Source organism: Pseudoalteromonas sp. MB47 (genome assembly GCF_011319765.1).
Classification (GTDB): Bacteria; Pseudomonadota; Gammaproteobacteria; order Enterobacterales; family Alteromonadaceae; genus Pseudoalteromonas; species Pseudoalteromonas simplex.
The window spans coordinates 1-57,671 of record NZ_VFBD01000008.1; the positions used below are offsets into that span (position 1 = coordinate 1).

Below are 57,671 nucleotides of genomic sequence, written 5' to 3' on the forward strand. Positions count from 1 at the left end.
CAGGCCGGTATTCTAACCAACTGAACTACCACTCCGCAAAGGAAAATGTTTTACAACCATAAGTTGTGTAAGTAATTGGCGGAGTGGACGGGACTCGAACCCGCGACCCCCGGCGTGACAGGCCGGTATTCTAACCAACTGAACTACCACTCCAGCGCATACTTACAAATTGTCGAAAATTGGCGGAGTGGACGGGACTCGAACCCGCGACCCCCGGCGTGACAGGCCGGTATTCTAACCAACTGAACTACCACTCCGCAAAGGAAAATGTTTTACAACCATAAGTTGTGTAAGTAATTGGCGGAGTGGACGGGACTCGAACCCGCGACCCCCGGCGTGACAGGCCGGTATTCTAACCAACTGAACTACCACTCCAGCGCATACTTACAAATTGTCGAAAATTGGCGGAGTGGACGGGACTCGAACCCGCGACCCCCGGCGTGACAGGCCGGTATTCTAACCAACTGAACTACCACTCCACATTTTCGTTGCTGACTGAGTCTCCCCTGACAGCGGCGTGAATAATACGAATCACCCTCTAGTTCGTCAAGGGGTTTTTTGTATTTTTACAGGTTTTTTAGTCATCTGACATCGAAAGGTTTAAAATTTCACCTGATTTATCATTTTTTGAGCCGTTTTTGCCAACTTCATTTTCATTCGTTGCTTGCTCATCATTTTCGGTTTGATTTTTTTTCTTTAAAAACGGTAAAGAAATTTTAAATTTCAGCGGTTTCTTCTGAACAAAAATTCTAATTGCCAGCCAACCTAATAAAAGTACGGTTAAATTTCCAACAACAATTAAGGTCACCATCAGCATGGTGGACGCTTTTTGTTCTTCTTCAATAATTCGTTGTTGCTCTGCTTGCGCTTCTAAATCAATTTCTGGGCGAACAATTTCTGGTACAGCTTCAATTGGTCGCTCAATTTCAAATTTATACGTCGGTAACGTCGCCATAAATTCACGGTCATTTATGTTGCTACCAAATACAGAGAGCTCAACACTGTATCGTCCCCAATCATAATTTTTAATGGCCAGTTCCCGTGTTTGCGATTTATCAGCATCTAAAGAGAACATTTGCTCTTCATTATTAGGGTAATAAATTTTCCCTTGAATGAGCACAGTTTCTGGTTTGACGATTTCAGGGTTTAAGGTGATTGTTAAAATGTGGTCATCTTCATCTTGCTCAGCAAGGGCTATTTCATAATCAAAAGGCGGCTCATGCACGACTATCGGTTTTTGCACCACGGTACGCTTTAGTATAGGTGTTTCTATATATAGCTCTGGCTGCCACTCACCTGCCGGAAAGACCAGTTTAAACTCACCGGTAAACACACCATCAAGCGGACGCTCATCAAAGCCACGGCCATCATCTTTAAAGTCAGTAACACTTTGCGTACCTGCACCAAAGTTTGCGTAATCACTATTATTAGTGCTGACAAAATCAACGTGCAAACTGATCACATCTCTAAACTGACCAACTTCTATTGGCTCACCGTCATTTAATACGCGGCCCGTTAGTTTTACTGTTTCGCCACGAAACAGCATGGGCGGGAGTGGATCAACATTAAGCTCTATTTCACCCAGCACCATAATACGGCTATCAGGCAAGATACTGCCGACCACTTGCCAGGGGCCTGGCATTGGGTTGCTTATCGTTACCAAGTCATAGCTCAATTCATCATACCAGTCGAGGTCATCATTTTTAACTGAGTCAGTTGCATAATACTTAGTGCCGTCAGGGCGAACTAACACAACGGCAGGGGCACCGCGCTTACGAAAGAAGAGTAAAGTTACTTTATCGATTTTGTGATCGATACGAAAACGGTTCTCTAGCAGGGGAATTTCATTTTGCACCCCATCACGTTCTAATGGGGTTATTTTATTTTGCTCGTTGGCAAATCCCGTGAAGGGAATTAAACACACTAATCCTGCTAGTAGCTGTTTTCTCATTTTATTACCTTATTCTGCACGCCATAAGCATTGGCCACCCTTTGCAACCAAGTCTAAACGTTCTTCGTGAGCGGCGTGCTCTTGTTCTGTTGCTCTTAATACCACAAGCGGTGCTCTATCAGCACTCAGTCGGCGAATACCACCCGTTTGTTGGGTTGAGCCTTCATCTTTATTTTGATTAAGGTTCAGCTTTACTTGTCCACCCGTCATCGACAGGTAAACATCGGCTAGGATCTCAGAATCCAGTAATGCGCCGTGTAAAGTACGCTTTGAGTTATCAATATCGTAACGACGACAAAGTGCATCAAGGTTATTCTTTTGACCTGGGTGCAAGTCACGCGCCATTTTTAACGTATCAAGTACACTACATACATCGGCAGTATTAGGAAAACCTTGATTTAACAATGCAAACTCATTGTCCATGTGGCCGATATCGAACGCTGCGTTATGAATAACAAGCTCAGCGCCACGAATATACTCTAAAAACTCATGGGCAATTTGATGGTACAGGGGTTTATCACGCAAAAATTCATTGGTGATACCGTGTACGTCTATTGCTTCTTCTTCTATCTCACGTTGTGGATTGATATACACATGAAAGTTGTTGCCAGTAAGACGGCGATTTACAAGTTCAACACAACCGATTTCAATAATGCGGTGGCCTTGCTTTGGGTCAATACCCGTGGTTTCTGTATCTAAAACTATTTGTCTATGTGCCATATCGTCTCAAGCCTGACTCTGGTATCTTTCTATATTCACTTTATTGTACACAATATCAAGGTAAAACAGTGCAGAAAACCGTAGAGATTTACACCGATGGATCATGTTTAGGAAATCCAGGGCCTGGAGGGTATGGCATCGTGATGCGATACAACGGTCACGAAAAGCAATTAAGCCAAGGCTATACCCTAACAACCAATAATCGGATGGAAATGCTCGCTGCTATCGTTGCACTTGAAACCCTCACCCGCTCTTGTAATGTCATTCTGACAACCGATAGCCAATATGTGAAACAAGGTATTGAGTCATGGGTTGATAATTGGAAAAAGCGCGGCTGGAAAACCGCGGCTAAAAAACCAGTTAAGAATGTCGATTTATGGAAACGACTAGATGCTGCCTGCCAACAACACAGCATAGAATGGCGTTGGGTAAAAGGTCATAGCGGCAATAAATACAATGAGATTGTTGACGATCTTGCCCGCGAAGCAGCTGGCAGCGATCAATTACTTGAAGACACAGGTTACGACGGTAATTAAAAGCCCCTTGAAATAAACTTGGCGCAGGTCGTTTTATATTTTTGTTATATGTTATAAGATTTGGCTATAACGAAATATAAAGGATTCATTATGGCTCTGCGCATTCACTCTTTTTTTCATCAACAAAGCGCCACTCTCTGCTACTTAGTCAGTTGCGAAAGCACTAAGCAGTGCTTGCTAATTGATGCGCCAGCTGATTTTGATATGCCAAGTGGTGAGTTAAGTTTTATCACAGCCAATGAGATCATCAGCTACATAAAGACTGAGCAGCTGACATTGCAATGGCTACTTGAAACTCATGCCCATGCTGACCATATCACCGCAGCAAGTTACATAAAGCAGCAATTACAAGACACACACCCTTGTAAACTCGGCACGGGTAAAGGGATCACACAAGTGCAACAGCACTTTAGCCAACTTTATAATCTTAATATACCATGTAATGGTGAACCTTTTGATGCGTTATTTGCTGATAAAGCACTATTTCAGTTAGGTGATTACACAGTAGATGTGATTGCCACACCGGGCCATACCCCTGACAGCGTGTGTTTTCACATTGATGGCAATGTATTTGTTGGTGACACCTTCTTTATGCCAGACAGTGGCACAGCCCGCTGTGATTTCCCAGGAGGCAGTGCCGGTGAGTTATATGACTCACTACAGCGAATTTTAGCGTTTCCTGACGATACGGTACTTTGGATGTGTCATGACTATCAACCAGATGGCCGTCCGCTGGCGAACAAAACCACAGTGAAAGAGCAGCGTGAGCAAAACATTCATTTAAAAGGCGATAAACAAAGCTTTATTGCGACTCGGGAAGGCCGCGATGCAACCTTAGCGGTACCAAAGCTGTTGCACCCTTCTATTCAATTAAATATTCGTGCAGGTCAGTACCCAAGCAAAACAGGTACGCAACAACACTATTTAGCTATCCCGCTCACAGTGCTGCTTTGATGTTTGCCTGAGCCCTGCTCCTTTCACTGGCGAAAATTGCGGCCTTGCATGCCATTTAGGTTTAATTGGTGTCAGCGGGGCCACACGTTTTCGAGCCACCAGCATATACACACTGCCCATTGGCTTTAAATATTGCTGGCCAAAACTGCGCCACGCCGCAAAACGTGACAAACGGTTGCCTCTTGCAAGCGATGAATGGATAAATCGCTCGTCCGAAATAATCTCAAAGCCTAATAGATTCAACCAGTCTTTTACTCGTGATGGCGTAAAAAAGCGTCCTGTCCAAGGTAACTTTTGGCGACTAAAAGGTAAAAGCTGCGCCAAGCCACACAAGCTAAACGGATTAAAGCCCGTGATCACCAGATAACCACCGGGAATTAAAGTACGATGTGCTTCGCGTAAGATGTGGTGTGGATCAGAATGATATTCTAAGCAATGCGACAATATGCAAGCATCAACACTGTGCTCATAAAAAGGTAGCTCGTCTACATCAGCAATAACACCGGTAAATAACCCCTGCTCTGCGACACAAACTTGATGCTTTATAGGACTTTCACTGGTTGCCAGCTCACCACTTAAATTACCAAGTTTGAGCATGTGATAGCCAAACATGCGTGGCAGCCATGGCGTTAGCTTACGTTCAATTTCAGCACGTAAATAGTCACCATGAGGGAACTGCTGCCAAGTGTATGGCTTAGGACCTTCTTGAAAACTAAGGGCTGGTTTCATTTTCTGAGCTCGTTATACTGTGTGTTAACTGTCACTTTATAGAGCAATTAAACATGGTGCAAGTTAAAGCAATTAAAGCCTTTTCTGATAATTACATCTGGTGCATCAGCAATGAAGCTGAGCAAACAGCCTGGGTCGTCGACCCCGGTCAAGCAGAGCCTGTTTTAAACTATCTGAGCGAGCATAACTTAACACTTAGCGGTATTTTGATTACTCATCACCATTATGATCATACCGATGGTGTGGCTGCACTGGTTAAGGAATTTCGTGATATTCCGGTTTATGGGCCAAGACATAGCCCTTTTAAAGGTATTACTCATGGCGTATCAGAAGCGGATAAAGTCACTGTGTATGATTACACCTTTACCGTGCTTGCAACACCTGGTCATACCCTAGACCATATTTGTTACATTAACGACGAATTAAGTTTTACTGGCGACACCTTATTCAGTGCTGGCTGCGGACGATTATTCGAAGGCAGCGCAGAACAAATGTGGCACTCGTTATGTAAACTAAGAGCCCTGCCAGATGAGTGTAAAATCTACTGCACCCATGAATACACGCAAGCCAACTTAGCCTTCGCAAAAGCTGTAGAGCCAAATAACGAATACCTTCTCAACTACAGTGATGAAGTTGATACTCTGCGCGCCAAAGACGAAATAAGCTTGCCAACCCAGTTAGGCGTGGAAAAACAAATAAATCCATTTTTACGTAGCAATATAGCAACAATCACTGATGAGCTGCCTGATGAGCTAAAAATTAATTTGGATCTGAATGAACCTTGGCAACGCTTTGCAGGTCTCAGAGCCTGGAAAGATAACTTTTAAAAAACGTAAACGCCGGTAGTTACAATTTTGTATATTTAGATCAGCATCTTGCAATAATAAGCTGACATAAACTGGTCATAAAGTGGCAATATGTTCTCAGAGCAGGTAATATTCGCCGAGTTTTTTTACCTGATGTATGGGTATATATGTATAAGTCTCCTTTAGTTTTATCACTTGCGCTGATTTTAAGTGGCTGTCAATTAACAGCTTCTGATTCAGCAAGTACAGATGTTGCGAGCAATAATGTTGAGCAACAATTAGACGGCGCAAGTCCGAGCGACATCAATGATGCATTGATGATCAACGCTCAATATCAACAATTAACCGATATTGATGAGCCGCCTCCTGTATTTGATGATGTGTGGGAACGTATTCGTTATCAGCTTTCGATTGATGTGCCACAAAACCGCCCAGTTGTTGCTGAGCGTAACTATTATGCGCGTCATCAGGCCTATTTAGATCGAATCTCTAAACGCGCTGAACCTTACTTATACTTTATTGTAGAAGAAGTCGAAAAGCGTCAAATGCCAATCGAAATCGCGCTTTTACCTATTGTAGAAAGTGCGTTTGACCCATTTGGTTATTCACATCGCAGTGCTTCTGGCATTTGGCAATTTATGCCACAAACCGGTGAGCGTTTCGATTTAAAACAAAACTGGTGGTATGACGGTCGCCGTGACATTGTGCAATCGACCCGTGCAGCGCTAGATTACTTATCATATCTACACAAAACCTTAGAAGGCGATTGGCTAAATGCCATTGCAGCCTATAACTCAGGTGAAGGTCGTTTACTGCGTGCCATTAAAAAGAACCGTAAAAAGCATTTACCAACGGATTTTTGGTCACTTGATTTACCAAGAGAGACCACTGCCTACGTACCTAAGCTGTTAGCGCTGTCTGATCTGGTAAAACGCAGTGACGAATTTGGTGTTAAGTGGCAGCCAATAATTAATGCTCAAGTCGTTGAAGCAGTTAATGTAGGGAGCCAAATTGATTTAGCACTTGCCGCTGACATGGCAGGTATTAGCTTAACAGAGCTTTATCGTTTGAACCCTGGCTTCAATCGCTGGGCGACGGATCCTAATGGCCCACACTTTTTATTATTACCGTCTGATAAAGTTGAAGCGTTTACTGACAAGCTAGCTAAAACAGAGCAAAAAGACCGCCTACGCTGGCAGCAATATATTGTTGCGCGCGGTGACAGTTTATCTGTGATTGCGAAGAAGTTTTCGACAAGCACAAACGCGATTAAAACACTGAATAAGCTTTCATCGAATACTATTCGTGTTGGTCAGCAATTACTTGTGCCACTAAGCGATGGTGAGATTAATAGCCAGCATTTACCAAAGTCAGTGCGTATGGCAGCTAATAAAGCAACACGTAAAAAACTTAGCCATAAAGTGGCCAGTGGCGATACACTGTGGGATATCAGCCGTGAGTACGATGTCACTATAGCTGAACTTGCAACATGGAATAAGCTGAAAAAAGACGCGGTACTGCGTGTTGGTCAAAAGCTAACTGTGTATAAGCAAGAAAAATCACAACTTGCTGCTACACAAATCAAAGAGCGCACCATTACCTATAAAGTTCGTCGTGGTGACTCGTTAGCGCGCATTGCTGCTAAGTTTAATGTGTCTGTAGAAGATATTATTAAATGGAATTCATTAGCTGGGCAAAAATACATTCAACCTGGGCAAAAGCTTAAATTAAAGGTTGATGTTCGAAGCGCTTAATTGCTTAATTTAATATCAAAAAAAGAGCGCCTAATGGCGCTCTTTGTCTCTCTCATTTAGTATTTATGCTTCAAAGTCCATAAGTGTAATAACTCATTGGCAATGGTCGCTGCAGCAATCGCTGTTAGTTCACTTTGGTCATAGGATGGAGATACTTCAACCACATCCATACCGACCATATTAATGCCTTTCAATGCACGAAGTACTTTGAGTACTTTATCGCTGGTTAAGCCACCACATACTGGAGTGCCTGTCCCTGGAGCGAATGCTGGGTCAAGGCAGTCAATATCAAAGGTTAAGTAAACAGGTAAGTCACCCACACGTGCTTTAATTTGCTCTGCGATATCTTGTGCAGGCAAATCATTAGCTGCCATTGCATCAATCACTGCAAACTCATGTTTGCTTTGATCAAAATCAGTACGAATACCGATTTGAATACTGTGATCAACATCAATAAGCCCTTCCATCGGCGCATGATAAAACATGGTACCGTGATCATAGCGAGAGCCATTGCTGTAAGTATCTGTATGGGCATCAAAATGCACTAATGCCATCTTACCATATTGCTTAGCATGGGCACGCAGTAGCGGCAAAGTCACAAAGTGGTCGCCACCTAAACCTAATAATGTTTTACCTTGACGAAGAATTTGCTCAGCGGCTAATTCTAACTGCGCGGTAAAATATTCTGGGTCGCCTACTGGGTAAGTAAAATCACCCGCATCAGCTAATTTTAAACGCTCAAACAACGGAAACGTCCATGGGTACTTGGTTTCTTCCCATGCCAGGTGCACTGAAGCTCGACGAATTGCGTCAGGCCCTAAACGTGCACCAGGGCGACCTGAGGTCGCCAAATCAAAGGGTAAACCTAGCACCACTACATCCGCATCGATTGCAGTGATGTTTTGCACCATCGGCTGACGTAAAAACGTCATGCCGTTTGAATATAATGAATGATCTGTGTGGTCAAACAATGTCGACATTGCTTATAACTCTTCTAAATAAGTGTAACCATTTAAGCCAGTTTGCAGCTCATCTAATACGCTTTGCTGCTCAGTTTCTGGCAATTTAGCTGCCACCAGCTGGGCGTAAGACTGCTGGAAGCTTTCTACATCTAAATGTACGTAACGCATCATGTCTGCAACGGTATCACCTTCGTTAACTTCAGTGATTTGCGCTTGACCTTGCTCATCCATTTTTATAATTGCACTGTGTGTGTCGCCAAATAAGTTATGCATATCACCTAAAATCTCCTGATAAGCACCCACTAAGAAAAAGCCCATTAAGTAAGGTTTTTCTTCGCTAAATGCTGGCACAGGTAATGTGCTTTCAATACCTTGACCGTCTACATAGTGCTCCATAGCACCGTCTGAATCGCAGGTAATATCAAGTAACACGGCGCGTTTTTGTGGTGCTTCTGTTAAACCACTTAGCGGTAGAACAGGAAACACTTGGTCAATACCCCATGCATCCGGTAATGACTGGAACAATGAAAAGTTCACAAAAAACTTATCTGCTAAACGCGCATTTAATTCATCAATAATCGGGCGATGAAAACGGTTTTTGTTATCCATATGTTTGTTAAGTTCATAACATACGCGTAAGTTAACTTGCTCCGCCCATGCTCGCTCTGTTAAATCTAACAAACCAAGTGCAAATTGATTATGTGCTTCGGCTAAATCACCTTGGCTATCGTGATAGATTTCGATTAATGCACGGTCGTCATTGTCATCACTTAACTGCTGCCATGATGTCCACATGTTTTTTAATAATAGTGGTGCATCAGCGGCTGGCGCTTGAATGTCTTCAGGTACATAGCTTTCGGTGCCGATAACATTCGAAATCAATACAGCATGGTGCGCTGTTAACGCACGACCTGACTCAGAAATAATGCGCGGCATTGGCTGCTCATATAACTTACAGGTATCACCAATGGTGTATACGATGTTATTAGCGTATTCACTTAGGCTGTAGTTCATTGAGTTATGTGACTGGCTACGAGTACCGTCATAATCTACCGCTAAACCGCCACCCACATCTAAGCAATCGATTTGTGCACCTAATTTACGTAACTCACAGTAAAAACGCGCAGCTTCACTCACACCTAAACGAACATCGCGGATGTTTGCCATTTGCGAGCCAAGGTGAAAGTGTACAAGTTGGATAAGATCAAGTTGATCAGACGCTTTTAAGCGATTGACCACACTGAGTACTTGCGATGCCGACAAACCAAATTTTGATTTTTCGCCACCACTTGCTTGCCACTTGCCCTTACCTTGCGACGCTAAACGTACACGAATACCAATGCGTGGCTTTACGTTTAACTCTTTTGCTTGGCTAAGCACCATGTCTAGCTCAGACAGTTTTTCAAGAACAATGTAAACCTTGTGGCCTAGCTTTTCGCCAATCAATGCTAAACGAATGTATTCTTGGTCTTTGTAGCCATTACACACAATGACAGCACTGGTTTTTTCAGCCATCGCTAATACAGTTAATAGCTCAGGTTTACTGCCTGCTTCTAGACCCAATTGTTTCTTTTCAATATCAGCTTGGCTTGCAACAATTTCTTCAACAACTTCACGCTGTTGGTTTACTTTAATTGGGTAAACAAGCAAATAGTCTTTCGGATAACCATAATTTTCAATAGCCGTGTTAAATGCCTGACATAAGCTATGTACACGATGATGTAAAATTTGTGGAAAACGAACTAGCGCAGGCAAGCTTAAGCCTTTGTCTTGTAATTGCTGTGCGATATCGATTAGTGCAATGGTTTGCTCTGGGGCATGGGCCTTTGGCGCAACATACACATCACCTTGATCATTAATACCAAAGAAACCTTGGCTCCAATGACGAACATTGTAACTCGTGCGAGCTTGTTCTAGTGATGTTGTTTCTTTCATCTATCTTTCTCTTTTATTTTAGTAATGCCGAAATCGGCAAGGGTTGTTGCCGCGCATTAAAAGAAAAATAGTGACTCAAGTCCAACAAGAATTTTTACTCGTAACGAGTGATTTTTGATGTGAAAAGCTAATCAACATCCCTGAATGTTTTTAAACCATATTTCTAGGGACAGTCACTGAAAATAGTATTTAATAGGATCACATTTAAAGGGACAGTCACTGTAGAATATATGTACTGGTAAATTACCTTTTCATATTGATTTTAATGGGCTGGTATTACTTTTGTGATTTCATCAGCGGCTGAAGAATTTGACCCTAACCATCTCCACGCTTCATATTGCTCGTTATCATGCCAAGTAATACCTATGTACTCTTGCCAGTTTTCGAAGTCTTTTGTGCGATATTTTTCAACCCCGCAACCTCCTGCGCCAAAAGAGGTGCGGCAAATTCTTACAGTGAGATAGGTGCCATCAAAATTCAGCTGCGATTGCTTATCAGCGCAAATACTTAAAGGACGAGTAGGAAATATAAGAATAACTTTTGTTTTTATAGTGCCATTATGGTTGAAGACACCAGAAAGACTGTAGCATGAGTTTAAATAGAGCTTAGTACTATTAATAATAAGGTCTGGTTGCCGACTCTGAGAAGTAATGGATACCTGTGAACTATCACCACAAGCAGCAATCAGAAAGAGCGTAACAAAGCCCAATAGTTGTAAGGTGAATTTATAAATAAAGATGACCTCACTAAAACATAGCTTACCACCTAAATTACTGATTTAGCCCAAGCTCCATAAACAAACTTTGTGGATTTTCGTTGTAATTACCAAACGGACCACAACGATTAAAACCTAAGTTTTCATATAAGCTAATTGACTCTGTTTGTTTAGGACCTGTTTCAAGACGAATAAGCGGTATTAGTTGCTCACCAGCTTGATGTAATAATATCTGCATAATTCGACGTGATAACCCTTTACCACGGTAGCTTGGTTTTACATATAAGCGGCGGATTTCACCATAAGGAGGGTTGCCTTCTTGCATAACGATTGCGCCGCATGCAACGATACCATCTTCATTTTTTAAGCCTATAGCATAAACATTAGGCTCAGCTAGCTCTTCAACACTTAAAGATTGAGCGGTAGCAACAGGGTATAGTGAGTTTATGAGTCGGTCTATATCAGAAAACACGCTTACTACTTCAGGATCATGTGGATTTAAATCGACTAACTGCATAAAACTCCCATTTTTATATGTCTTTTTTGTTAACTATGTGAACAATAGTATCGGATATTTCCATTATCCTCTACTGTAGTTTTCAATAATGATTTTATAGGTACTGTTCGGACCGACATACTATCTCTAAGTTCAACAGTATGTAACCAAAAAAACGCCAAGTTGATAAAAACTAAAGTCTAAACTACACCACACCATTCAAGGTTAATAATTTATACCTATAGATTTTTTACCAGAGATCACTTCAGAGTTCGTAAAGCCTTTTTAAAGGGGCAGTCATTTAAAACCAACAACTATTGTATTTTTAAAATCTGAAGGCAGTAATTTAAAAATACAAAGGTGAGTCAAAAAAATTACTAAACTTATTCTGTAATTATGTTTAGCGGGTGTGCTTCAGAGAGAATAGAGCTTTGACTTTAGCCTTTTAGGGCTAATTATTTCAAACAATTAAATTTAAAGCGTGAAGATACTAGCGATTTGAAATCACGTTAAAATAAACCTAGAAACTTAACTCGCTAATAAAGTTCGGCTATTTGTAATGTTACTTCGTCGCTTGCGAGCTGTTTTAATACAATAACTTTCAATAGCACCCACTCGACCTGCAGCTCCATGAAATAAGTTTTCAAACTGAGCTGTTAGCGTTAACCAGTTTTCAGCTTCGAAATTCAGCCTTTCAAGAATAGGAGGTAAATGATGCTCTATATATCCAGGCTTATCCGCGCTGATACAACGCCCAGTTTGCTCCACAAGTAGCAGGTATGACTTTAACTCAAAAGGTATTCCCTTTGATTTATACTTACTCATGCCACCAATAAAACGAGCTAGTAATTTAGGTTGCTTTGACTCCTTCGCGCTTTCGCATCGCTTTTTAAAACTGGTATAGTCCGATTGTTCCGGCGTGCTCGCAGCTTTAGCACGAACAGGGTTTAAATCAACATAGGCCATGCAGGCTAAAAGCGCTGATTCATCAAGGAGAGCTTGGCTTTTAAAGCGCCCTTCCCAAAAATGCCCAGTACATGCATCTTCTTTATTTGCCCGTCTGGCAATATATTCATTTAGCATTCGCATGAACCAACTAATGCTCGAAAGGCGCGCTCTGTATTCTGCAACCTCTTTATTTAAGAAGACTTGTTGACCATCACTTAACGGCTCACCATGAAGGGCTTTTTGACCTAAAGGCGTCATTTTATTGAGCTTAAACCAGCGTAAAAGGATGGCTTTATCCGATAACCTTTTTGCTTTTTTATCATCAACATAAAGCACAAGATGCGTATGATTACTCATCACCGCATAAGCACACACATCAATGCAAAATACCTTTGCAAGAGCAAGCAGACGCTGTTCAACCCACACTCGGCGGTGTTCATATGATTTACCTGTGAGTGTGTCTTCTCCACAAAGGTAGGCACGTCTAACACAGCGAGATACACAATGATAATATTTGGTATTCGACAAACAGATTTGCCGCTTCCTTGCTAAAGCCATCGTCCACTCCTTGAACTGATAATCTGAAATGCATTAGCTGTAATTAAAGTGTAGACAAAGTTTTCTGTGCCGCAAGAGCAATAAATCAGTGACTGTCCATGTAAAGAGTTATTAGAGTGCCTATCCGACTTAAAGTGACTGTCCATGTAAGTCCATGTAAAGAGTTAAACACTTTGTTACGGAAAAAAGCTGTTCAAATATCGTCAAAACCCTATACTGCAAACAACAAGAAATAAGATGAGGTTTTCTCGTGCAGTTCACTCAAGGTATGGAATACTTCTTTTCTGGCTTTAAGTTAATTAGCCAAAAAGGGTTGAAACGTTTTGTACTTATTCCTTTATTAATCAATATTCTGCTTTTTGGTAGTTCGCTGTTCTTTTTGTATGGCTGGCTCACCGATGGCTTTGCTTACATGAACTCGTTATTACCAGAATGGCTTAGCTGGCTCGAGTGGCTAATGTGGCCAATTGCTGTGCTGGTGATTTTATTTAGTTACAGTATGCTCTTCACAGTTATAACAAACTTTATAGCAGCCCCATTTAACGGCCTACTCAGTGAAAAAGTCGAGCTTTATCTCACTGGGCAAAAAATTAATGACGATAGTCTTTTCGATACAATGAAAGATGTGCCACGTATGTTAGGTCGAGAATGGACAAAACTTTGCTATTACCTGCCGCGCGCTATAGGCTTTTTTATCTTACTGTGGATTTTACCTGTAATCGGTCAAGTTTTATGGGTGTTATTCACTTGCTGGATGTATGCAGTGCAATATGAAGACTATGCGTTCGATAACCATAAAATTAGTTTTAACGAAATGAAAAATGACTTAAAGCAAAAGCAAACGTTATCTTATGGCTTTGGTTTAGCTGTCATGATTTTAACTGCTATCCCATTCGTAAACCTAATTGTTATGCCCGTTGCTGTTTGCGGTGGCACACGGTTATGGGTTGAAAACTATCGAAGCCAATATCGAAGTTAAAATGTTTGAAAAGCCAGTAGAAAACTATTGGCTTTTCAATACACTATAATTTAATTTAACTGGTAAAGGATCTGATAACTCGGTGCCAAAGCGAGGTTCATCAAATTGACTAATAACCACCGTAAATCTTTCTTCCCCCATATTGAGTATAAATGGGGTCCCTATCTTTGCTAGCTCTGAAATTTGTTTGTGTTTATTTTCTAATAAAACAGTGCCTGAACCTTTATTTTTAACTAAAAGTACATGTGCGTTATTCCCTAAAACAATCCTAGCTTGATGTGATTCGCGATATTCAGCCCGCCATTGCCCTCTTTGGTATAGAGTGTATATGATTGAGATCCCATCGGGTTCAACGATACGTCCCTCTTTAATTTTACAATGTTGGCAACCAATTACTGAGCCTGATTTCCAGTTTACTGGCTGCCCATCATAACTTAATCTAGATGACATATGCCATTGAGGTTCAACATCTGGTGTGCATGCAACACAACATATCAACATAAAAAATATAACCAGATACTTCACTACTTAATCCCTTGCTTTTCTCTAGCAGCTTTAATTTCATTAAGAAGTTTTAAAGGCGGCGCTTGTTCTTCAATCATTCGTTGTTGTATATGCTTCGACACGTCTTTTTGATCGCTATCTTGCTGATGAACACCGAAGCGATTGCCAGAGAACAAGGTATAAAAACGAAGTTCAATCAAACTCCACTCATCAACATCATTTAGCACTGTTACGGCGGTATCATCATTCGTATCTTGGCTTAGAGTTTCAGTCAAATCAGCATTACAATTAAAATCTACAGCAGCAGAGCCGGGATACCTTAAACCATTAGCCTCTATTATATTATTTTCGTCTATGGAACTTCCGAGTCCATGCGAATAAGACATTACAAAATTTTCAGGAGAGTCAAATGGGCTATTAGTCAAATCCGCAGTTTGTACGGCACAATTGGCATTCTCACGATAGCGACTCGAATAATAGCGATCTCCCTCATTATCCCCTATCGTCGGTAACCCTCTCAACTGATAAAGGTAATTCATAATACTCAAATGATTTGGTTTATAGTTTGTACTTTCATCACCACCATGCTCTAAACCTAAATTATGGCCAAGCTCATGCATTATCGTTGATGCTTGGTAGTTGAAGGTTAAATTTCGAGATATTTCGTTATCAAGTGATAACCCCCAATTCCCCATACTTATCATCAAATCATTACCACTTAATTCAGCAACCCCTGAAGAACCCGCACTGCCATCAATGTTTCGACTATTAGCCATTAACATATAATGAAATATCGGCTTACGTCTCATGTCAAAGTTTGCCATTTTATAATGAAATAAACTCTCAACACCTTGGTTAAAGTTATAAGGTGTATATTGTCTAAAGGTTACTTGATCACCCCCACCTAAATCATGATCTTGTACAGATATTCCCCCTGCTTGGTGGTACAAATCCCCCACATCAAAGTGAACAACAATGCCTTGCTCAGCGAACGAGCTTACCACTTTTTCCAATGCTGTTTGGTGCGGTATTATTCCCGCATCACTGCTATCCATATAATCCACTTCAATAAAGATATCTTTTTGATTAACTCTAGCTCCCCAAGCATGCAAAGGTAGTCCAGAAAAAGTTGACCCAGGGAGTTCTGAACAGTCAGGAATACCATCTTCATCACTGTCATCTTCGCAGCTAACATCATTAACACCCGCCGGTGTCGTAAATTGGCTATAGTGCCAATCAGATGATGAATTAGTATCTGTGTTATCTATATCTCTTTTAATACTTGAGCCAGTTACATTAGAAATGACAGGTGCTGATCCTGTTTGCCATTGTCCTGCCGTCAGAGGCTCAGTAGTGTCATTGCCAAATCGAACAAAATCCACAGTACTTCCCGAGTCACGCGTTAGTAATTCAACAAACCCATTCAAAAACCAATAAGGGCGAACCGTTGAGTCAATATCGCCAATAAAAGCGATAGATTTATTTTGCTCAGTTGTATCGTAAAATAATTGATCACCAAAACCACTATGAACTATGAGATATTCCTCAGGAGCAATCACTTGGTCAGGCAAATTAAAAATTGTTGCGGCCGAAATACTATTATCAGAACTGTCACGACTTTTTACTCGTACACTGTAATCAGCTAAATTAACACTACTATCGGTTCCGTTATAAAGTTCAAACCAAGGCGTGTCGTTGCTAAAACGAATAGCGACAACCTCAGTTATCTTTAAATCATTACTTCCAGTTGTAAAAGTAGAAACTACTTGGGCTAAAGCAGGTGTATCAGCAAAATTAACTAAGTCTTCGGTTAATCTTAACGCATATTCTGTTGCTTGATTAAAAGCAGCTGTAAACTCAATATTGTTAAAATATTCATTGTCATTTCCTTGTGGTCCCGTCATCTCTAATGAGTCGATTGCTAAGCAAGTTTCAAAATTATCAGCTGATAATTGCACACTTCCCTCACATACACCATTGGCGCTATTAACAACTAAACTCGATGACTTCATCACATCAGACATCGATAACATAACTCGAGCATTTACACTCACAGCAGAGGCTGCATCTTCAGGGCTTACATTTACAACAGTGGCTGCACTAGTATCTGTAATTGTCACGCTCACTGTCGCTTGGGCACTCTGAGTTCCATCCGATACAGTTACAGTAAAAGGCGCTTGCGATATGCTATTTGATGCAGGTTGATAAAGATAACGAAAAGTTGTTGCATCAACTAAAGTGATACTCGCCCCAGCTAACTGCTGAGAAAAACTAATAGTTAACTCATCCCCATCAATATCACTCGCGTCAATAGTAAATTCACTACTTTCATTAAACTCTGTAGTAATAGCAATATCAGACACTGTGGGTGGTTTATTAACATGAATGATCATAAATGTGAGGCTTGCTGAAGATATTGCTCCTTGATCATCTACCGCAGTGATCCGAAATATCACCTCGGCATTTTCAGACACTTCTGGCGCTGTGAAAGTAATAGTTTCGCCATTTTGCACAAAATCTACTGATGGCCCACTTAACTGCTGCCACTCAATATCTGCTATAACCCCGTCGCTGTCTGTAACAACCACAGAGACAGAAGCTTGCGTTAACTCAGTAATATCAGCAATCGCACCGAGGGTAATGACAGGCGCAAGATTTATGTAATTTTCAACCACAACACTAAATTCTGCAGAGCTTGTAGCTCCATCATCATCAGTTGCTGATACTTGGAAGGTAATTTCATCATTTGTTTCTACTTCAGGGGCCGTATAATTTATTAAATTATCAGTTGCAGTAAAATCGGTAATCGGGCCTGAAGTTTGCACCCAACTATAGCTAATAATACTACCATCACTGTCTGTTGCCGTAGCTGTTAATACTCCTTCAGCCCCTTCTTGAATATTTTGCGAACCAGTTATACTCACTGATGGAGCACTGTTTGCGCTTACATCTATAGTAAAAAGCGCCGTGCTTTGTTCACCAAAACTATCAATAACTGTCACCGAAAAAACAAGCTGAGTTAAGGTTGCAACATTTGGTGTGGTAAAACTAATTGTGCTCGATCCATTTTCAAACTCTACATCTGGACCAGCCGTTTGCTGCCAATCATAACTAATAACCTCTCCATCAGAATCTGAGGCATTTGCACTAAGAGAAATATTGTTACTAGAAGAGGATATCTGAGGGCCAGCAACCGATATTGTCGGGGCTTGATTAACATTAATAATGGTAATAGTGATACTGGTTGTAGCTGTTGCGCCTTGATTATCAGTAACGCGCAAAGAAAATGAGACATCTGTGTCAGTATCTACTGCAGGAATTGATACATTGATTTGTTGACCGTTTGCTGCAAAATCGATAGAAGGGCCACCAGTTTGCTGCCAAGAAAAGTCGGCTATAGAACCATCACTATCGTTGGCTGACGCACTTAATGAAAGTGTTGCCAGCTCATTGACCTCAGTATCACCAGAAATACTTACTTGTGGCGCTTGGTTCTCAGCATTATTAGACTCTTCACTCCCTCCGCCGCCTCCACAAGCTGTTAATAAAATGGAAAATAAAATACTAAGCCCAAGTAACTTTATTCTATTCTCCATTTTTAAGCCCTCGCGATTAACTGTATAAACTTTGTGGCACCTTAGTTACATTTAAATGAACCGTGACCTCTTCACGGTCATGGTATAAGTGCTTAGCTTGTAGTTCGTAACTTACGCCATATTTATCAAGCTCTTCTTTAATCATTTTTAAACACTCGTAAACGCTATCAAAACGTTTTTTCATCGGTAGTTTAAGATTAAAAATAAGCTCTTTTGCGTAGGCGTTTACCGCCCAATCAATCATAAGGTTAGTCACTTTTGCTGGCTTTTCCACCATGTCACAGACTAACCATTGAATATTGCGCTTTTCTGGACGGTATTTAAAACCATCGACCCTAAAATGCTTAACTTGCCCTGTTTCCATCAAGTCATCGTTCATAGGACCATTATCAATTGCGCTTACAAACATACCTCGGCGCACCAATTGATATGTCCAGCCCCCTGGGCAAGCACCTAAATCAACACCTCGCATGCCAGGTTGCATACGTTCTTCAGCTTCATGAGGTGGAATAAACACGTTAAAGGCTTCATCAAGTTTCAACGTTGAGCGGCTCGGCGCATCACTCGGCATACGTAAACGCGGGATACCCATAAAGAAAGGCGAATTATTGAATGTATATGAATAGCCAACATAAGCACTGTCGTTTGCTAAAAACAACACATGCATAACAGGTTTTTTCTCAGCAATTTCGCGTGTTACCTTCGAGCGCTTTTCAAGCGATTTTTTCAGAGGTGTAGAAATCTTTTTGCAGAACTTACTCAGCTCTTTACCTTCGTTGGTATCTGGCGTTTCTACGCGTAGGTCACCACATTCAGGAAACTCAGCGGCAGCATCAACAATAGCACTAACGCGGTCTTCAAGTGGCATGTTATCGACTAAGGCGCCAGTAAACCATTGGCGCGCAAATACCATATTTTTGAAATCGACTTTTTTGATGATTTCTTCACCGTGGCTTGCATCAAAACATTCGTAAACAACAATCCCCGTATTTGGTTTTGTTTTTACGTAACCTGCAAAGCCTTGTTCAGCAGCCTGAAAAGTAATTTCAGCAGCGGCATCATTTTCAAAACCACTGCGACAATAAATAACTACACTCGACATAGATAACCCTTAAAACTTATATCGTGCTGCTTGAACTAACAAAATAGCCCAACCAATAATAAAACAAACACCGCCAATTGGGGTGATAGGCCCAAGCCACTTCATGCCCGTTAGTGCGAGTAAATACAAACTACCGCTAAATAACACTGTACCTGCGATAAAAAATCCACCAGCCCAACTTAAGTTCATACCCCATTTAATTAAGATAGCAATTGCTATCAGTGCAAGGCCATGCACCATTTGGTATTCAGCAGCGGTTTTAAAAATTCCAATTGCGTACTCAGAAACGCGGCTTTTTAAACCATGAGCAGCAAATGCGCCAAGCATTACTGAAAGCATGCAAAATAAGCTACCAATCATTAAATAGAGTTTGATCATTGCGTATCTCCAGCCGCTAAATTCAAAATAAACTGCGCTGCATAATCTGCAGCTTGCTGTAAGTTTTCTTGCTCTGTAATGCCACTTTTTTTACGTGGTTTTAATGAGTGGTCACCGTCTTTTAGAAATTTAATCTCGGGTGGGTTAACCATTTCAAGTTCAGCGAGTTCTTGCTGATCACCAAACGTATCGCGCTCACCTTGCAGCACTAAAAATGGGCATGGCATATCAACAAAATGATCTATACGCAGTTTATCGGGTTTACCCGGTGGGTGAAACGGATAGCCAAAAGCCACAACACCTGCAATTTGAGCTTGGTCTTGCTCAGTACAAAGCATCGAAGCCATACGCCCACCCATAGATTTACCCCCAATAAATAGCGGCAATTCTGGCTGGCGCTCGGCTAAAACTTCACCAAAGTAGGCAAGTAACTTAGGAGCACGATCGGGTGGTCTACGCTTGCCTGTTTCTTTTGCAATTTGCATATACTGAAAATCAAACAAGGCTACATCAATCCCATGCTGACTAATCAAGTTAGCCATTGTTTGCATAAACTCAGAATCACTGCCTGCCCCTGCACCATGGGCAAATATAAACTGTGCACGCGCCTTGCCCGTTGTACTTTTAAACCACTGTAACATGTTAATACTCTTGTTCTTGTTCAACTAAGCTCAGCATCCAGTCTTTGAAAGACACTATTTTGCCAAGCTCTGTTTGCGATTCGCGGATCACTAAATAGTATGCATTTTTACTTTCTAATGAGTGATTAAATGGAATAACTAGACGACCCGCATCAATATCAGGTTTTGCTAAAACGCTATTACCAATGGCAACCCCCTGTCCATGCACCGCGGCTTGCAATACCATTGATGAGTGACTAAAAATCGGCCCTTGGTTAACTTGTACATTACGCACACCAGCCGTTTTCATCCAGGTTTTCCAGTTTTTACGGGTGGTATCATGCAATAAGGTATGATTTGCTAAATCACTGGGTTGATTAAGTGGTTTAGGGCCCGTTAACAGCAATGGGCTACATAACGGCACTAGATATTCAGTATGCAGCTTATATGTCTGTACCCCACTCCAGTGGCCACGACCATAATAAATAGCAATATCTACATCGTCAGAAAGTGAGTTTTCATCCTGATCTTGTGCTTTAATTCGCACGTCGATTTCTGGATGTAATTCATTAAATAAACTAAGTCTAGGTACTAACCATTGAATCGCAAAACTTGGCGTTAAACTTACCGTGAGTGACCCTTTCGCACCGCGGGCTAGCAGTTTTTCTGTGGCATCAATGAGCTGAGTAAAAATTTCTTTTATATCTAAAAAGTAACCTTGCCCTTCTTCGGTTAACAGCAAAGAACGATTTTTACGTAAAAACAGCTTTAACCCTAAATGCTCTTCAAGGGTTTTAATTTGATGGCTCACCGCAGCCTGCGTTACATATAGCTCTTCTGCTGCTTTGGTAAAGCTCAAATGGCGGGCAGCGGCTTCGAAAGCTTTTAGTGCATTTAAAGGAGGTAAACGACGAGACATAAACACCAAACTTAGAATTAGTTTTTCTTATGCGTCGATTATAGCGATACAAATAAAAAAAGGCGACCATGGTCGCCTTTTTCATACTTAAATACTTAAATACTTATATACTTAAATTATAAATCGCTTGCGCTGGTATCGAGTGGTGCAAAGCTCTTAACTAAGTCATCAACCGCTTTCATTTGCGATAAATAACCTTCTAGCTTGCTTAGTGCGAGAGCACATGGGCCGTCACATTTTGCTTCATTCGGATTAGGGTGCGCTTCAATGAATAGACCCGCAATACCTAATGCCATGCCACTGCGAGCAAGTTCTGCAGCTTGTGCACGGCGACCATCTGCAGAGTCAGCTCGGCCTCCCGGGCGTTGTAATGCGTGCGTTGCATCAAAGATAACCGGCGCCATAGGCTTCATGTCATCCATACCAAGCATATCAACCACAAGGTTGTTATAACCAAAACTAGTACCACGCTCACACAGTGCAACATTGTTGTTGCCCGCTTCATTAAACTTTTTAATGATATGACGCATTTCGTGTGGAGCTAAAAACTGTGGCTTTTTCACATTGATAATAGCGCCAGTTTTTGCCATGGCTACAACTAAGTCAGTTTGACGAGCAAGGAATGCCGGTAACTGAATTACATCAACCACTTCAGCCACAGGCGCAGCTTGATGCGGCTCATGTACGTCGGTGATCAGTGGCACATTGAAAGTAGATTTAATTTCTTCAAAGATTTTTAAACCTTCTTCCATACCAGGGCCTCGGTATGAATTAATTGAAGAGCGATTCGCTTTATCAAAAGACGCTTTAAAAACGTATGGAATGTTTAGCTTTGATGTAACTTCTACATAATGCTCCGCAATTCGCATCGCTAAATCACGTGATTCAAGTACGTTCATACCGCCAAACAATACAAATGGTTTGTCGTTGGCTAATTCAATCTCGTTAATTTTAATTAACTGGTTGTTCATTTCTATTCCTTAAGGTGCAACAGCTTGTAGCATTAATCCACAAATATAAGCCATGTAAGTACCAACACCATAGCCTAAAACAGCAAGTAAAACACCTACTGGCGCAAGTGATGGGTGGAATGCTGATGCAACAACAGGTGCTGATGCTGCGCCGCCTACATTGGCCTGAGAGCCTACCGCCATATAAAACAGTGGTGCTTTAATTAGTTTCGCCACAATAAGCATTAAGCTTGCGTGAGTAATCATCCAAATAACACCGAGTACGAAGTACATTGGTGAATCAAAAATCGCGGTAATATTCATGTGTAAGCCAATTGAAGCAACAAGAATATATAAAAAGCTTGATGCCACTTTTGACGCACCAAAAGCTTCAATATGGCGAACTTTAGTAAACGATAAACTAATACCAATTGTGGTAGAGATAACGATTAACCAGAAGAATTTACTGTTTAAACTATACTCTTGTGCCCACGGGAAGTTAGCCCCAAAAAACGGACCTAAAAAGTCAGCACAAAAATGTGCAAGACCAGTAATACCAAAGGCAATTGCGATAATCGTCATGTAATCATTTAGAGTTGGCATGCGCGCATGCTCAGCATGATACTTTTCTACGCGCTCTTTTAAATCTTCAATTGCACGCGTATCTGCGCCTGTTTTAGCATCAATCGCCTTATGGTTTGCTGCCATTAATAACAGTACGGCCATCCATAAGTTAGCCACAATCACATCAACTGTCACCATTGCAGAGAAGATATCGCCGCCTACTTCAAACATTTCTTTCATTGAAGCTTGGTTTGCGCCGCCACCAATCCAGCTACCGGCGATAGTCGTCATACCACGCCACACTGCGTCAGGGCCATGGCCCCCCACCGCTTCTGGGTAAACTGCGCTCATTACTAAGATAGCCAAAGGGCCACCAATAACAATACCCAAGGTACCTGTTAAAAACATGACTAATGCTTTTGGCCCAAGGTTTAGGATCGCTTTTAAATCAATACTGATGGTAAGCAAGATTAAGCAAGCTGGCAGTAAATAGCGTGACGCTACAAAATATACATTCGAAGAATGACCATCAACAATCCCAAAAGTATTGAGTAATGATGGTAAAAAGTAGCAAAGCAATAATGCCGGTACATATTTATAAAATTTTTGGCAGGCAGCATTATTACTGTGCGAGGTTTTAAAAATAAACCCCAAAATAACGGCAAGCAAACCAAGTACGACTGCGTCATTGGTAATTAGCGCACTGTGGGCGTCAGTCATAAATGTTCCTTTAAATTAGTGGTGTGTATTATTGTTGTCTTCTATTTCAGCAATCTGGTGCTGAATTAATTCGATAGCGGGATCATCTGGGCACTCATTAATAAAGTACTGCAAATCATCACGCGCCATTTTTGGGCAATCTAGCTGATTAAGTAAATAGCCGCGGTCACGACGCTCATAAGGGTCATCACCAAGTAATTCCATCAGCATATCAACACAATGCAATGCATGACCAAATTTACTTTCGCTGATGAACGACCATTTTTGCTGTGCTAGATACAGCTTATAAAGCTCTTCTTCAAAAATCAGTTCAAGCGGTTCTTGCTCATCGCCATTTTCTTCACAGGCATTCTCAGGTGTTATATACCAGCTCTGCTGACCTGTGCTTGGCTCAATTAAATAGCCCTCTTCATCACTCATCCCAACGTGAACGTGCACGTCTCCCTGACTAAGTGTGACCGTGGCATCAAGTTCAGCATGCTGTAATAAATGACAAAGTAAAATTGCCAGCGTGGTTTGTGTGCCACTGCGCATAGTAATGGTATAGCTAAAGCTATTTAACGTGTACTCTGGCACTTTTAAGCTTGATGAGCTAAACAGCCATTGCTGATAAAAGGTATCAAGTAACTTATCGAGACGCTCATGTGGCTCTTTTAATTCGGCGCAAAGAGCTGTTACCGTATTTTCAAGCTCATTAAGGGTGTCATAACAGGCTGTTAAATCAGCTTGTTGATCCCACTTTAATTCAGCGTCGATACAACGATAAAGCACTTTAGAAGAAAATGCGTCAAAGGCCTCATCTTGATAGGATTCATTTTGATCTTCAAACCAAGGGGTGGTCATTTATACTGCTACATCTCTTTCAAAAACGAACAGCTAGTTTACCTACTTTTGCTTTAAGTTACCAATACTGAGCGTTGAGATATAAAAAAGCGGTACGACAGCCAATGCAATCAAATACCGCTCAGAGATTTGTTATAAAAGAAGTGCTGTTTTTGCAGATGCTAAATAACCAATTGCTAATAAAATAAGCGTGGTGATCGCAAGTAATACAAGCTTCGCGCTTTTTGCACTTTGCTTAGCGGCAACCACACCGAGTACAATATAAGCAACCACTAAGATTATCTTTTCTAATAACCAAGATTGTTCAAGCGGGTTAAAACCGGCCATTACAATTAATGCCACTGCAGAAATAAGTAATAAGGTGTCGATACTGTGGCTGCCGATAAACACTACTTTGTTTTTTGCCAGAACGCCCGTCTTTAAGCGAGAGAAAGAACGAACGTAGAATAAGATAATACTCAACACGGCAAATAACATGTGAGTATGTTTTACTGCTAAATAATCCATATGCCCCTAATTTTATTTTAATTAATCTGGATAACGTACAAGTACGTCTTCTATTTCTTTAATTCGCTGATTAAACACATCAATCAACTTTGGATCAAATTGTTTGCCCTGCTGCGCGTTAATTTCTTTCACAACATCGTCAAGCGACCACGGCTCTTTGTAGCAGCGCTTATGACGTAGTGCATCAAATACATCAGCTAAAGCAACGATGCGACCTGCAATAGGGATGTCTTCGCCTTTCAACCCTTTCGGGTAGCCTGAACCATCCCAACGCTCATGGTGTGATAACGCAATCACTGCGCCAGTATTAACAATGTCACGATTGGAGTCTTTTAAAATTAAATGACCTTTTTCAGCATGAAGTTGCATGATAGCCCACTCTTCATCGGTCAATGGCCCCGGCTTATTTAATATAGCGTCGGGAATACCTACTTTACCCACATCATGCAATGGCGCAGCTAAGCGAATAAGCTCTGCTTCGCGTTTTGATAGACCATAGCCCATGGCAAGTTCATAACAAATGTGCGACACACGCTTTACATGGTTACCTGTTTCTGTTGAACGTTGCTCTAACGCTTCACTGAGCCTAAATACTAACTCTTGTTGTGTTGCTTCGATTTCAGATTGTAACTGTACATTTTCATACGCCAGCTGCACATTTTGCGAAAAGATTTCAATCAAGTGACGCTGAGTGTCGGTTAAATGCTTAGGGATACCTGAAATAAACAACATGGAATTATGATTATATTCACTACTGCAATAGGCAAATAAATAGTTCTCACGATAAACAATGGTTTTTTCAATTAAGGCTTGCTGACAGGCTTGAAGCTGATCGTGACTTAACACCTCTTCAATCGCCTTGCCTTCACTGCGTTCAAACTCACCTCGGCCCGAAAACACCACTAGCTTCTTTTGGTTATCTTGCGGGTTACTCGCAACTAAACTGGTTGCATACATGGCCTGATCAACGGTTCCTAATAATGAGGTAAGTTGTTGCATCACCCCTTCAATAAAGCTTTCAAGAGAATGAGTCGAAAAAATGTCTCGCGATGCTTTAATAATTTTTTCAAGGCCTTGACGAGATTGTTCTATCGACAAAATATCACGATATGAACGCAAGCTCGACATCACTACTGTGAACAGTTTTTGTGCTGTTAATTCAGTTTTTGATTTGTAGTCATTGATATCGTAATTAACGATGACCTGACGCTCTGGTGCTTGCCCAGGCTGACCAGTGCGAAGAATGATACGAATATGATTATTTTTTGCGGTTTCGCGAATAAACTTAGCGACTTTGAGGCCTGCATCGTCGGTTTCCATAACCACATCGAGTAGTACGATAGCCGCATCTGGATGCTCTTGAATAACCTGCTTAGCTTCTTCACCCGAATAGGCGCTAATAAACTCTAAACGTTTATCTTGAAATTCAAAGTCACTCAACGCAAGCTTTGTTACGGCATGTACTTCTGGCTCGTCATCAACGACGATGACTTTCCAACTACCCTGAACCACCTCATTAACTTCGTCAAGTGCTTCATCCGAAAACAAAAAATCATCCATTCTATGGGATCCTCAAAGGCTATGTACGCACAGTGCGCTTTATTGTTATTTAGGCCATTGTGCTAACGTTACACGGTCATTACCGCCAAGATCTTTAATTGTAAGTATATGGCTATACGACATTTGTGCAAAAAATTCTTGTACCTTCACACTTTGTTTGTAGCCATGTTCAATTAAAAGATAGCCATTTGTTGCTAAATAGTCACGTGCGATAGTAATAATTTGTTTAATATCAGCCATACCGTCGTCATCTGCAACTAATGCAGAGAGCGGCTCAAAGCGAACATCGCCTTGGCTTAAATGCTCATCATCATGTTCAATATACGGAGGATTGCTAACAATTAGGTCAAACTTTTGTGTACTTACTGCACTAAACCAATTGCTCAAGGCAAAATTAGCATTGTTGATTGCAAGTCGCTGTTTATTTTCTTTAGCTAATTCGACAGCATCAGCCACCCTATCAACCCCTGTCACCTGCCAATTTGGCATTTCACTGGCCAATGCCAAAGCAATTGCCCCTGTGCCAGTGCCTAAATCAAGCACGTTTGCAGCCGTAGGTAGCTCAAGGCCTAAGGCATATTCTACTAACGTTTCGGTATCAGGTCTTGGGATCAGGGTTGTTGGATTAACCTTTAAAGGAAGACTCCAAAATTCACGAAAGCCAACAATATGAGCAACTGGTTCACCATTTAAACGACGCTGACATGCTTGTTCAAAATCACGTTGTTGCTGTTCGGTAAGTTGTTTTTCGGGCCAAGTAAATAAGTAACTACGAGGTTTATCAAGAATGGATAATAACAGGACTTGTGCGTCTAACTTAGCACTGTCGCTGCTAGGCGTTAATAACGCCGTTGCAGCAACAATTGCTTGTTCAATGCATTGTGGCACGATTATTCATCGCCCATCGCGGCAAGTAAGTCAGCTTGGTGTTCTTGCATTAGAGGTTCGATAACACTTCCTAAATCACCAGCAACCACTTCATTCAAACGATAAAGTGTTAAATTAATACGGTGATCGGTAATACGACCTTGCGGGTAGTTATAAGTACGAATACGCTCAGAACGGTCACCGCTACCTACTAGGTTACGACGTTCTGATGCTTCCGCCGCTTGACGCTTTTCATCTTCAGCTTGTTGTAAGCGTGCGCCAAGTACAGACATCGCTTTGGCACGGTTTTTATGCTGTGATCGCTCATCCTGACACTCTACAACCACACCCGTTGGAATGTGTGTAATACGGATTGCTGAGTCAGTTTTATTTACGTGCTGACCACCGGCACCCGATGCACGGAAGGTATCCACTTTAATATCAGCAGGGTTAATTTCAATTGCTTCTGCTTCAGGAATTTCTGCCATAACAGCTACCGTACACGCTGAGGTATGAACACGGCCTTGCGATTCTGTCTCTGGAACACGTTGTACACGGTGCGCACCTGATTCAAACTTAAGCTGACCATACACACCTTCGCCAGAGATATGCGCAATGACTTCTTTATAACCGCCGTGCTCACCTTCGTTAGTACTTACTACTTCTACTTTCCACTTTTTAGTTTCAGCGTAGCGGCTGTACATACGGAATAAGTCACCTGCGAAGATAGCAGCTTCATCACCACCAGTACCGGCACGAACCTCTAAATAGACGTTATTATTGTCTTTAGGGTCTTTTGGTAACATTAGAATTTGGATTTCATCTTCTAATGCAATAATTTGTGCTTTTGCTTCTTTGTATTCTTCTTGCGCCATTTCACGCATATCAGGATCAGAGTCTTTTAACATTTCTTCTGCTGTAGCAACATCATCTTGGGCTTGTTGGTAAGCTAAAAATGCTTTTACGATTTCTTCTAATTCTGAGTATTCTTTAGATAAGGCACGAAAGCGATTTTGGTCGCTGATCACAGAGGGGTCGCTTAGTAGCGCTTGCACTTCCTCATAACGCTCAACTAAGGTTTCTAATTTTCTATAAACAGACTCTTTCATTTAACGACTATTCCTGATCAATACCTAACATTTTCTTTAATTGGCTTAACTCCGCTGCTTCACCTTTTTTAGCAGCATCTTGAATGGCACGGGTAGGTGCGTGCATCAAGCGGTTGGTCAGTTTGTTTGCCAACTCGAGTATTACTTTTTCTGCCTCTTTACCTGCTTGTAGCTGGCCAAGGGCTTTTTCGACAAGTTCTGACTTTATATCTTGTACATCGTTGCGATAATGGCGAATAAGATCCACCGAATCGAGTGAACGCAACCACATAGCAAATTCATCGGTACGTGAGCGAATAATAGCTTGCGCTTGCTCCGCAGCCTGCTCACGAGCGGCGATATTCTCGCTTACTATGGCTTGTAAGTCATCAACTGAATACAAATAGGCTGCATCTAATTCGCCTACTTGGCTTTCGATATCGCGCGGTACCGCAATATCGATAAATAACATTGGTTTGTGGCGGCGCTTTTTCAATGCTTGCTCTACCACCCCTTTACCAATAATAGGCAAGGTACTAGCGGTTGAACTAATAACAATATCGGCGTCGTATAAACGCTCAGGCAACTGGGCAAGTGCAATCACATCCGCGTCAACCTCACTGGCTAAGGTTTTAGCGCGTTCAATAGTACGGTTTGCCACCGTTATTTTTTGCGGATCGTTTTGGTATAAATGCTTAGCAACGAGTTCTATCGTTTCACCTGCTCCAATTAGCAGTACATTGGTTTTATCTAGTTTGCCGTAAATATGTTTCGCAAGATTAACCGCGGCATAAGCAACCGATACGGCGCTAGCACCAATGTCAGTTTCGGTACGAACTTGTTTTGCAACAGAAAATGTTTTTTGAAACAAGCGGTCAAAGGTTACACCAATGGCATCGTGAGTTTTTGCATTATGGTAGGCTTGTTTTATTTGCCCTAAAATTTGCGGCTCACCGAGTACTAACGAATCTAGGCCACAAGACACCCGCATTAAGTGATTAATTGCTTCGTGATCTTCATGATAATAGATATTGTTGCTCAGTTCTTGTTCATCCAAACCATGGAAACTGGCTAACCAGCGCAACAAGGTTTGGGAATTACGCTCGGCAAGGCTACAATAGATTTCAGTTCGGTTGCAGGTCGAAACAATAACCGCTTCATTAAAATGCGCATGACCACTTAATTGCTGTAACGCCTCAGACATTTGCTCAGGCGAAAACGCGACTTTTTCGCGTAATTCTACGGATGCGGTTTTGTGATTTATACCAAGTGCTACGATGGTCATATGTACCAAATATTGCTAAGCCCAGCTGTAAAGGCATTAATTTTACCAAAAATCAGCGGAATATGGAAAGTAAGGAACGACATTTGATTAAACAATATTTGATTTTATTCATGTTTTTTTTATTTATCGGCGGTTGTGCGCAAAAAATTTCAACAGTTGATTACATTTATCCTGACTGGAAAAGCCGATTAGAACAACAAGCTCAATGGCAAGTGCAAGGCAAAATGGCATTTATTAGTACAGAGCAGCGCCAGTCAGCCAATTTAAATTGGCAACATGATGAGCAATACAGCGACATGGTGCTTACCAGTTTTATTGGTACCCGTATTCTGTCTTTAAAGCAAAATGCACAAGGTGCTGAACTTGAGTATGACGACAATGTATATACCGACCGTGATGCCTCAATGTTGTTATATCGTTTAACCGGTTTTTCAATCCCATTAGATAATGCCGCAAAGTGGCTAAAAGGTACCGTCGAGAGCGACCAAGCAAGCTATGATGAGCAAGGCCGTTTAAAAAGTCTTATTTGGCAAGCTCACAATGGTCAACAGTGGCAAATAACCTATTCAGACTTCATCAAACAAGATGGTTATTGGCTTCCTGTTAAGCTAAGCCTTAAAAACAATAAAATTCGTATTAAAATTCAACTTAATGATTGGCAGTTAAATTAATCATGACACACGCTTCAACCGCCCCGCTAACGTTAATAGCACCTGCAAAACTTAATTTATTCCTTCATATAAATGGTCGCCGTAAAGATGGCTACCATGAACTCGAAACCTTATTTACCTTTTTAGAATTTGGTGATGACTTAACATTTACTGTCAACAACGAGCCAAATATTACAGTAACCGGTGATACAAACGGTATTGAGCTTGCAGATAACCTTATATATAAAGCAGCCCGTTTATTACAACAGCACTGTGATTGCCAACAAGGCGCTTCAATAAAGCTATTAAAACGTTTGCCTATGGGCGGCGGTGTTGGCGGCGGCTCATCTGATGCCGCCACTACCCTGCTTGCTCTTAATAAACTATGGGGCTGTGATTTATCACTTACAGAATTAGCTCAGCTTGGGGTGAAATTAGGCGCTGATGTACCAGTATTTATCAATGGTCACACTGCCATTGCCCATGGGATTGGCGAGCAACTAGAAAATATTGAATTACCGCAAAGTTGGTTCTGTGTAGTGCATCCAGGGCAGCATGTGAGCACTGCGAAAATTTTTACCCACCCAGATTTAAAGCGCGACACACCTAAGCTAAAAGCAGACTGGCAAACAGAAAATTTAGGCAATGATTGTGAGGCTTTAGTTAAAAAGCTCTGCCCCGAGGTTGAAAAAGCCCTGCAGTGGTTGCTAAAATACGCCCCGTCAAAGATGACTGGTACAGGCGCTTGCTGCTTTGCTGAGTTTTCAACCGAGGCACAAGCACAACAAGTTTTAGCTCAATTACCAGAAAAATGGACAGGTTTTGTTGCAAGTAGTGCTACACTTTCTCCTGCTCATACAGCATTAAATGCTCACTTTGAAATGAAGTAACGTACAAGTAAATGTTAACCTGCTTTGGTGCCTACCATAGCCTGTTAGTCCCAAAATTCAGTGCCTGAGGAACCCTACCGTGCCTGACATGAAGCTCTTCGCTGGTAACGCAACACCTGAGCTAGCTCAAAAAGTTGCAAAACGTTTGTATATTGAATTAGGCGATGCTGTTGTTGGCCGTTTTAGTGACGGTGAGATCAGTGTTCAAATTAATGAAAATGTTCGTGGCTCTGACGTTTTCATTGTCCAATCAACCTGTAACCCTACTAACGATAACTTAATGGAGCTTATCGTTATGGTTGATGCCCTACGTCGTGCGTCTGCTGGACGTATTACTGCCGTTATCCCTTACTTTGGTTATTCACGTCAAGACCGCCGCGTGCGTTCTGCTCGTGTACCAATTACAGCTAAAGTAGTTGCAGATTTCCTTTCAAGTGTTGGTGTTGACCGCGTTCTAACGGTTGATTTACACGCTGAACAAATCCAAGGTTTCTTCGACGTACCAGTTGATAACGTATTTGGTAGCCCAGTTCTACTTGAAGATATGAAAGAACGCGACTTCGATGACGTTGTTGTTGTTTCTCCTGATATCGGTGGTGTTGTTCGAGCTCGTGCAATCGCTAAGCTATTAAACGACACAGACCTTGCTATTATCGACAAGCGTCGTCCACAAGCAAACGTTTCACAAGTAATGCACATTATTGGTGACGTTGAAGGTCGTGACTGTATCATCGTTGATGACATGATCGATACCGGTGGTACTTTATGTAAAGCAGCTGCAGCGCTTAAAGAACATGGTGCAAAACGCGTATTTGCTTACGCTACTCACCCAGTACTTTCAGGTAATGCCGCTGAGAACATTCGTAACTCAGTTATTGACGAAGTTATCGTAACTGACTCAATCACACTATCTGATGAGCTTAAAGCAATTGATAAAATCAAAGTGCTTACACTTGCAGATATGCTTGCTGAAACAATCCGTCGTATCAGCAACGAAGAATCTATTTCAGCGATGTTTGAACACTAATCAACATCACTGCAATACTAAAAAAGCACCGTCTAGGTGCTTTTTTTGTAGTCGTTATTTATTTTCCCCGAAAGGGGTGGTATGATAGCGCGCCTTTTGGCTGGGGACCTTGGTCGCAAAGGCCCTAAGACTATTAATTATTGGAGACATTATGTCAACTTACACATACAATGCAGAATTACGTACAGAAACAGGTACTGGTGCGAGCCGCCGCCTACGCCGTGAAGATAAAGTTCCTGCAATCCTTTACGGTGCTGACAAAGAAGCTGCATCAATCGTTCTTGCACACAAAGATATGATCAAAGCGCAAGAAGACGAAGGTTTCTACACGCACATCCTTACTTTAAACATCGGTGGCGAGTCAGTTGAAGCAATCCTTAAAGATATTCAACGTCACCCGTACAAGCCTAAGATCACTCACTTAGACTTCCAACGTGTAGATGCTACTCACAAACTTCACACTAAAGTGCCTGTACACTTCATCGGTGAAGATAAAGTAACTAAAGCTGGTAACACTGTTGTTCACCAATTAACTGAAATCGAAATCACGTGTCTTCCTAAAGCACTTCCTGAGTTCGTTGAAGTTAACGTTTCAGACTTAGTAGCTGGTGATTCAATCCACCTTTCTGACCTTAAACTTCCTTCAGGTGTTTCATCTGTTGAGCTAACTAAAGGCGCTGATCACGATCAGTCAGTTGTTACTGTTAAAGCTAACAAAGCAGCTCCAGCTGAAGAAGAAGCTTCAGAAGACGCTGCAGAATAATTTTTAAGGTGTAAACACCTTGAATTCTATTCAAATGCTTGTGGGCCTGGCTAATCCAGGCCCCGAATACGCAAACACACGCCATAATGCAGGTGCTTGGTTCATCGAAGAACTGGCTGCACGTTATAACTGCACACTCAAACATGATCCTAAATATCACGGCCTCACCGGCAAAGTGATTATTCAAGGCCAAGAATTTAAATTACTGATCCCTACAACTTATATGAATTTAAGTGGTAAGGCGGTGAGTAGTCTCGCTAATTTCTTTAAAATCCCTGTTGAGAACATTCTCGTTGCTCATGACGAAATGGACTTAGATCCTGGGGTTGCAAAACTTAAAAAAGGTGGCGGCCACGGCGGTCATAATGGTTTAAAAGATATTATTGCGAAAATGGCAAACCAAAAAGATTTCATGCGCCTTCGCATAGGCATTGGTCATCCAGGTCACAGAGAAATGGTAACAGGCTGGGTGCTAGGTAAAGCCGCGAAAGACGATCAAGAAAAAGTGGACGCCGCCGTTGACGAAGCAGTTCGTTGTATGGAAATACTTGCAAAAGATGGTGTGTTAAAAGCACAAAACAGACTACATTCATTTAAACCTTAATCCGTTTTAATGAAATTACACAAGGTATCTTACTATGGGTTTTAAATGTGGCATCGTTGGTTTGCCAAACGTTGGTAAATCAACTCTATTTAATGCACTAACTAAAGCGGGTATTGAAGCCGCTAACTTCCCTTTCTGTACCATTGAGCCTAACACGGGTGTGGTACCGGTTCCTGATGCGCGCTTGAATGATTTAGCCGCTATCGTAAATCCTCAGCGTATTTTACCAACGACGATGGAATTCGTTGATATTGCCGGTCTAGTAAAAGGCGCATCGAAAGGTGAAGGTTTAGGTAACCAATTCCTAGCAAACATTCGTGAAACAGATGCGATTGGTCACGTTGTTCGTTGTTTTGAAGACGAAAACATTGTTCACGTTGCTGGCACAATTGACCCTGCTGATGATATCGATGTAATTAACACCGAATTAGTACTTGCTGATATGGACAGTGCTGATAAAGCGATTGTTCGTAATGCTAAAAAAGCAAAAGGCGGCGACAAAGACGCTAAAGAGCAAAATGCTGTTTTAGAAAAAGTAAAAGTACACTTAGATGAAGGTTTAACGTTACGTTCTTTAGAACTAACAAAAGAAGAAAAAGCAGCGATTAAGCCGCTTAACTTCTTAACAATCAAACCTACCATGTATATTGCTAACGTGGCAGAAGATGGTTTTGAAAATAACCCTTACCTAGACAAAGTACGTGAAATTGCTGCTGCAGAAGATGCGGTTGTTATTCCAGTATGTGCAGCGATTGAATCTGAGTTATCTGAACTTGAAGAAGAAGATAAACTAGAATTTATGGCTGACCTAGGTTTAGAAGAGCCAGGTCTTAACTTAGTGATCCGTGGTGGTTACGAGTTACTTAAATTACAAACCTACTTCACTGCTGGCGTTAAAGAAGTACGTGCATGGACAATCCCAGTAGGTGCGACTGCACCACAAGCTGCGGGCAAAATCCACACTGACTTTGAGCGTGGCTTTATCCGTGCACAAACTATCGCATTTGACGACTACATTGCGTTTAAAGGCGAAAGCGGTGCTAAAGAAGCTGGTAAGATGCGTCAAGAAGGTAAAGAGTACATCGTTAAAGACGGCGATGTGATGAACTTCTTATTTAACGTATAAGCATATTTGCTCATTCGATTTTAAAAGGCTCGTTATTACGAGCCTTTTTTATTGTCTAAATATTACTAACCCTTCCTAAAACATCAAAGCATGGTGAGTAATACTTCTGCAGCCTTACCTCTGCTTGTTCTTTTTAGTGATGTACGGTGTTATTTATACTTAACAGTGAATCGTCGTCGAAAGCAAATGAGTGATAACAACAGTTAATTGAGGGGATTTCAAAGCTCGCTAGCAATTTTGCGACCTATTGACTGCTCGATTAGCAAATTGTGGGGATTTTAAAAGTAAAAATAAGCCCCCTTAGTGACAAAATAGCCTATAAAAATTCATTCGCTTTCGCTTTTTTATGTTTAAATCACCTAAAAGATCACGCTAACTAATTTTGAAACTTGATTTTTGTATGAAAATCAAGCAGCTTTAAATGTACGTTTTAAAACTCTTACGATGCGTTTGGGAATTAAACTCATAAATTGCAGTCAAAAAAACAGCAATTTAAATGAAATTTCGCCACTTAGCTTAATTTTAATGCAAACAAACACTGATAAGCATTTTTTTGCAAAAAAGGTGTTGACGGATTTAGGTCATATCAGCATAATACGCCCCGCACTCAGCGATGAAGTGCTAACAAAAAAGATGGCTAAGTAGCTCAGTTGGTTAGAGCACATCACTCATAATGATGGGGTCACAGGTTCAAATCCCGTCTTAGCCACCATTCTTTTTGTTGCTCAATGAAGAGTTTAAAATAACTACCAGTACTTTAAGTACGAATGATGCGGGAGTGGCGGAATTGGCCGATGTCTTGATTAAGACGCTGGATTTAGGTTCCCTTACTACGAACGCAAAAGGCATGCGGGAGTGGCGGAATTGGTAGACGCGCTGGATTTAGGTTCCAGTAACTTCGGTTGTGAGAGTTCAAGTCTCTCCTTCCGCACCATGTTCTTGATAAGAACTCAAACTATCAAGCTTTTGTTGGGATATCGCCAAGCGGTAAGGCAGCAGGTTTTGATCCTGCCATTCCCAGGTTCAAATCCTGGTATCCCAGCCACGATGGCTAAGTAGCTCAGTTGGTTAGAGCACATCACTCATAATGATGGGGTCACAGGTTCAAATCCCGTCTTAGCCACCATTCTTTATTAAGAATGGCTCTGCAGGAGTTAAAGCTGCGCTCAATGAAGAGTTTAAAATAACTACCAGTACTTTAAGTACGAATGATGCGGAGTAGCGGAATTGGCCGATGTCTTGATTAAGACGCTGGATTTAGGTTCCCTTACTACAAACGCAAAAAGTATGCGGGAGTGGCGGAATTGGTAGACGCGCTGGATTTAGGTTCCAGTAACTTCGGTTGTGAGAGTTCAAGTCTCTCCTTCCGCACCATGTTCTTGATAAGAACCAAAACTATCAAATTATTCTTTGTTGGGATATCGCCAAGCGGTAAGGCAGCAGGTTTTGATCCTGCCATTCCCAGGTTCAAATCCTGGTATCCCAGCCACTTTCTCAAAGTGTCAAAGAATGCTCAATGAAGAGTCTAAAATAACTACCAGTACATTAGTACGAATGATGCGGGAGTGGCGGAATTGGTAGACGCGCTGGATTTAGGTTCCAGTAACTTCGGTTGTGAGAGTTCAAGTCTCTCCTTCCGCACCATGTTCTTGATAAGAACTCAAACTATCAAATTATTCTTTGTTGGGATATCGCCAAGCGGTAAGGCAGCAGGTTTTGATCCTGCCATTCCCAGGTTCAAATCCTGGTATCCCAGCCACTTTCTCAAAGTGATAAAGAATACTCAATGAAGAGTCTAAAATAACTACCAGTACATTAGTACAAATGATGCGGGAGTGGCGGAATTGGTAGACGCGCTGGATTTAGGTTCCAGTAACTTCGGTTGTGAGAGTTCAAGTCTCTCCTTCCGCACCATGTTCTTAAGTAGAACTAAAACTCTTCAAGTTTAGCGTTGGGATATCGCCAAGCGGTAAGGCAGCAGGTTTTGATCCTGCCATTCCCAGGTTCAAATCCTGGTATCCCAGCCAACTACTTACTACCCTTTCAAGTTTCAAGTTTCAAGTTTCAAGTTTCAAGTTTCTCCAAAGTATATTCGGTAATTTTTAGCGTAAAAAAAACGGGCTAATTTTCATTACCCCGCTTCTTTGTATTTAGTACGATTATTTTTATACGTTCAACTTAATGTCCCGCTAATCGCATACTTTAAAACCCAGTTCTTTGCAGGGCCTGTGTTATTAGCAAGCTTTAAAAACTTACTGCGCACCCAGCTCAGTGGTTTAATCTCGTTTGAAAAACCAAAGTAACATGCATCCATCATGCTCATCATCAGTAAATTAGCGTGGCGGCGTTTTTTCTCGTAGCGTTTTAATAACGCTTGCTGACCAACATCAGGTTGATCTGCCAAAATATCTGCCAGTGCTACAACATCTTGAAAGCCTAGGTTCACACCTTGCCCAGCAAGCGGGTTAATTGTGTGCGCCGAATCACCCACTAAAACTAAACGTCCGTGCGAGTAATCATTGGCATGTTGGCGTGCAAGTGGAAAAACAGCATGCTCAAGTAATTCAAAGTCGCCCGGTAGTTCAGGAAAATGTTCAATGAGTTTTGCTTTAAGTTGCTCATTCGACAACTTTTGCCACTGCTTTAAAACCGCAGCATCGTGATAACAAATTAAATTAGCATAAGGCGCCTGCATCGGTAGAAACGCTACAGGGCCGGTTGGCGTAAATTGTTGCCACGTTTTTACCTGCTGTGGGGCATCTAATTTGATTAACACGCCCATGCAATGCTGGCCATATTGCCAACCCGTTACACCTAAACCAGCTTTAGTTCGCAATTGTGACTGTCCACCATCTGCAGCAACAACTAAATCAGCGGTATATTGAGTATCGCCATAATGTAAGGTGATTGAATCAGCCGATTGAGTAATATCCGTAATGGCTGATAGTTGCTCTATCACTTCGATGTTGTACTTGGCGAATTGCTGCCAAAGACTTGCTTGAATTAAATTATTTTCGATTAAATGACCTAAATGCGTTTCGCCTATCTCATGGCTATCAAACAATAAATTCTCGCCTTGTTGCTGATAGGCCTCTAATTGTTGATAAGGTGCGATACGATTTTGTCTTAGTAACGGCATTGCACCAAGCTCATCAAGTAAATTCTCTGAAAAACGATTAATAGCCGAAATGCGAATATCTACCTTACCTGAGCTTAAAATGTGATCAGCATCGATAAGGTGCTTTTCAATAACGGTGACATCCCTACCCTGCTTGGCCAGTTTTACAGCAGTAGCAGCACCTACCATGCCGCCACCGACAACAATTACCTTATTTTTATTCATTTAATATTCGCTCGTTTGGCTATTTAAATACGGGATAAATTGTAACGTAATTCAATATTGCGTGTCAGTGCATTTACCGCTTATGAATTTCAAAACAGTGACTTGTTTGATTTCACACCACAAAGATAAAAACTATACTTGGATCTGTGCGGGTATCCAGCTAAAATACGCGTCCTTTAAGTCGGCATACTTGCCACTTAATCCTGTTTCTAACACATTTTTGTGTCACTACCGAATTGAAAACGAGGCTATATTTCAATGAGTAAAAAGCTGCATATTAAAACCTGGGGTTGTCAGATGAACGAGTACGACTCTCAGAAAATGGCTGATCTACTAGATGCGACTAACGGCTATCAGTTAACTGAAGAAGCTGAAGACGCTGACGTGATCTTACTCAATACCTGTTCAATCCGTGAAAAGGCACAAGAGAAAGTATTCCATCAGCTAGGCCGTTGGAAACTATTAAAAGACGACAAACCAGAGTTAATCATTGGTGTTGGTGGCTGTGTTGCATCGCAAGAAGGTGATTCAATTCGTCAACGTGCACCGTTTGTTGATGTAATCTTTGGCCCGCAAACATTACACCGCTTACCAGAAATGATTAAGCAAGTGCAAAGTGGTGACAGCAGCTCGGTAGTTGACGTTTCATTCCCTGAGATTGAAAAGTTCGACCGTTTACCTGAGCCAAAAGCGGAAGGCCCTACTGCGTTTGTATCAATTATGGAAGGTTGCTCTAAATACTGTACATTCTGCGTAGTACCTTACACGCGTGGTGAAGAAGTAAGCCGCCCACTTGATGACGTATTACTTGAAGTTGCCCAACTTGCAGAGCAAGGTGTTCGCGAAGTAAACCTACTTGGTCAAAACGTAAATGCGTATCGTGGTGAAACTCATGACGGTGAAATTTGTTACTTCTCTGACTTACTACGTTATGTCGCTGCGATTGACGGTATTGACCGCATTCGTTATACCACATCGCACCCTGTAGAATTTACGCCAGATATCATTGATGCGTACGCAGACGTACCTGAGCTTGTTGACCACCTACACTTACCAGTGCAAAGTGGTTCAGACCGTGTTCTTAACCTTATGAAACGTGGTCACACTGCACTCGAGTACAAATCTACGATTCGTAAGTTACGTAAAATTCGCCCTAACCTAAGCATGTCTTCAGACTTCATCATTGGTTTCCCAGGCGAAAGCAAAGCAGACTTTGAAGCAACTATGAACCTTATCAATGACATTGGTTTTGATATGAGCTTTAGCTTCATCTACAGTGCGCGCCCTGGTACGCCTGCTGCTGATTTACCAGATGACGTAACAGAGCAAGAGAAAAAAGAACGTTTATACATTCTGCAAAACCGTATCACGCAAATGGCGCAGCAAATCAGCCGCCAAATGTTTGATACCGAACAGCGTATCCTAGTTGAAGGTCCTTCTAAGAAGAACCCAATGGAATTACGTGGCCGTACTGAGAACAACCGAGTGGTTAACTTTGAAGGCCCTCACTCAGTGATCGGTCAATTCGTTGATGTACGTATTACAGAAGCATTGCCAAACTCTTTACGTGGTGAACTAATTCGTACAGAATCAGAAATGAACTTACGTCGTGATGTGGCACCTTCAGCTATTTTAAGTAAAGCTGCTGAAGCTGAGGCCGCTGCGGCCCCTAACGAAATTGGCGTTGCTACTTTCGTACCTTAGGGTGACACTTGGTGCAGGCACAGCCTGCACCCATCAATAGGAAGCAATTTTGAGTAATCAGTTAAAAACATTAGAGATTTATTTAGAACCCGCCGACAACAAACGCCTTTCATCTTTATGTGGTCCGTTTGACGAAAACATTAAGCAAATTGAACGCCGCCTTGGTGTTGAGATTGCACACCGTGATAATTTCTTCAGAGTAACCGGTAAACTGCACCTTGCAGCAGCGGCTGTTGAGATACTAAAAAACCTCTATATTGAAACTCAACCTATTCGCGGCCTGATTGGCGAGATTGAACCTGAAGCCGTACATTTGGCAATTAGCGAATCAAATGCGCTTGAGCAAGATGAAAACCCAGGTGTATATGGCAAAGACATGGTGATTAAAACTCGCCGTGGCGTTATTAAACCGCGCAATGATAATCAAGGCGTGTATGTTGCAAATATTTTGCACCACGATATTACCTTTGGTATTGGCCCAGCCGGTACAGGTAAAACTTATTTAGCGGTTGCTGCAGCCGTTGATGCCTTAGAGCGTCAAGAAATTCGCCGTATTTTATTAACTCGACCTGCGGTTGAAGCTGGTGAAAAACTAGGCTTTTTACCAGGTGACTTAAGCCAAAAAATCGACCCGTATTTACGCCCTCTATACGATGCATTATTTGAAATGCTGGGTTTTGAGCGTGTAGAAAAGCTAATTGAGAAAAACGTGATTGAAGTCGCGCCCCTTGCTTACATGCGTGGTCGTACGCTAAATGACGCGTTTATTATTCTCGATGAAAGCCAAAACACCACAGCAGAACAAATGAAAATGTTCTTAACCCGTATTGGTTTTAATTCAAAAGCGGTGATTACGGGTGATATTACTCAAGTCGATTTACCGCGCGGTGCCCGCTCAGGCCTACGTCATGCCATCGAAGTATTAAACGGTGTCGATGAAATTAGCTTTAACTTCTTCCAATCACACGATGTGGTTCGCCATCCGGTTGTTGCTCGTATCGTTGAAGCTTATGAGCGAAACGATGAAGCAGAACGTTTAAAACGTGCAGAGAAACAACGTGCGAAAGAAGCGCAAGCAAACCAACAAGAAGCAAACTCGTGACCGAATTAGATTTACAAATAGCCTGTGAGTTTGACGACTTACCAAGCTTTGAACAATTCCAGCTATGGGCTGACAAAGCCCTTAGCAACTACCGTGAAGATGCAGAGCTGACTATAGTGGTAAGCGATGAAGCACAAAGCCAGCAGCTCAACAATGATTACCGTGGCAAAGATAAACCGACTAATGTCTTATCTTTTCCATTTGAAGCACCACCGGGCATTGAGTTACCTTTAGTAGGTGATTTAATCATTTGTCCGGCTATTGTTTTAGCCGAATCAATTGAGCAAGAAAAAACCTTTCACGACCATTTTGCCCATATGGTTATCCATGGATGCTTGCATTTACTTGGATTTGACCATATAAAGGACGAAGATGCACTTGAAATGGAAAGCATAGAAAAGCAATTACTTGCCGATCTGAACATCGCTGACCCATATCGAGACGATATTTAAATTAACGGAGCAATTAGACGCAATGAGCGACGACAACTCGCAAACTAGCCAGGGTTCTTCTGGCAAAACGTGGCTGGGCCGCATAGCCCAAATGTTGCAAGGGGAACCCCAGAATAGAGAAGAGCTGGTAGAAGTAATTGCCGATGCGCAAGAACGCGACCTTATCGACCCTGAAACCAAGGATATGATTGAAGGGGTGCTAGGTGTATCAGAGCTGAAAGTGCGGGACATCATGATCCCACGCTCGCAAATGGTAACCTTAGAGGTTGATACACCATTAGAAGAGCTATTACCTATGATGGTTGATTCAACACATTCACGTTTTCCTGTGGTATGTGAAGACAAAGACCATGTTGAAGGTATTTTATTAGCAAAAGATTTATTACCACTGATCATCAACAAAGATGAGCAACTGCCTTCTTTACGTGAATATTTGCGTCCTGCAGTTGTAGTGCCTGAAAGTAAACGTGTAGACACGCTGCTTAATGAGTTCCGTCAACAACGTTACCACATGGCGATTGTTATTGATGAGTATGGTGGTGTGTCTGGTCTTGTCACTATCGAAGATATCCTTGAAATCATCGTGGGTGAAATCGAAGACGAGCACGATGAAAGTGAAGACCTACAAGATATTCGCCAAGTTGCAAAGCACGTTTACGCTGTGCAAGCGCTGACTGAAGTTGATGACTTTAATGAGTATTTTAAAACCGGTTACAGCACCTCAGATGCTGACACCATAGGTGGTATTGTTTTACATGCATTTGGCCACATGCCAAGCCGTGGTGAAACAATCGAGGTAGAAGGCTTACAATTTAAAGTCACTAACGCAGACAACCGCCGTATCTTACAATTGCAAGTCACCATTCCAAAGGCTGATGATAACGACAGTGAAGAAACTGCTAACTAACCTAAGTCACCTTGCGAAAGATAAAAAAGCCTGGCTCGCACTTGTTGCGGGCCTCTTTTTAACCTTAAGTTACGCACCCTATAACCTATGGTTTATAACTTTTCTTTCCCTTGGTGCTCTACTCTACTGCATTAACCCTCTCGCAAACGGTAAATTAGCCGCTAAACAAAGTGCTAAATATGGCTTTTTATTTGGTTTAGGTTGGTTTGGTGCAGGTATAAGCTGGGTGCATGTATCAATAGCGACCTTTGGTGGCATGCCATTAATCGCATCAATTTCGTTAATGGTGCTGCTTTGTGCTTATTTAGCCCTTTACCCTGCATTAGCTACATGGCTGGCAACACGCCTTGCTAAAGGCCCATATAGCTTTATATGTTGGTTCCTCGCCGCTATCGCAACCACAGAATACTTACGTGGCACATTGCTAACAGGCTTTCCGTGGCTGAGCTTTGGTTACACGCAAACAGACAGCCCACTTAATTTTTTAGCCCCGGTAATTGGCGAGTTTGGGATTACGCTTGTATGTATGTTAATTGCGTTTGCTTTATATCGCCTAGCAAATAAAGATGGTAAACCTCTTATCGCCTCTGTAGCTCTATTAGCTGGCTTAAATGCGATTGCAAGCAGCAGCCAGCTACACTACCAAGATAAAACCATTAAAACTGTACTGGTGCAGGGTAATATTAAACAGCACCTTCGCTTTGAGCCGTCTGAGTTTTGGACGACTATGAGCAAATACCAAGATATGACTCGCCTGCATTGGAATGCTGATTTAATTGTTTGGCCAGAAGCTGCTGTGCCTGAGCTTGAAGCATTATCAACCGAGTATTTAACAGGCCTTGATAGTGCTGCAACGTTTAATGACACCGCACTTATTACCGGTATCGTTGATTACCAATACGACACACGTAACATTTTTAATACGCTAATTGTGCTGGGTAAAAAAGAACACAATGACAGTGAAGGTCATTATCAGTATTTAGGTAAAAACCGCTACCAAAAGCATCAGTTATTACCTATTGGTGAATTTGTGCCATTTCAGGACTTCTTGCGCCCAATTGCGCCACTGTTTGATTTGCCTATGTCATCCTTCACTCGCGGTGATGAAGTGCAAAACAATTTACGCGCTAATGGCTTAAATATCTTGCCGGCTATTTGCTATGAAATTGCCTTTGCCGACTTAGTTCGTGGTAATTATCGCAGTGACTCCGACATTTTATTCACGGTGAGTAACGATGCATGGTTCGGTGACTCACATGGCCCGCATCAGCACATGCAAATAGCGCGTATGCGCGCCCTAGAGTTACAGCGCCCACTAATTCGCGTGACCAACAATGGTATTAGCGCCGTTTACGACCCTATCGCTAAATCACAATTAGCTATGCCACAATTTAAAGCGGATGTACTTGAGGCCAATATCACGTTAATTAAAGGCGATAGCATTTATAGCCAATATGGCAATTGGCCAGTGTGGGCGGTGGTGATACTACTCAGTGCTGTTGGTGTGCTTGTAATAATTAAGTCTAATCAGCAGGTACCGTATCCCAAATAAAATACGATACCTGCTATTACTAATACGAAGGGAAACAGGTTATCTGGCTTTTTAGATCATCTTTATCACCTGTAAAAGTCACTCTACATGTGTATTTTTTAGCTCTAGCGTAATTAACTATTGCACTATTAATTTTTTCTGTTCTTTCCCAATAATTTAAATCATTTCCCCTTTCAATTTCAAATACCAAAACATTGTTGTTTAACCTCAAAACAACGACTTCAGGCATATCTTCGCAACCCGATGCAGTTATTTCACAGAGAGACATTGCAATTCCATTTCTAGAATTAACAATAAACTTTAAGGGGCTTTCACTCTTTTTCTGATTTTTTGCGAGATTATAGACTTCATCAACAGTGCGGGTACCTGCTGCATTCACCACCCCTTCAATAAACTTATTGGCTAAGCTAGAACGTGCAGTCATTGACTCTCTAACCATAGGTACAGAGTGAGTGCTAAAATCGAAGTCGGGATCAGGGGCCAAGTTCTTGGAGTGTGCAACATTACAACCAGAACAAGGGGCACCACTTTGAACATATATGTAGTTTTGTTTCGAAAGTGTTGAAACAACATAATCATAAAATACATCTATTGGCTCCAAGTCGTTAGAGATCATAAATGTATAATTTATCTCGCCCGAAGAGGATTCAGATGCGGAAACTTGTATCTCCTCACCATATCTATTTTCGAAGAAAAAAACCAATTTTTCGCTTCCAAACACTGTCATTGGAAATGCTAAAAAATAAGAGCAAACAATTAAAACCCGGACAATCATTTTAAATCCTTTTTGTGTAATTATCAGGAACTAAACGATATCAAGTAGCCGAACTGAAAACAAGTTGTGAACGTTAACTCTAAAAAAGCAGTACAAATATTCTTTAAGATTCTACAGTTATCAGCTCTACATCAAATATAAGTAGCGAGCCTGCTGGAATGCTGCCGACGCGTTTACGGCCGTAAGCAAGCTGAGGCGGGATATAAAAGGTAAATTTATCTCCTTCGCTCATGAGTTGTAAGCCTTCGGTCCAGCCTGCAATGACTTGGTTTAGACCAAAGCTAATTGGTGAGTTTCTTACCACTGAACTGTCAAAAACACTGCCATCCATAAGCGTACCGTGATAGTGAACCTTTACTTTACTGGTTGCACTTGGCTTTGTGTCATTACCTGAACTTTGCTCAATTTTGTATTGCAGCCCAGATGCGGTTTCATGAACATCATCGGCTTTACTGTTATTCGCTAAAAAGTCCGCAGCGAGTTTTTCATTTTCAAGGGCTTGTAGCTTCGCCTTTTTGCTGTTTTTAAAGATTAAAAAACAAAAAATACCAATGATCAGTAAAAGTATTAAATTAATCATTCTGCGTCCTTCTCATCATCATTGTCGCCATTTACGATATCTGCAATATTGGCAAGCCTTGCTAAGGCTAGCGCGTTAATAGAGCCTTCAGGGTAACCTTCTGCGGTCATTTCACCTGCGTCTTTATCCATTAATAAGCTGAGAGCTTGATCAACCGTTTCAACGGCATAAATATTAAAGCGCCCTTTTTCAACGGCATCGAGTACTTCGTCATCAAGCACTAAATTAACTTGGTTTGATTTAGGAATAATCACCCCTTGCTCACCGGTTAAGCCTCGCATTTTGCAAAGTTTGAAGAAGCCTTCTATTTTCTCGTTTACGCCACCAATTGATTGCACATCACCATGCTGGTTAATTGACCCTGTCAGTGCAATAGATTGGCTAATAGGTAAGTTCGTAATGGCTGATATAAGCGCGCACAGCTCTGCTAATGAGGCGCTATCACCGTCGATGTAGCCATAGCTTTGCTCTATTGCGATATTGGCACTGAGCGTTAGGCTAAATTGCTGAGCATACTTATTACCTAAGTAACCGGTTAACAGCATCACCCCTTTTGAGTGAATGGCTTTACCCAGCTCGGCTTCACGTTCAACGTCAATTACGCCATCTGCACCTGCGTATACAGTGGCTGTTATGCGTGCAGGTGTACCAAATGAGGTATCGCCAATGTGCAGCACAGTTAAGCCATTTACTTTGCCCACTGCGTGACCTTCGGTTGCAATTAAAATTTGCCCTTCTTTGATATCACTCAGCATAGTTTCTGAAATTTGCCCTGTGCGGTATTGCTTACCAACAATGGCTTCATCTATGTGATGAGCATCAATCACGGTTTGGCCATCTTGTTTGGCATAAAAACTGGCTTCTGCCACTAACTCTAATACATCTGCAAAGCGAGCTGAGAGCTTGTTATGGTGCTCAGCTTGGCGATAACTAAACTTTAATAATCTTGCCATTGCAGCTTCATTTACGGTGCAATTAAGTGTTTGCTGACAATATTCAGTTACCTTGGTAATGAACTGATATTGCAGTTTATCGCTACTTGGTAAGTAATAATCAAAGTCAGCAAGGACACGGAATAGCTCTGCAAACTCTTCGTCATATTCACCTATGGTGTAATAAAGGTCGCGAGAGCCTAGCAGCACTATTTTTACATCAAGAGGAATAAGCTGCGGACGTAACGTAAAGCTACTTCCCACAGAGCTGTCTTGATAAGGTAAGTCGTTTTTGATTTGATGCGTTTTTAGAGAAAGCTTAAGGCCATCCCACACTTGTGGGTTCGCCATGACTTTTTCAGCATCCATAATCAAATAGCCACCATTAGCACGGTGCAGTGCACCTGGCTGAATTGAACGGTAACTGGTGATAAGCGAGCCTTGTGAGGTCGCATATTCAATTTTGCCGAAAATATTGCCAAAGGTCGGGTTTGGCTCATACACCACAGGGGCTGCATCGTCCTCTTTGTATTCGACTAGAATATTTGGCGCAAAGAAGTCTGTGAGCATCCCTTTACGGTCAAAGTCTTCTTTATTTTCGTCGTTTTCATCATCGTCGAGCCATTCAAGTACCGCATCAATGATTTCTTCACGAATATCTTTTAAATAACGCAACACACCGATGTGCGTCGCGTATTTATGTTCAAGGGCTTTAATGAGTGGCTTAGTGGCAAGCTCAGCAGTTGATTTTTTAAGGTTACGCAGTTTTTCAGATGACTCTCGTTTCCAACGAGGAAGCTCAATTAATGCTTCGATTAACGCATCTTCAAGCTTTTCGATAACCTCATAAAATTCGATACGCAATGGCTCATCAAGGGCTGAAAATTCACTGTCGCTCAATTGTTTACCATTCACTAAAGGCGCAAATCCCACAACACCATTTTCTTCAATCAGTGCCACACTTTGCTCAAGAGCTGCAATTTCAACAGCAGTAATTGCCGCATCGTAAGTATCGGTAAACTCACGGTCGATTGATTTTTTCTTGCGTTGATAACCCGGGTTATCAAAAGCTGCTGGGAATGTATCGAGTACTTCGTCGATAAATGAATCTATATCGTCAGCTAACTGCTTTGATTGACCTGCTTGCATGAATAACGCGATTGGCTCGCGGTGGTCATCATAGTTGTTAACATACAACCACTCATTAGGCGTTGGGCGGTCTTTTGAATGGGCTGTGAGTTTGTCTTTTACTAAGGTGTAACGACCATGAGCCGCTTCACCCATCACATAAACATTGTAACCCGGTAATTCCATTCCGAGTGAAAAGTCGAGGGCACTTTGTGCACGTTGTTGACCAATAAATGGCAACGCTTCTGGATATGGGTTTTGCATACAAGTCGCAACATGACTTGCGGCAATCTTAGGCGCTAACGCAGAAATAGGTAGAGGGATTAGTTTTTTTGTCATTCTAACTTCTTATTTCCCAGTCTTGACTGGGCATTATAGGTAACGCCCAGCACAAGCCTGCGTCACTGATTAAGGTTGTAATGCCTTACGGCGAAAATAAATACCGCCACATTCAGTACAAGGAGTAATTTGCGTAGCATGGTAAACATCGTAACTATGCTGACAATTTTTACATACTAATGTGCCCATGGCTATCCATTCTCCTTCCTGATAAACACCATTGTGTTGAAAATCTTGGTTTAAGGCCTGCCATTCGAGCTGAGTTTTATCTTCAATGTGCGATAACTCGTACCAAAGCGACTCTTTAAGCTCGAGCCATGCGAGTGAATCATAGTGACTGTCGTTTTCTTTGATGTGGTCGATATCGCGTTGTAGATAGTCACGATACTGATTGAGCTTTTCTTGCCCTAAGTCTTTAAGTGCCTGCTCTGATTCAACAAATTTTTCCATTGCATCTTTTAGCTCATGATCTTTTACGTCTTTGAGCCATGCACTTAAATCGCTCAACCAAGATTTATAATCTGCCATCGTTTACTCCTTCAAAAATGATGAAAAATCAACCGTTATTCTAGTTGAGTATAGGTTAACCTGCCCTGAAAATATATTTCCTTGGAAAATTAACAAAAGCGCCTATTTGCCGCTGTGATTAGCATGTATTTTGGGTTATCCTTATCGACAATTTTTTATTAATTTGCAAGAAGTCTGGAATCGTAGATGCAAGAGCAATATAACCCGCAAGACATTGAGTCAAAAGTACAAGCCTACTGGGAAGAAAACCAAGTATTTAAAGTCACTGAAGATGAGAGCAAAGAAAAGTATTACTGTCTATCTATGTTCCCATACCCAAGCGGCCGACTCCACATGGGTCACGTTCGTAACTACACCATTGGTGACGTAGTATCACGCTTCCAACGCTTGCAAGGCAAAAACGTAATGCAACCTATGGGTTGGGATGCGTTTGGTCTACCTGCTGAAAATGCGGCAATCAAAAATAACACTGCCCCTGCTAAGTGGACTTACGAAAACATCGATTACATGCGCGACCAGTTAAAGCAATTAGGCTTTGGTTACGACTGGGATCGTGAAATCGCAACATGTCACCCAGAATACTACAAGTGGGAACAGTGGTTCTTCACTAAGCTTTACGAAAAAGGCTTAGTATACAAAAAGATGTCAACAGTAAACTGGGATCCAGTTGACCAAACTGTACTTGCTAACGAACAAGTTATTGATGGTCGTGGTTGGCGTTCAGGTGCAATTGTTGAGCAAAAAGAAATTCCACAATGGTTCATCAAAATCACTGATTACGCACAAGAGCTACTAGACGATTTAGATAAACTTGATCACTGGCCTGAGCAAGTTAAAACCATGCAGCGCAACTGGATTGGTCGCTCTGAAGGTTTAGAAATCGAATTTAAGCGTGCAGATAACGAAGATACATTCAGTGTTTATACAACGCGCCCAGATACCTTCATGGGTGTGACGTATGTAGCGGTTGCTGCCGGTCACCCAATTGCACAAGAAGCCGCTAAAAACAGCGACGCTGTAGCTATGTTTGTTGATGAGTGTAAAAACACGAAAATCGCTGAAGCAGACATGGCAACCATGGACAAAAAAGGCATTGCAACTGGCTTTTATGCTATTCATCCATTAACAGGTAAGCAAGTACCAATTTGGGTCGCTAACTTCGTATTAATGGATTACGGCTCAGGCGCTGTTATGGCTGTTCCTGCGCACGACCAACGTGACTACGAGTTTGCAACAGCGTATGGCCTTGAGATTGCTCAAGTTATCGCGCCAGCTGCAGGTTCTGAAGAAACGGTTGATTTAGACAACCAAGCTTACACAGAAAAAGGCGTGTTAGTTAACTCGGGTGAGTTCGATGGCCTTGAATTTGAAGCAGCGTTTAATGCCGTTGCAGACAAACTAGAAGCGCTGGGTGTAGGTGAGCGTAAAGTTAATTTCCGTCTACGTGACTGGGGTGTTAGCCGTCAGCGTTACTGGGGCTCTCCAATCCCAATGCTTAGCGACGAAAATGGTGATGAGCTTGCAGCAACAGAAGACATGCTTCCGGTTCGCTTACCAGAAGACGTAGTAATGAATGGTGTGACTTCACCAATCAAAGCTGATCCTGAGTGGGCTAAAACAACAGTAAATGGCGCGCCTGCATTCCACGAAACAGATACCTTCGATACCTTCATGGAATCGTCTTGGTACTACGCTCGTTACTGTAGCCCACGTTTTGACGAAGGCATGATCGAGCCAGGTGCTGCCAATTACTGGTTACCAGTAAACCAATACATTGGTGGTATTGAGCATGCAATCTTGCACTTACTTTACTCGCGTTTCTTCCACAAACTATTACGTGACTTTGGTTTAGTAAACTCAGATGAGCCATTTGAGCGCTTATTATGTCAAGGCATGGTACTAGCTGATACTTTCTATCGTAAAGATGAGAAAGGCGGTGATATCTGGATTTCACCAACAGACGTACAAACTGAAACAGACGACAAAGGTCGTGTTGTTAAAGCATGGCACAAAGAAGATGGCGAGCCGGTATTCTCTGCGGGCATGAGCAAAATGTCGAAATCGAAAAACAACGGTATCGACCCACAACAAGTTATCGCCCAGTACGGTGCAGATACAGTTCGTTTATTCATGATGTTTACAGCACCACCAGAGCAAACTCTTGAATGGTCTGATTCAGGTGTTGAAGGTGCAATGCGTTTCTTAAAACGTATTTGGAAATACGCTGTTGATGTAGAAACAGTAGGCTACCAAGCGCTTGATAAATCAGCATTAAACAACGACCAAAAAGTACTTCGCCGTGAACTTCATAAAGCAATTGCAAAAGTGACTGATGACGTTGAGCGTCGTCAAACATTCAACACTGCAATCGCTGCAATCATGGAAATTTCGAACAAGTTACTTAAAGCTCCACTTGCTGATAAACAAGATGTGGCAATTGCTAACGAGGCACTAGAAGCATTACTTATCATGCTTGCACCTATCACACCGCACATGTGTCACCAGTTATGGCAAGACCTTGGCAAAGAAGGCGACATCTTAGATGCAGCATGGCCAACAGTTGATGAGTCAGCACTTGTTGAAGATGAGAAGCTAATCATTGTACAAGTTAACGGTAAGCTACGTGCTAAGTTAACAGTGCCTGCAGATGCAACCAAAGAGCAAGTTGAAGCATTAGCATTTGCTGAAGAAAACGTGACTAAGTTCACTGAAGGCGCGACTATCCGTAAAGTAATTTACGTACCTGGCAAACTACTTAACGTGGTTGCTAACTAAGATGGCAGCGCTTCACGCACTGAAAAACGGACTAGCCCTTGCGCTAGTCTGTTTACTGCTGACAAGTTGTGGCTTTCACTTAAAGAAAGCCTCTAACTTACCTGACGACTTGAAAGTACTCACCCTTGTTGGTGATGATGAAAAGTCAGCCTTATTCGAATTAGTCGAAAAAGAACTGATTGCGAGTAAAGTTGAGCTTAACCAAGTTGGTAAACACCCTGAGTTAAAGATTCATAAAGACCGCTTAGAGCGTCAAATTTTGTCATTATTTGATAATGGTCAGGTTGCTGAATATGAACTTGCCTATAGCGTAAGCTATACCCTCAAGCGCCCTGGACAAAAAGCGATTAATCAAAGCTTTGAATTGTATCGTAACTACCAAGACGACCCAGACAATGCCCTTGCAAAAGCAAAAGAGCTTGATTTGCTATTAAGCGAAATTCGTAAGCAAGCGAGTCGTCGTATTGTTCGTGAGCTATCACAACTGTAATGCGTTGTTATGCAAACCAGCTTCCTAGCCAGTTAAAAAAAGGCCTCGCGCCTTTTTACATGGTGTTTGGTGAAGAGCCTTACCAAATTGCTCAGTGCATCATGCAAATTCGTCAAGTAGCTAAACAGCAAGGCTTTGACGAGGTAATCAAATTTACCTTAATGCCGGGTTTTGATTGGCAAGAAATTGTTGCTCAATATCAAAGTATGTCACTGTTCAGCGCTCGTACCTTAATTGAGTTTGATTTAAACGAGCAAAAACCTGGTGCGCAAGGCAGCCAAATCTTTAAGCAGCTTGTTGAGCTTGCTAACCCCGATACTATTTTGGTTTTAAAAGGCGCCAAAGCCAGCCAAGATATTCAACGCAGTGCTTGGTTTAAAGCCCTCGATAAGCAAGGCTTATTTGTTCCTTGTTACCCATTAACAGGTAATCACCTGAGCCGCTGGTTAGATGAGCAATGCTACCGTTTAAACTTAAACCTTCATAACAACGCGAAACAAAGCTTAATTGATGCCACAGAAGGAAATTTACTTGCCTGTCATCAAGAGTTAGAAAAGCTATCTTTGCTTTATGGTAGTGAGCTAATTGACCAACAAGCTGTGATGCAAGGGCTACTAAATCAGTCAAAATTTGATATTTTTGATTTGAGTGATGCTTTATTAAATGGCCACGCCGAACAAGCGGTTAAAGTAATGACTAAACTGGCTGCCGATAACACTGAAGCCATGAGTATTTTTTGGGCCATCAATAAAGAAGCAGCTAACTTACTGGCTATGCAACACGGGCGCTTGAATGGTGCCAATATGGCTGATTTATACAAAAAGTATAATATTTGGAAAAACCAACAAGCTGTTGTACAACAGGCCTTAAATCGCTTGAACATCCAAGTACTCGAACAAATTACCAAACAATTAGCTCAGTTTGATGCCGCATATAAACAAGGCAACCTTGTAGCCCCCTACCAAGCATTAATGCAAATATGCTTAGTATTTTGCCAACCTGTGGCGATACCTTTACCTTGCCACCCGGTCTTTGACTAAGAGTAACAATTCATGATTGCTATTTTTGGTGGCACCTTTGATCCAATTCACTTAGGTCATATTAATATGGCCCAGCAGTGTGTTCAGCAGTGCCAACTCGATACCCTTTACTTCATGCCTTGTGCTATTCCTGCTCATAAAGCCAAGCCAGGAATAAGTTATGAGCATCGTATAAACATGCTAAAACTTGCGATTGACGACAATCCGCATTTTGCTATCGATTACCGCGAACTAAACCGAGAAGGTGCGTCTTATTCTTTGCTGAGTTTAGAAGAGCTTCGTGCAGAAAACCCAGCAGCGCCGATTATGTTTTTAATCGGCATGGACTCATTCAATAGCCTAGATAAATGGTTTAAATGGCAAGAAATTGTCAAACTTTGTCATATTGTGGTGTACCAGCGTCCGGGGCAGCACTGCCAAGTATCTGGTGAACTTGCAGCTTATAAAGAGAATGCCGTAACAGAGCAACTTAGCCAGCTACAACAAGCCCCTGCAGGTAAGTTATTCTTTTTAAATGGCTTACAAGTTAATGCCGCCTCAAGCGAAATAAGAAAAAAGCTGCATTTAAATAATGATATAGCGGAACTTTTACCTACCAATGTAAGTCACTATATTGCGCAGCATCATCTTTACCAAACAGATGAATAAATACTGCCTGCGTGATAAAATAACAAATTAAGATTATTTATTTTTGAGAAAACACTTTGGATTCTAAACAACTACTCGCATTTGCCCTTGATAAAGTCGACGATATGAAAGCCCGTGATGTGGTACAGCTTGATGTTCGTGGTAAGTCTGACATTACTGATTACATGTTAGTGTGCTCAGGTAACTCTAAACGCCATGTACAATCTATTGCTGATCATGTTGCTAAAGAAGCACGCCATGCTGGTGAAGAACCTCTCGGTTACGAAGGCCAAAACGAAGGTGAATGGGTGCTTGTAGACCTAGGTGATGTGGTTGTGCATGTTATGCAAGACCAAACTCGCGACTTCTATGATCTAGAGAAACTTTGGGGCTAACCCTTAGCAAGGACATAGGTAACCATTTTGAAAATACAATTGATTGCTGTTGGCACCAAAATGCCAGCATGGGTTGAAACCGGATTCACAGAATATCAACGTCGCTTCCCGCGTGATATGCCCCTTGAGCTAATTGAAATCCCCGCAGGTAAACGTGGTAAAAATGCGGATATCAAACGTATTTTACAACTTGAAGGCGAAAAGACCCTAGCTGCGATCCCTAAAGGTAACCGCATTGTAACGCTAGAGGTGACCGGTAAACCAATGGATACCCATCAGCTGGCAAAAAGTATGGAAAAGTGGCAGCTTGATGGTCGCGATGTTAGCTTATTGATTGGTGGACCAGAAGGCTTAGCACCTGAGTGTATTGCAGCGTCTGAGCAAAAGTGGTCATTATCAAACCTGACACTACCGCACCCGCTAGTGCGCATCATTGTTGCAGAAAGCCTATACCGAGGCTGGAGCTTGAATAACAACCACCCTTATCATCGCGAGTAGTAAAGCCAATGCGAAAACACAGACCCACGATTCGAGACCACTCGGCTGAAGCAAACTTGTTTGCTCGCCGAGCATTTGTGGGTTTTGTGTTTGTTACACTGTTAATTGGTGTGTTGTTATCTAACCTATACAACATCCAAGTTATCGAACATCAAGATTATCAAACACGTTCGAACGATAACCGCATCAAAGTTATTCCAATAGCCCCTAACCGTGGGCTTATTTACGACAGAAATGGCGTATTACTGGCTGAAAACAAGCCAGTTTATAATTTAGAAGTAATACCCGAGGAAGTTGATAACCTTGAAGAGGCACTGAGCGAAGTTGAAAAAGTTATTAAAATAACTGAGCAACAAAAAGCTGACTTTCTAGATGACATTAAGCACAATCGCCGCTTTAAAAGCCAAGTATTAAAAGCCCGTTTAGACGAAACCGAAGTTGCAAAGTTCTCGGTTAATCAGCATAAGTTTCCTGGCTTTAGTATCGAAGCGCGTTTAGCTCGCTATTACCCTTATGGTGATACCCTTACCCATGCCCTAGGTTATGTTGCCAAACTCAACAAAAAAGAACTCACCAAACTGGAAGCAGAAGACCAAGCAACTAACTACCGTGCAACCCACGACATTGGTAAGCTGGGTATCGAAAAGTATTACGAAGAACTTCTTCATGGTGTGGTTGGTTCGCAGCGCGTTGAAGTGAATAACCGTGGCCGAGTTATCCGCACTTTAAGCCTCACGCCACCTGAGCCTGGTCACGACTTAGTACTTACTTTGGATATTGGCCTGCAACAAATTGCTCAACATGCCTTAAAAGATATGCGTGGTGCCATTGTAGTGCTTGATGCTAAAGATGGCGGCGTTTTAGCACTTTACTCCAACCCAAGTTATGACCCGAATTTATTTGTCCATGGTATCAGCAGCACAGATTACAAAAAGTTGTTAAACCCAGACCGACCGCTAATTAACCGGACCACGCAAGGGCGTTATGCACCTGCCTCTACAGTAAAACCTCATATGTCGATCCTTGCCCTTGAAGAAGGACTGGTAACCGAGCAAACACAAATTTGGGATCCGGGCTTTTTCCAAATTCCTAACGTTGAGCATAAATGGCGAGACTGGAAACGTTGGGGCCATGGTCATGTTGATGTTTATCGTGCTATTGAAGAGTCATGCGATACCTATTTTTACGATGTTGCTTACCGTTTAGGGATCACCAAAATCAGTGACTTTATGACGCAGTTTGGCTTTGGCGAACTCTCTGGAATCGATATTCATGAAGAAACATCTGCCATTATGCCATCGCGAGAATGGAAAGAAGCCCGCTTTAGAGAATCATGGTGGCGCGGCGACACCATTTCTGTAGGTATCGGCCAAGGTTATTGGACCGCAACACCGATGCAAATAGCTAATGCAACCAACATCTTAGTGAACCGTGGACTCGATCATCCTCCGCACCTTGTACAAGTCGCTAAAAAAGAAAACGAAGTAACGCAAATTAATAATGATGAAAAGCCACCTGTAGTATTAAAAAATCCTCATCATTGGCAAATTGCGCTAGATGCGATGCACAACACCGTACATAAAGTCACAGGTACTGCTCATAAAGCATTTAAAGGGGCGAATTATGACCCAGCAGGTAAAACAGGTACTGCTCAGGTTGTGAGTATTGCTCAAGGTGAGCGTTACGACGCAAAATCACTTAAAGAGCGCCAACGTGATAACGCTATCTATGTTGGTTTTGCACCCTATAACGATCCACAAATTGTGGTCTCTGTGGTGGTTGAAAACACCGGTGGTGGTAGTACAGTTGGTGCGCCTATTGCGCGTCAATTAATGGATTACTACTTCTCAGCGAACCCGATTCAAATAGCCCAAAGTGACGCGCCATGATCCCTTTAAATAAAAAACGCTCAATTTGGCAGCGCCTACACCTCGATTTACCACTTCTTATCGCCCTTATGACGATGATGGTAGCCAGCCTTGCTATTGTATACAGTGCCAGCGGCCAAGACTCTGCAATGATGATACGCCACGCAACACGTATGTTTGGCGCTATCTTAGGTATGTTTATACTCGCGCAGTTTTCACCTAACACATTAAAGAGTATGGTTATTCCGCTCTACTGCGTGGGGCTTTTAATGCTGGTTGGGGTGTTGTTATTTGGGGTTAGTTCAAAAGGTGCACAGCGCTGGCTTGACTTAGGTGTTACCCGCTTCCAGCCGTCAGAGCTAATGAAAATAGCCGTGCCAATGATGGTTGCATGGTATATCGGGCGTAACCATTTACCGCCAAGAATCATCCATTTAATTATTGGCTTTGCGATTGTAATGGTGCCAACCATTTTAATTAAAGAGCAACCCGACTTAGGTACCTCTATTTTGATTGCCAGTTCAGGGATATTTGTATTGTTTTTATCTGGACTAAGTTGGCGCCTTATTGGCTTTTTATCTGCTACTGTTGGTTTGGCAGCATGGCCGTTTTGGCATTACGTGATGCTTGATTATCAAAAACAACGGGTACTGACCTTTTTAGATCCTGAAAGCGACCCGCTTGGCTCGGGTTACCACATAATTCAATCGAAAATTGCAATAGGTTCTGGCGGCATTGAGGGTAAAGGCTGGCTGCAAGGTACCCAATCACAATTAGAGTTTTTACCTGAGCGTCATACCGATTTTATTTTTTCTGTACTGAGCGAAGAGTTTGGCCTGTTCGGGGTTTGTTTATTACTTTGTATGTACTTGTTTATTATTGGTCGTGGCTTATATATTGCGGTAAACGCACAAGATGCGTTTGGTAAGTTGCTTGCCGGCGCATTAACACTGACCTTCTTTGTTTATGTATTTGTAAATATTGGCATGGTTTCGGGCTTACTGCCTGTAGTAGGTGTTCCGTTACCTCTAATAAGTTATGGTGGCACCTCAATGGTGACCTTGATGGCCGGATTTGGCATTATCATGTCTATCGCCACCGATAAAAGGATGCTTTTAAAATAATGACACAGCGAGTCAATTACTTACTTATAGCGTTATTTTCTGTGCTGCTAGCAGCATGTAGTTCTTCATCTCAGCAAGGCCGTTATGCTATGGAGCATGATGCAGCCCCGCTTCGAAAACCAACCGAACTTGAAATGCAAGATGCCATAGTCACCCCGGTTGTTAAAAGTGCAAGCGCTAGTCGCCCTTACGAAGTCCGTGGTAAACGCTACACGCCGATGCTCGATGAAACTGGCTACTCTGAAGAAGGCATTGCTTCGTGGTATGGTCGAAAGTTTCACAATTATCACACCTCAAACGGCGAAGTGTACGATATGTTTGCGATGACAGCAGCTCATAAAACACTGCCGCTACCGAGCTTTGCCAGAGTAACAAATTTAGATAACGGAAAATCAGTAATTGTTCGTGTAAACGACCGAGGCCCATTTCATGATGACCGGATAATCGATTTATCTTATTCTGCGGCCTATAAATTAGGTTATTACCGACAAGGTACAGCCCGTGTTAAGGTTGAGGCTGTTACCCTTGCCAATTCTGCCCCTCGTTTAAGCTACATTCAGGTTGCAGCGGGAAGTACTCTTGCTAATGTTGAAGCCCTCGCGTTTCAACTTCGTCAGCAATATCATGTGCCAACAAACATTGTTGAAAAAGATGGAATCTATCGGTTACGTCTTGGTCCAATAAAAGATGCCGCAGAAGCACAAGCAGTTTTAGAAAAGCTAAAACAAAACCAATTTCAGAACGCGTTCTTGCTTTACAGTGAGTAAGACCTTTAGAATAGGTCAACGCAACATGTTTAACTTTAACCATTAATGAGTACGATGAAATCTATAAAATATAAAATCTTAAGTGGCGTTTGTGGCCTTGTTTGCACTGCTAGCGTATTTTCTGCAACAGCCCAAATTA

The 57,671-nt window shown here is 41.9% G+C and carries 53 protein-coding genes and 14 tRNA genes (1 of these 67 running past the window's edge); 36 read left to right on the forward strand and 31 right to left on the reverse strand.

The features are described from left to right. Nucleotides 1-76: 76 nt before the first annotated feature. The 6 genes from IMPJCBKJ_RS04045 to dnaQ form a co-directional block, all read right to left on the reverse strand. Nucleotides 77-153: transfer RNA gene (locus IMPJCBKJ_RS04045), tRNA-Asp, on the reverse strand. A gap of 27 nt (nucleotides 154-180) precedes the next feature. Beyond that, nucleotides 181-257, reverse strand: a tRNA-Asp gene (locus IMPJCBKJ_RS04050). Between the two features lie 41 nt (nucleotides 258-298). Further along, nucleotides 299-375 (reverse strand) — tRNA-Asp (locus tag IMPJCBKJ_RS04055). A 27-nt stretch (nucleotides 376-402) separates the two neighbouring features. Beyond that, a tRNA-Asp gene (locus IMPJCBKJ_RS04060) sits at nucleotides 403-479 on the reverse strand. 98 nt (nucleotides 480-577) lie between these two features. Beyond that, nucleotides 578-1,951, reverse strand: a complete 1,374-nt coding sequence (locus IMPJCBKJ_RS04065; RefSeq protein ID WP_166338919.1) for a TIGR03503 family protein — start codon at nucleotides 1,949-1,951, stop codon at nucleotides 578-580. Nucleotides 1,952-1,960: 9 nt separating this feature from the next. Beyond that, nucleotides 1,961-2,671: a DNA polymerase III subunit epsilon gene (gene dnaQ, locus IMPJCBKJ_RS04070; RefSeq protein ID WP_119852045.1), complete on the reverse strand. Its 711-nt coding sequence runs from the start codon at nucleotides 2,669-2,671 to the stop codon at nucleotides 1,961-1,963. 68 nt (nucleotides 2,672-2,739) lie between these two features. Between dnaQ and rnhA the strand changes: the two genes are divergently transcribed. Both rnhA and IMPJCBKJ_RS04080 read left to right on the forward strand, forming a co-directional pair. Next, the gene (gene rnhA, locus IMPJCBKJ_RS04075) at nucleotides 2,740-3,207 is read left to right on the forward strand and encodes a ribonuclease HI (RefSeq protein ID WP_138601837.1); all 468 of its coding nucleotides are present in this window, start codon (nucleotides 2,740-2,742) and stop codon (nucleotides 3,205-3,207) included. Nucleotides 3,208-3,297: 90 nt separating this feature from the next. Then, nucleotides 3,298-4,161 carry an MBL fold metallo-hydrolase gene (locus IMPJCBKJ_RS04080; protein WP_166338921.1) on the forward strand — a complete coding sequence of 288 codons (864 nt, stop codon included), beginning with the start codon at nucleotides 3,298-3,300 and terminating at the stop codon, nucleotides 4,159-4,161. Here IMPJCBKJ_RS04080 and IMPJCBKJ_RS04085 read toward each other — a convergent pair. Further along, entirely contained in the window at nucleotides 4,132-4,890 is a 759-nt protein-coding gene (locus tag IMPJCBKJ_RS04085) for a class I SAM-dependent methyltransferase (protein ID WP_054551627.1), read from the reverse strand. The genes IMPJCBKJ_RS04080 and IMPJCBKJ_RS04085 overlap by 30 nt on opposite strands. Before the next feature lie 53 nt (nucleotides 4,891-4,943). On the opposite strand from IMPJCBKJ_RS04085, the gene gloB reads away from it, so the two are divergent. Beyond that, entirely contained in the window at nucleotides 4,944-5,717 is a 774-nt protein-coding gene (gloB, locus tag IMPJCBKJ_RS04090; protein WP_138601833.1) for a hydroxyacylglutathione hydrolase, read from the forward strand. Nucleotides 5,718-5,863: 146 nt separating this feature from the next. Next, nucleotides 5,864-7,450: a LysM peptidoglycan-binding domain-containing protein gene (locus IMPJCBKJ_RS04095; protein WP_138601830.1), complete on the forward strand. Its 1,587-nt coding sequence runs from the start codon at nucleotides 5,864-5,866 to the stop codon at nucleotides 7,448-7,450. Between the two features lie 56 nt (nucleotides 7,451-7,506). On the opposite strand, the gene speB is transcribed toward IMPJCBKJ_RS04095, so the two are convergent. The 5 genes from speB to IMPJCBKJ_RS04120 all read right to left on the reverse strand — a co-directional run bounded on the left by speB (nucleotide 7,507) and on the right by IMPJCBKJ_RS04120 (nucleotide 13,064). Continuing rightward, complete coding sequence (gene speB, locus IMPJCBKJ_RS04100; RefSeq protein ID WP_166338923.1) at nucleotides 7,507-8,430, reverse strand: agmatinase; 924 nt, start codon at nucleotides 8,428-8,430, stop codon at nucleotides 7,507-7,509. A 3-nt stretch (nucleotides 8,431-8,433) separates the two neighbouring features. Further along, entirely contained in the window at nucleotides 8,434-10,347 is a 1,914-nt protein-coding gene (speA, locus tag IMPJCBKJ_RS04105; RefSeq protein WP_135924153.1) for a biosynthetic arginine decarboxylase, read from the reverse strand. A gap of 262 nt (nucleotides 10,348-10,609) precedes the next feature. Beyond that, nucleotides 10,610-11,056, reverse strand: a complete 447-nt coding sequence (locus tag IMPJCBKJ_RS04110; RefSeq protein ID WP_138617787.1) for a hypothetical protein — start codon at nucleotides 11,054-11,056, stop codon at nucleotides 10,610-10,612. Nucleotides 11,057-11,117: 61 nt separating this feature from the next. Beyond that, nucleotides 11,118-11,579 carry a GNAT family N-acetyltransferase gene (locus IMPJCBKJ_RS04115; RefSeq protein WP_054551633.1) on the reverse strand — a complete coding sequence of 154 codons (462 nt, stop codon included), beginning with the start codon at nucleotides 11,577-11,579 and terminating at the stop codon, nucleotides 11,118-11,120. Between the two features lie 507 nt (nucleotides 11,580-12,086). Beyond that, the gene (locus IMPJCBKJ_RS04120) at nucleotides 12,087-13,064 is read right to left on the reverse strand and encodes a transposase (protein ID WP_166338925.1); all 978 of its coding nucleotides are present in this window, start codon (nucleotides 13,062-13,064) and stop codon (nucleotides 12,087-12,089) included. Nucleotides 13,065-13,314: 250 nt separating this feature from the next. Between IMPJCBKJ_RS04120 and cysZ the strand changes: the two genes are divergently transcribed. Further along, the gene (gene cysZ, locus IMPJCBKJ_RS04125; RefSeq protein ID WP_054551635.1) at nucleotides 13,315-14,043 is read left to right on the forward strand and encodes a sulfate transporter CysZ; all 729 of its coding nucleotides are present in this window, start codon (nucleotides 13,315-13,317) and stop codon (nucleotides 14,041-14,043) included. Between the two features lie 24 nt (nucleotides 14,044-14,067). On the opposite strand, the gene IMPJCBKJ_RS04130 is transcribed toward cysZ, so the two are convergent. The 14 genes from IMPJCBKJ_RS04130 to hemA all read right to left on the reverse strand — a co-directional run bounded on the left by IMPJCBKJ_RS04130 (nucleotide 14,068) and on the right by hemA (nucleotide 29,546). Continuing rightward, nucleotides 14,068-14,568: a hypothetical protein gene (locus tag IMPJCBKJ_RS04130; protein ID WP_166338927.1), complete on the reverse strand. Its 501-nt coding sequence runs from the start codon at nucleotides 14,566-14,568 to the stop codon at nucleotides 14,068-14,070. Then, complete coding sequence (locus IMPJCBKJ_RS04135; RefSeq protein WP_166338929.1) at nucleotides 14,568-18,143, reverse strand: tandem-95 repeat protein; 3,576 nt, start codon at nucleotides 18,141-18,143, stop codon at nucleotides 14,568-14,570. The genes IMPJCBKJ_RS04130 and IMPJCBKJ_RS04135 overlap by 1 nt, the downstream gene beginning before the upstream one ends. 16 nt (nucleotides 18,144-18,159) lie before the next feature. Further along, nucleotides 18,160-19,245, reverse strand: a complete 1,086-nt coding sequence (rlmM, locus tag IMPJCBKJ_RS04140) for a 23S rRNA (cytidine(2498)-2'-O)-methyltransferase RlmM (RefSeq protein ID WP_138602676.1) — start codon at nucleotides 19,243-19,245, stop codon at nucleotides 18,160-18,162. A 9-nt stretch (nucleotides 19,246-19,254) separates the two neighbouring features. Continuing rightward, entirely contained in the window at nucleotides 19,255-19,623 is a 369-nt protein-coding gene (locus tag IMPJCBKJ_RS04145; protein WP_054551639.1) for a DUF423 domain-containing protein, read from the reverse strand. Beyond that, nucleotides 19,620-20,264: an alpha/beta family hydrolase gene (locus IMPJCBKJ_RS04150; RefSeq protein ID WP_166338931.1), complete on the reverse strand. Its 645-nt coding sequence runs from the start codon at nucleotides 20,262-20,264 to the stop codon at nucleotides 19,620-19,622. The genes IMPJCBKJ_RS04145 and IMPJCBKJ_RS04150 overlap by 4 nt, the downstream gene beginning before the upstream one ends. 1 nt (nucleotide 20,265) lies before the next feature. After that, entirely contained in the window at nucleotides 20,266-21,162 is an 897-nt protein-coding gene (locus IMPJCBKJ_RS04155) for a transcriptional regulator GcvA (protein ID WP_063706073.1), read from the reverse strand. A gap of 116 nt (nucleotides 21,163-21,278) precedes the next feature. Continuing rightward, a complete protein-coding gene (kdsA, locus tag IMPJCBKJ_RS04160) occupies nucleotides 21,279-22,133 on the reverse strand; it encodes a 3-deoxy-8-phosphooctulonate synthase (RefSeq protein WP_054561809.1) in 855 nt (284 codons plus the stop codon). A gap of 9 nt (nucleotides 22,134-22,142) precedes the next feature. Next, nucleotides 22,143-23,396, reverse strand: a complete 1,254-nt coding sequence (locus tag IMPJCBKJ_RS04165) for a DUF819 family protein (RefSeq protein WP_166338933.1) — start codon at nucleotides 23,394-23,396, stop codon at nucleotides 22,143-22,145. A gap of 15 nt (nucleotides 23,397-23,411) precedes the next feature. Further along, nucleotides 23,412-24,239 (reverse strand): tetratricopeptide repeat protein, encoded by an 828-nt coding sequence (locus IMPJCBKJ_RS04170; RefSeq protein WP_054551644.1) that lies wholly within the window; start codon nucleotides 24,237-24,239, stop codon nucleotides 23,412-23,414. Between the two features lie 132 nt (nucleotides 24,240-24,371). Beyond that, entirely contained in the window at nucleotides 24,372-24,746 is a 375-nt protein-coding gene (locus IMPJCBKJ_RS04175) for a SirB2 family protein (protein WP_166338935.1), read from the reverse strand. Nucleotides 24,747-24,767: 21 nt separating this feature from the next. After that, nucleotides 24,768-26,306 carry a response regulator gene (locus IMPJCBKJ_RS04180; RefSeq protein WP_166338937.1) on the reverse strand — a complete coding sequence of 513 codons (1,539 nt, stop codon included), beginning with the start codon at nucleotides 26,304-26,306 and terminating at the stop codon, nucleotides 24,768-24,770. A gap of 45 nt (nucleotides 26,307-26,351) precedes the next feature. Beyond that, nucleotides 26,352-27,194 carry a peptide chain release factor N(5)-glutamine methyltransferase gene (gene prmC, locus IMPJCBKJ_RS04185; RefSeq protein ID WP_054551647.1) on the reverse strand — a complete coding sequence of 281 codons (843 nt, stop codon included), beginning with the start codon at nucleotides 27,192-27,194 and terminating at the stop codon, nucleotides 26,352-26,354. A 2-nt stretch (nucleotides 27,195-27,196) separates the two neighbouring features. Then, entirely contained in the window at nucleotides 27,197-28,282 is a 1,086-nt protein-coding gene (prfA, locus tag IMPJCBKJ_RS04190) for a peptide chain release factor 1 (protein WP_054551648.1), read from the reverse strand. 7 nt (nucleotides 28,283-28,289) lie between these two features. Then, nucleotides 28,290-29,546, reverse strand: coding sequence for a glutamyl-tRNA reductase (gene hemA / locus IMPJCBKJ_RS04195; protein ID WP_171041528.1), 1,257 nt, complete (start codon nucleotides 29,544-29,546; stop codon nucleotides 28,290-28,292). A gap of 83 nt (nucleotides 29,547-29,629) precedes the next feature. Here hemA and lolB point away from each other — a divergent pair, with 83 nt between their 5' ends. The 16 genes from lolB to IMPJCBKJ_RS04275 all read left to right on the forward strand — a co-directional run bounded on the left by lolB (nucleotide 29,630) and on the right by IMPJCBKJ_RS04275 (nucleotide 36,633). After that, the gene (gene lolB / locus IMPJCBKJ_RS04200; RefSeq protein ID WP_138602686.1) at nucleotides 29,630-30,217 is read left to right on the forward strand and encodes a lipoprotein insertase outer membrane protein LolB; all 588 of its coding nucleotides are present in this window, start codon (nucleotides 29,630-29,632) and stop codon (nucleotides 30,215-30,217) included. A 2-nt stretch (nucleotides 30,218-30,219) separates the two neighbouring features. Further along, entirely contained in the window at nucleotides 30,220-31,086 is an 867-nt protein-coding gene (gene ispE / locus IMPJCBKJ_RS04205; protein ID WP_054551651.1) for a 4-(cytidine 5'-diphospho)-2-C-methyl-D-erythritol kinase, read from the forward strand. Between the two features lie 79 nt (nucleotides 31,087-31,165). After that, nucleotides 31,166-32,113 carry a ribose-phosphate pyrophosphokinase gene (locus IMPJCBKJ_RS04210; RefSeq protein WP_054551652.1) on the forward strand — a complete coding sequence of 316 codons (948 nt, stop codon included), beginning with the start codon at nucleotides 31,166-31,168 and terminating at the stop codon, nucleotides 32,111-32,113. 151 nt (nucleotides 32,114-32,264) lie between these two features. Continuing rightward, on the forward strand, nucleotides 32,265-32,876 hold the full coding sequence (locus IMPJCBKJ_RS04215; RefSeq protein ID WP_062566197.1) for a 50S ribosomal protein L25/general stress protein Ctc: 612 nt from the start codon (nucleotides 32,265-32,267) through the stop codon (nucleotides 32,874-32,876). Nucleotides 32,877-32,895: 19 nt separating this feature from the next. After that, complete coding sequence (pth, locus tag IMPJCBKJ_RS04220; RefSeq protein ID WP_166338939.1) at nucleotides 32,896-33,480, forward strand: aminoacyl-tRNA hydrolase; 585 nt, start codon at nucleotides 32,896-32,898, stop codon at nucleotides 33,478-33,480. 34 nt (nucleotides 33,481-33,514) lie between these two features. After that, on the forward strand, nucleotides 33,515-34,606 hold the full coding sequence (gene ychF / locus IMPJCBKJ_RS04225; protein WP_054551655.1) for a redox-regulated ATPase YchF: 1,092 nt from the start codon (nucleotides 33,515-33,517) through the stop codon (nucleotides 34,604-34,606). 635 nt (nucleotides 34,607-35,241) lie between these two features. After that, nucleotides 35,242-35,318, forward strand: a tRNA-Met gene (locus tag IMPJCBKJ_RS04230). A gap of 137 nt (nucleotides 35,319-35,455) precedes the next feature. Further along, nucleotides 35,456-35,540: transfer RNA gene (locus tag IMPJCBKJ_RS04235), tRNA-Leu, on the forward strand. A 36-nt stretch (nucleotides 35,541-35,576) separates the two neighbouring features. Continuing rightward, nucleotides 35,577-35,651, forward strand: a tRNA-Gln gene (locus tag IMPJCBKJ_RS04240). A 4-nt stretch (nucleotides 35,652-35,655) separates the two neighbouring features. Then, nucleotides 35,656-35,732 (forward strand) — tRNA-Met (locus IMPJCBKJ_RS04245). A 163-nt stretch (nucleotides 35,733-35,895) separates the two neighbouring features. After that, nucleotides 35,896-35,980, forward strand: a tRNA-Leu gene (locus tag IMPJCBKJ_RS04250). Nucleotides 35,981-36,020: 40 nt separating this feature from the next. Continuing rightward, nucleotides 36,021-36,095, forward strand: a tRNA-Gln gene (locus IMPJCBKJ_RS04255). A gap of 70 nt (nucleotides 36,096-36,165) precedes the next feature. Beyond that, nucleotides 36,166-36,250: transfer RNA gene (locus IMPJCBKJ_RS04260), tRNA-Leu, on the forward strand. 40 nt (nucleotides 36,251-36,290) lie between these two features. After that, a tRNA-Gln gene (locus tag IMPJCBKJ_RS04265) sits at nucleotides 36,291-36,365 on the forward strand. Between the two features lie 70 nt (nucleotides 36,366-36,435). Further along, nucleotides 36,436-36,520 (forward strand) — tRNA-Leu (locus IMPJCBKJ_RS04270). Between the two features lie 38 nt (nucleotides 36,521-36,558). Next, nucleotides 36,559-36,633 (forward strand) — tRNA-Gln (locus IMPJCBKJ_RS04275). Between the two features lie 146 nt (nucleotides 36,634-36,779). On the opposite strand, the gene IMPJCBKJ_RS04280 is transcribed toward IMPJCBKJ_RS04275, so the two are convergent. After that, entirely contained in the window at nucleotides 36,780-37,949 is a 1,170-nt protein-coding gene (locus IMPJCBKJ_RS04280) for an FAD-dependent oxidoreductase (protein ID WP_138602616.1), read from the reverse strand. Nucleotides 37,950-38,207: 258 nt separating this feature from the next. On the opposite strand from IMPJCBKJ_RS04280, the gene miaB reads away from it, so the two are divergent. The 5 genes from miaB to lnt are packed head-to-tail and all read left to right on the forward strand — an operon-like array spanning nucleotide 38,208 to nucleotide 43,666. Next, entirely contained in the window at nucleotides 38,208-39,653 is a 1,446-nt protein-coding gene (miaB, locus tag IMPJCBKJ_RS04285) for a tRNA (N6-isopentenyl adenosine(37)-C2)-methylthiotransferase MiaB (RefSeq protein ID WP_138602619.1), read from the forward strand. A 49-nt stretch (nucleotides 39,654-39,702) separates the two neighbouring features. Further along, the gene (locus IMPJCBKJ_RS04290) at nucleotides 39,703-40,755 is read left to right on the forward strand and encodes a PhoH family protein (protein ID WP_054551658.1); all 1,053 of its coding nucleotides are present in this window, start codon (nucleotides 39,703-39,705) and stop codon (nucleotides 40,753-40,755) included. After that, the gene (gene ybeY, locus IMPJCBKJ_RS04295) at nucleotides 40,752-41,207 is read left to right on the forward strand and encodes an rRNA maturation RNase YbeY (protein WP_054561820.1); all 456 of its coding nucleotides are present in this window, start codon (nucleotides 40,752-40,754) and stop codon (nucleotides 41,205-41,207) included. Before IMPJCBKJ_RS04290 ends, ybeY begins: the two co-directional genes overlap by 4 nt. 22 nt (nucleotides 41,208-41,229) lie before the next feature. Next, entirely contained in the window at nucleotides 41,230-42,114 is an 885-nt protein-coding gene (gene corC, locus IMPJCBKJ_RS04300; RefSeq protein ID WP_054551660.1) for a CNNM family magnesium/cobalt transport protein CorC, read from the forward strand. Beyond that, a complete protein-coding gene (lnt, locus tag IMPJCBKJ_RS04305; protein ID WP_171041556.1) occupies nucleotides 42,095-43,666 on the forward strand; it encodes an apolipoprotein N-acyltransferase in 1,572 nt (523 codons plus the stop codon). The genes corC and lnt overlap by 20 nt, the downstream gene beginning before the upstream one ends. Before the next feature lie 19 nt (nucleotides 43,667-43,685). On the opposite strand, the gene IMPJCBKJ_RS04310 is transcribed toward lnt, so the two are convergent. From IMPJCBKJ_RS04310 to IMPJCBKJ_RS04325, 4 genes are all read right to left on the reverse strand, one after another. Continuing rightward, the gene (locus tag IMPJCBKJ_RS04310; RefSeq protein ID WP_138602623.1) at nucleotides 43,686-44,441 is read right to left on the reverse strand and encodes a hypothetical protein; all 756 of its coding nucleotides are present in this window, start codon (nucleotides 44,439-44,441) and stop codon (nucleotides 43,686-43,688) included. Nucleotides 44,442-44,544: 103 nt separating this feature from the next. Next, entirely contained in the window at nucleotides 44,545-45,021 is a 477-nt protein-coding gene (locus IMPJCBKJ_RS04315) for an FKBP-type peptidyl-prolyl cis-trans isomerase (RefSeq protein ID WP_138602625.1), read from the reverse strand. Further along, nucleotides 45,018-47,420: an ATP-binding protein gene (locus tag IMPJCBKJ_RS04320; protein ID WP_138602628.1), complete on the reverse strand. Its 2,403-nt coding sequence runs from the start codon at nucleotides 47,418-47,420 to the stop codon at nucleotides 45,018-45,020. The genes IMPJCBKJ_RS04315 and IMPJCBKJ_RS04320 overlap by 4 nt, the downstream gene beginning before the upstream one ends. A gap of 69 nt (nucleotides 47,421-47,489) precedes the next feature. Further along, nucleotides 47,490-47,948 carry a zinc ribbon-containing protein gene (locus IMPJCBKJ_RS04325; RefSeq protein WP_054551664.1) on the reverse strand — a complete coding sequence of 153 codons (459 nt, stop codon included), beginning with the start codon at nucleotides 47,946-47,948 and terminating at the stop codon, nucleotides 47,490-47,492. 186 nt (nucleotides 47,949-48,134) lie between these two features. On the opposite strand from IMPJCBKJ_RS04325, the gene leuS reads away from it, so the two are divergent. The 10 genes in view from leuS to IMPJCBKJ_RS04375 are tightly spaced (at most 56 nt apart) and all read left to right on the forward strand, a layout consistent with a single transcriptional unit that may run on beyond the window. Beyond that, nucleotides 48,135-50,723: a leucine--tRNA ligase gene (gene leuS / locus IMPJCBKJ_RS04330; RefSeq protein ID WP_166338941.1), complete on the forward strand. Its 2,589-nt coding sequence runs from the start codon at nucleotides 48,135-48,137 to the stop codon at nucleotides 50,721-50,723. A 1-nt stretch (nucleotide 50,724) separates the two neighbouring features. Further along, nucleotides 50,725-51,213, forward strand: a complete 489-nt coding sequence (lptE, locus tag IMPJCBKJ_RS04335; protein ID WP_138619639.1) for an LPS assembly lipoprotein LptE — start codon at nucleotides 50,725-50,727, stop codon at nucleotides 51,211-51,213. Continuing rightward, a complete protein-coding gene (gene holA, locus IMPJCBKJ_RS04340) occupies nucleotides 51,213-52,253 on the forward strand; it encodes a DNA polymerase III subunit delta (protein ID WP_138602634.1) in 1,041 nt (346 codons plus the stop codon). Before lptE ends, holA begins: the two co-directional genes overlap by 1 nt. Before the next feature lie 12 nt (nucleotides 52,254-52,265). Beyond that, nucleotides 52,266-52,901 (forward strand): nicotinate-nucleotide adenylyltransferase, encoded by a 636-nt coding sequence (nadD, locus tag IMPJCBKJ_RS04345; RefSeq protein ID WP_166338943.1) that lies wholly within the window; start codon nucleotides 52,266-52,268, stop codon nucleotides 52,899-52,901. A 56-nt stretch (nucleotides 52,902-52,957) separates the two neighbouring features. Further along, on the forward strand, nucleotides 52,958-53,275 hold the full coding sequence (rsfS, locus tag IMPJCBKJ_RS04350) for a ribosome silencing factor (protein WP_054551669.1): 318 nt from the start codon (nucleotides 52,958-52,960) through the stop codon (nucleotides 53,273-53,275). A 27-nt stretch (nucleotides 53,276-53,302) separates the two neighbouring features. After that, on the forward strand, nucleotides 53,303-53,773 hold the full coding sequence (gene rlmH / locus IMPJCBKJ_RS04355) for a 23S rRNA (pseudouridine(1915)-N(3))-methyltransferase RlmH (RefSeq protein ID WP_036967350.1): 471 nt from the start codon (nucleotides 53,303-53,305) through the stop codon (nucleotides 53,771-53,773). 8 nt (nucleotides 53,774-53,781) lie between these two features. Further along, nucleotides 53,782-55,662, forward strand: coding sequence for a penicillin-binding protein 2 (gene mrdA, locus IMPJCBKJ_RS04360; protein WP_138602636.1), 1,881 nt, complete (start codon nucleotides 53,782-53,784; stop codon nucleotides 55,660-55,662). Next, complete coding sequence (rodA, locus tag IMPJCBKJ_RS04365) at nucleotides 55,659-56,765, forward strand: rod shape-determining protein RodA (protein WP_054551671.1); 1,107 nt, start codon at nucleotides 55,659-55,661, stop codon at nucleotides 56,763-56,765. The genes mrdA and rodA overlap by 4 nt, the downstream gene beginning before the upstream one ends. Further along, nucleotides 56,765-57,532, forward strand: coding sequence for a septal ring lytic transglycosylase RlpA family protein (locus tag IMPJCBKJ_RS04370; protein ID WP_063527804.1), 768 nt, complete (start codon nucleotides 56,765-56,767; stop codon nucleotides 57,530-57,532). The genes rodA and IMPJCBKJ_RS04370 overlap by 1 nt, the downstream gene beginning before the upstream one ends. Before the next feature lie 54 nt (nucleotides 57,533-57,586). Further along, a protein-coding gene (locus IMPJCBKJ_RS04375) for a serine hydrolase (protein WP_054551673.1) crosses the window boundary here: on the forward strand, nucleotides 57,587-57,671 show its 5' end (the start). It continues 1,076 nt past the right edge of the window; only the first 85 of its 1,161 coding nucleotides appear in the window; its start codon is at nucleotides 57,587-57,589; its stop codon lies beyond the right edge, outside the window.

Coding starts and splice junctions, on each gene's coding strand:
- mrdA (WP_138602636.1), top strand. CDS start 53,782: ATGCGAAAACACAGACCCACGATTCGAGACCACTCGGCTGAAGCAAAC.
- hemA (WP_171041528.1), bottom strand. CDS start 29,546: ATGACCATCGTAGCACTTGGTATAAATCACAAAACCGCATCCGTAGAA.
- IMPJCBKJ_RS04120 (WP_166338925.1), bottom strand. CDS start 13,064: ATGGCTTTAGCAAGGAAGCGGCAAATCTGTTTGTCGAATACCAAATAT.
- speB (WP_166338923.1), bottom strand. CDS start 8,430: ATGTCGACATTGTTTGACCACACAGATCATTCATTATATTCAAACGGC.
- lptE (WP_138619639.1), top strand. CDS start 50,725: ATGGCAGCGCTTCACGCACTGAAAAACGGACTAGCCCTTGCGCTAGTC.
- IMPJCBKJ_RS04115 (WP_054551633.1), bottom strand. CDS start 11,579: ATGCAGTTAGTCGATTTAAATCCACATGATCCTGAAGTAGTAAGCGTG.
- gloB (WP_138601833.1), top strand. CDS start 4,944: ATGGTGCAAGTTAAAGCAATTAAAGCCTTTTCTGATAATTACATCTGG.
- IMPJCBKJ_RS04175 (WP_166338935.1), bottom strand. CDS start 24,746: ATGGATTATTTAGCAGTAAAACATACTCACATGTTATTTGCCGTGTTG.
- IMPJCBKJ_RS04180 (WP_166338937.1), bottom strand. CDS start 26,306: ATGGATGATTTTTTGTTTTCGGATGAAGCACTTGACGAAGTTAATGAG.
- IMPJCBKJ_RS04310 (WP_138602623.1), bottom strand. CDS start 44,441: ATGATTGTCCGGGTTTTAATTGTTTGCTCTTATTTTTTAGCATTTCCA.
- dnaQ (WP_119852045.1), bottom strand. CDS start 2,671: ATGGCACATAGACAAATAGTTTTAGATACAGAAACCACGGGTATTGAC.
- speA (WP_135924153.1), bottom strand. CDS start 10,347: ATGAAAGAAACAACATCACTAGAACAAGCTCGCACGAGTTACAATGTT.
- rodA (WP_054551671.1), top strand. CDS start 55,659: ATGATCCCTTTAAATAAAAAACGCTCAATTTGGCAGCGCCTACACCTC.
- IMPJCBKJ_RS04085 (WP_054551627.1), bottom strand. CDS start 4,890: ATGAAACCAGCCCTTAGTTTTCAAGAAGGTCCTAAGCCATACACTTGG.
- ispE (WP_054551651.1), top strand. CDS start 30,220: ATGACACACGCTTCAACCGCCCCGCTAACGTTAATAGCACCTGCAAAA.
- IMPJCBKJ_RS04145 (WP_054551639.1), bottom strand. CDS start 19,623: ATGATCAAACTCTATTTAATGATTGGTAGCTTATTTTGCATGCTTTCA.
- ychF (WP_054551655.1), top strand. CDS start 33,515: ATGGGTTTTAAATGTGGCATCGTTGGTTTGCCAAACGTTGGTAAATCA.
- holA (WP_138602634.1), top strand. CDS start 51,213: ATGCGTTGTTATGCAAACCAGCTTCCTAGCCAGTTAAAAAAAGGCCTC.
- IMPJCBKJ_RS04215 (WP_062566197.1), top strand. CDS start 32,265: ATGTCAACTTACACATACAATGCAGAATTACGTACAGAAACAGGTACT.
- IMPJCBKJ_RS04165 (WP_166338933.1), bottom strand. CDS start 23,396: ATGACTGACGCCCACAGTGCGCTAATTACCAATGACGCAGTCGTACTT.
- prfA (WP_054551648.1), bottom strand. CDS start 28,282: ATGAAAGAGTCTGTTTATAGAAAATTAGAAACCTTAGTTGAGCGTTAT.
- kdsA (WP_054561809.1), bottom strand. CDS start 22,133: ATGAACAACCAGTTAATTAAAATTAACGAGATTGAATTAGCCAACGAC.
- IMPJCBKJ_RS04135 (WP_166338929.1), bottom strand. CDS start 18,143: ATGGAGAATAGAATAAAGTTACTTGGGCTTAGTATTTTATTTTCCATT.
- leuS (WP_166338941.1), top strand. CDS start 48,135: ATGCAAGAGCAATATAACCCGCAAGACATTGAGTCAAAAGTACAAGCC.
- corC (WP_054551660.1), top strand. CDS start 41,230: ATGAGCGACGACAACTCGCAAACTAGCCAGGGTTCTTCTGGCAAAACG.
- rlmM (WP_138602676.1), bottom strand. CDS start 19,245: ATGTCGAGTGTAGTTATTTATTGTCGCAGTGGTTTTGAAAATGATGCC.
- IMPJCBKJ_RS04155 (WP_063706073.1), bottom strand. CDS start 21,162: ATGTCTCGTCGTTTACCTCCTTTAAATGCACTAAAAGCTTTCGAAGCC.
- miaB (WP_138602619.1), top strand. CDS start 38,208: ATGAGTAAAAAGCTGCATATTAAAACCTGGGGTTGTCAGATGAACGAG.
- IMPJCBKJ_RS04370 (WP_063527804.1), top strand. CDS start 56,765: ATGACACAGCGAGTCAATTACTTACTTATAGCGTTATTTTCTGTGCTG.
- IMPJCBKJ_RS04170 (WP_054551644.1), bottom strand. CDS start 24,239: ATGACCACCCCTTGGTTTGAAGATCAAAATGAATCCTATCAAGATGAG.
- IMPJCBKJ_RS04150 (WP_166338931.1), bottom strand. CDS start 20,264: ATGTTACAGTGGTTTAAAAGTACAACGGGCAAGGCGCGTGCACAGTTT.
- IMPJCBKJ_RS04080 (WP_166338921.1), top strand. CDS start 3,298: ATGGCTCTGCGCATTCACTCTTTTTTTCATCAACAAAGCGCCACTCTC.
- IMPJCBKJ_RS04320 (WP_138602628.1), bottom strand. CDS start 47,420: ATGACAAAAAAACTAATCCCTCTACCTATTTCTGCGTTAGCGCCTAAG.
- IMPJCBKJ_RS04065 (WP_166338919.1), bottom strand. CDS start 1,951: ATGAGAAAACAGCTACTAGCAGGATTAGTGTGTTTAATTCCCTTCACG.
- nadD (WP_166338943.1), top strand. CDS start 52,266: ATGATTGCTATTTTTGGTGGCACCTTTGATCCAATTCACTTAGGTCAT.
- IMPJCBKJ_RS04280 (WP_138602616.1), bottom strand. CDS start 37,949: ATGAATAAAAATAAGGTAATTGTTGTCGGTGGCGGCATGGTAGGTGCT.
- IMPJCBKJ_RS04315 (WP_138602625.1), bottom strand. CDS start 45,021: ATGATTAATTTAATACTTTTACTGATCATTGGTATTTTTTGTTTTTTA.
- IMPJCBKJ_RS04095 (WP_138601830.1), top strand. CDS start 5,864: ATGTATAAGTCTCCTTTAGTTTTATCACTTGCGCTGATTTTAAGTGGC.
- IMPJCBKJ_RS04325 (WP_054551664.1), bottom strand. CDS start 47,948: ATGGCAGATTATAAATCTTGGTTGAGCGATTTAAGTGCATGGCTCAAA.